This is a genomic window from Hamadaea sp., assembly GCF_013362815.1.
GTDB lineage: Bacteria > Actinomycetota > Actinomycetes > Mycobacteriales > Micromonosporaceae > Hamadaea.
On the sequence record NZ_JABFVK010000010.1, the window covers coordinates 1 to 52,432 of the forward strand.

The following is a 52,432-nucleotide window of genomic DNA, read 5'->3' on the forward strand; positions in this document are numbered from 1 at the left end:
CGGGGCACTTTATGCCCCGTCCATGATTCAGCGGGTCACTTCGGCTGAGCCGGCGAGTTGACCGTGATGGTGCCCGCGATGATGTCGGCCTTGAGCTTGTCGATCTCGGCCTTCAGGGTCGCGTCGATCTTGGTGTCGAACTCGTGGTACGGAGCGAGCGAGACGCCGTTGTTCTGCAGCGTGCCCTTCGCACCCGTGTTGTTCAGCAGCGTGCCGTTCGAGGTCGCCGCCTTGCCGAGCGCGTCCGAGACCAGGTCGGTCATGTTCTTGACGACCGTGGTCAGCATGACCGAGCAGTACTTCGTGGTGGTGCAGCCGTCCGAGTCCACCCAGATCACGGTGTACTTGGTGCCGGCGTTGGCGGCGGTGCCGAGGCCCGCGCCACCGGCGACCGGCATGATCACGTCGGCGCCCTGAGCGGCCAGCGCGTCGGACTTCGCCTTGCCCGCGTCCTGCTTCACGAAGTCGTCCGTGAACAGACCGTCCTGCTTGTCCTTGTCCCAGCCGAGCAGCACGACGTTCTTCTTGTGAACCTCGTTGTACTTCTTCACGCCGTCCGCGAAGCCGTCCATGAAGATCGTCACCGGCGGAATCTTCTTACCGCCGTAGGTGCCGACCTTGCCGCTCTTCGAGTAGCCCGCGGCCAGGTAGCCCGCGAGGTACGCGGCCTGCTGGGTCTCGAACTGGATCGGGTAGACGTTGGCCTGGTCGCCGTTGCCCGAGTCGACGATCGCGAACTGGATCTTCGGGTTCGCCTTGGCGGCGGCGGTGGTCGCGTCGGCCATCAGACCGCCGACGGCCTGGATGTACTTGCAGCCCGCGGCAGCCTGGTTCGTCAGGTTCGGCTGGTAGTCCGACATCGCCGAGGACGCCACGTAGCTCGTGGTGATGGCGGTGTTGGCGGCCTTGGCCTTCTCCATACCCGCCCACGTGCCGGCGTTGAACGAGTGGTCGTCGATGCCGCCCGTGTCGGTGACCATGCACGCCTTGTAGGCGGCACCGGCGGCGCTCGACGAGCCGCCGCTCGGGTTGTCGGCAGGCTTGCTACACGCGGCGGCAAACAGCGCCAGGCCGCTGGCCGCGACAAACGCGGCAATCTTCATCCCACGCGCAGGGCGCAAGACGGTCTCCTCTCCCATGTGACGTCGCAAGTCCAGGTCTGCTGTTGCAAACAACTTGCGACGAATCTACGGACGGGAGATTACGCCTCTCCCTGCCCAACAGCGGATCATCGTGCCCGGTTGTTGAGCACCCGTTATGGCCGCGTGACTAAGAGGTGCACTGGATCACCTCAGCCACCCGTCATGATCCCCGTCTTCGAGGAATCTATCGCTTTTGTCGGTATTGCGGGCCCGAACGAGGTAGCTTGTCAGCGCCAGAAGACGGCGACGCCGGCAGTCACGAGAACCATGCCGATGATGCCGAAGAAGTGGCCCTTCGAGACCTCTTCGCGTTTGCGTACCGGGAAGACGGCGCCGAAGATCAGCAGGGCCAGCACCAGCTTCACGATCAGTTTCGCCGTCGGCGGCTCGTCGCCTTCGTCCCGCAGCGGCGCCGACAGCGCAAGCCCGGTGACCAGCTGGGTCCAGACGCCGATCAGCATCGCCTGGTTGATCCGGAACTTCCCGGCCAGCCACTGGGTGACCGCGCCGCCGAGCAGCAGCGCGAAGCCGATGAGGTGGGCGTACAGCAGGATGTACCGAACGATCTCCTTCACGCCGCGCAGCTTACGCCAGTCGCCACACCTGCACGTCGGGCCCGCCGGTCGCCGGGACCACGCCCGCGACCAGGTCCGCGCCGCCGTACAGATTTGCGCCCGTCAACCCCAGGTCGATCGGCCCGCTCGCGGCCCGTCGCGCCACGACCAGCAGCGTCTCGGTCGCCGTCTCGCGCAGGAAGGCCAGCGTGTCGGCGGCGGCGTACACCCAGCGCAGGCCGCCGTGGCGCAGCGCCGGCTGGTCGTTGCGCAATTTCACCAGCGACTTGTACGCCGAAAGCGTCTCCCGATCCTGATCGCTCGCCCGATTCCACGGCATCGGCGTACGGGAGTTCTCCCCGTTCCACCCAGTCAGACCAAACTCGTCACCGGCGAAGACCATCGGCGTACCCGGCATGGTCATCTGCAGGGCCACCGCGACCAAGTGCCGCTCCCGGGTTCCCGCGACGGTCCGCATCCGGGCCGAGTCGTGCGAGTCCAGCGGGTTCCACGAGTGAACAAGGGTGCGCCACGACATCCGGGCGCCGAAGTCGTGGACGGTGTCCAGCACCGACTCCGCCGTACGCCGCGGAACCCCGCCCGGGACTCCGAAGAAGTAGTCGTTCGGAGTGTCCGGGGCGCAGAGCCAGGTCCAGATCGGGCGGGTGAACCCGCCGTAGTTCATGGTTCCCTGCCAGCCGTCGTGGTCGACGTCGCCGGTCGAGTCGTGCATGTGCTCCGCGACCAGCATCGCGTCGGGGCGTACGCCGAGGATCTCCCGGCGCAGCAACGCCGCGACCTCGTGCGTACGGTTCTCCTCGGCGCGGCGGCCGGTCATGTTCGCCACGTCGACCCGCCATCCGTCGAGCAGCGGCGACCCGTCCGGCTTGTGCAACCACTTCCGCAGTACGCCGATCATCCGCTCCCGGGTCAGCGGGCTGCCCCAGTTGAGCTTGGGCAGGCTCTTGACCCCGTTCCACGACTCGTAGTCGCCGTCGGCCAAGCCGTAATCCGGGCCGAAGTAGAACATTTCGCGTTCCGGTGAATCCGGATCCTCGGCCGCAGCCTGGAACCACTCATGGGCGTCACCGCAGTGGTTCGTCGTGATGTCGCCGATCAGCCGCATACCCCGGGCGTGGACGGCGTCGGCAAGACGGTAGAGCGCCTCATCCCCGCCGAGCAGCGGATCCACCACGTCGAAAGTGGACGCGTCGTACCGGTGGTTGGACCGGGCCGGGAAGATCGGGGTCAGGTAGACCGTGTTCACGCCGAGCGCGTGGATGTGGTCGAGGTGCTCGACGACGCCGTCCAGGTCACCGCCGAAGAACTGCTCGGCGGTGCCCGGACCGCGGCCGATCACCTCGTCCAGGTCCCACTCGCGGGGCAGTGCCCAGTCGGGGAGGTCATCCTTGTCCAGCGCTCCGGCGTTCGCCGCGCGGGCGTACCGGTCCGGGAAGATCTGGTAGACGATCGCGTCGGCCATCCACTCGGCCGGGACGTCGTAGGTGACCAGCCGGAAGTCGGTGGTGTCGGTGAGATCCCCGGCCACCACCCCGGCGGCGGTCAGCCAGTACGGCTCGCCCTCCTCCGGGAGGAAGTAGAACCGGTAGTTGGTCACCGGGTTCCGCGCCTCGTACTGGATGGCCCACCACTCGCCGTCGGCATGGCGTACGGGGAGGAAGCGCGGTTCGCCGTCCGGGGTTCCCCGCAACCAGACTTCCCGAATCCGGGCCGCTGCTGGTACGCGTACCCGCAAAGTCACGACCTCGCCCAGCGTGGGCCGAGCGGTCGAGACGTAGAGCGAGGAGCCGTCATGATGGGGTTGATCGATAAGACGCACGTCGCGTCCCCTTCTCGTGAGAAGTCGACGTTTCATCCCACACGATGGTGGGGTCGCGACAGTTTCGCGTTGATCATGAACCTAGGGTTCCGCAGAACAGCTAGAGCGGAACCCTAGGTTCATGATCAACCCTGGGAGAGCTAGCCCTTCACCGCGCCCGCGGTGAGGCCGTTGACGATGTACTTCTGGAGGTAGAGGAAGACGCCCACGGTCGGGACCGCGGTGAGCAGCGTGCCCGCCGCGAACATTCCGAAGTTGGCGTTGCGCTCGCCCGCGACCAGGCCGTAAAGGCCGACCGCGAGGGTCTTGGACTCGGGGTCGCGCAGGAAGATGTTGGCCATCAGCACCTCGCTCATCGTGCCGATGAACGCGAGCATCGCGGTGACCGCGAGGATCGGCGCGACCAGCGGCAGGATGATCCGGAAGAAGACCTGCACGTGGGAGGCGCCGTCGACGGTGGCCGACTCGTCGAGTTCCTTGGGCACCGTGTCGAGGAAGCCCTTCATCAGCCAGGTGTTCACGCCCAGCGCCGTGCCCATGTAAAGCAGCAGCAGACCGGCCGGGGTGTCGAAGCCGATGTAGCGCCAGTTCTCGGTGATGTCGGTGAACAGGATGAAGATCGCGACGATCGCCAGGAACTGCGGGAACATCTGGACCAGGAGCAGCGCCAGCAGCCCGACTCGACGGCCGTGGAACCGCATCCGGCTGAAGGTGTAGGCCGCGCTGAAGCTCAGGAAGACGCTGGCGAACGACGAGACGAGCGCGATGACCAGCGAGTTCATGAACCAGTGGGCGAACGCCGTGTTGTCGAACAGGTGCTGGAAGTTCTCCGCGCTCGCGCCGGTCGGCCACAGCTTGGACGAGGCCAGCGTGCCGAGCGGGTTGAACGCCGCCGACACAACGAAGACGATCGGGAAGAGCGAGAAGACGGCCACGAGCACGGCGATCAAGTGCCGCCAGCCCGTGCGCTTGAACCAGGTCACGAGTAGACCTCCTCGAGCGACCGGCTGCGCCGGAACCCGATGATCGACATGATGGCGACCAGCGTGAAGATGATCACCGAGACGGCCGCCGCGAAGCCGAGCTGCGCGATGCCGCCGAAGGCCAACCGGTAGGTATAACTGATCAACAGGTCGGTCGCACCGACCGTGGCGTTGTCGATGGCGTACGGCCCGCCGTCGGTGACCAGCTTGATCGCGTTGAAGTTGTTGAAGTTGTACGCGAACGACGAGATCAGCAGCGGGGTGAGCGCGACCAGCAACAGCGGCAGCGTGACCCGGCGGAAGCCTTGCCAGGCAGTGGCCCCGTCGATGCTGGACGCCTCGGTCAGCTCCCGGGGTATCGCCTGCAACGCGCCGGTGGCCACCAGGAACATGTAGGGGAAGCCGAGCCAGAGGTTGACGAGGATCAGCGACATCCGGGCGGTCATCGGCTCGCCGAGCCAGTCGATGTGCCAGCCGAACAGGTTGTTGATCAGGCCGAAGTCCTTGTTGAACATGTCCCGCCAGACCAGCAGCATCGCGAACGACGGCATCGCGTACGGCAGGATGATGATGACCCGGTAGATCTTGGTGCCCCGCATGCGCGGCGAGTGCAACGCGAGCGCGCACAGCAGGCCGAGCGCGAAGGTGGTCAGCACCGAAGCCGCCGCGAAGGCGAAGTTCCAGACGAAGACCGCGAAGAAGTTCCCGGAGACCGTCTTGTCGGTGAAGATCCGGGTGAAGTTCGCCAGGCCGACGTTGACTTTCCAGCCCTGGGCGATCGTCTCGCCGTCCGCGCTGCGGAAGTAGCCGTTCTTGGCGTCGGCGGTGTAGGTCTTGCCGTTCTTGGTGTCCTTGACGCAGTCGCAGGCCGCGTCGTAGTCGCGGACGGAGGTCAGCTCGACCGCCTTGCTCAATCCGCTCGACTTGATCGCGCCCTGCTCGGTCGGCACCGCGAAGTTCGCGATCTCGTCGCCCCGGGCGCTCGCGTCCGGCTTGCTGAGGATGTCGTAGCCGGGGACCTCGGAGAGCTGCTTGGTCAGCGACAGGTTGGCGTCGGTGAGACCGGGCAGCTCGGTCAGGCCGTCCGGCGTACCGACCTTCGCCTGGTCGAGCAGCGGTTCGCCCTTGTCGTCCACCGGGACCAGCAGGAAGACGAGCTTGCCGTCCTTCAGCGCGGGCGACAGGTTGTACGACGCGGCCCCGGCGACCTGCTCGAGGGAGCTGGTCTGGATGGCGGTGATCGCCTCTTCCTTGGTGCCGCGGTGGCCGTCGCCGAAGTTCGTGAACGCGGTGCTCACCGTCAGGATCACCGGCACGAGTTGGAACACGACCAGGAACACGGTGCCGGGCAGGAGGTATTTGAGCGGGACGTGCCGCCGGCTGAGATAGAGGTACGCGATCCCCGCGCCGGCCGCCACCAGCACACCGACACCGATCCAGTTGTCGGTGCGGATCAGCGGCGGCAGGCCGAAGACCAGCAGGGCGGCGACGAGGCCGAGCGCGATCAGCCGGCCCACGAGGAACCCGACGGTGATCTCGCGCGGGCGGTAGTCGGCGGGGCGGTGCGGTTTCGAGTCGGAACCGCGCTGGCCGGGCAGGCCGGAGCGCGGGGAGCCGGAGCTCCCCGCGCCCGTCACGCCACCCGACCCGGATGAGGTCGTGCTCGGCGTCGTCATCGGCGTCGTCTGCCTACTTCTTCTTCGCGATCGCGTCGTTGATGGCCTTCGCCGCGGCCTCCGCGGCGGTCTTCGGGTCGCCACCCTTGATCACGGCCACCTCGGCGTTGCCGAACGGGCCCCAGATCTCGTTCATGGCGGGGATCGCCGGCATCGGCAGGCCGTCCTTGCCCGCGTCGAGCCACTTCGCCACGTCCGGGTCGGCGGCCTTCGCGTCGTCCTGCGCGGCCAGCAGCGCCGGCGGACGCGGGTCGGCGGCGTACAGGGCGTTGGCGACCTCCTTGTTCGTGACGTAGTTCGCCACGAACTCCTGGGCCATCGCCTTGCTCTTGCCCTTGCTGGCGACGAAGAAGGCCTGAACACCGAGGAACGGCTGGGCCGGCTTGCCGCCGGAGAAGCCCGGGATCGGGGTGATGTCGTACTTGATGCCGGCCTTCTTGATGTCGGCGATGTTCCACGAACCGGTGATGAAGAAGGCGGCCTTCTTGGCGGTGAAGGTCGCGGTGACGTTCTCGGCCGCGATCGAGGTCTTCAGCGCGCCGGCGCCCTTCTCGCCCAGCTCCTTGAGCTTGGTGAAGGCGGCGATCGAGTCGGCGCTGTTGACCGTCACGTTGTTCGGGTCCGGGTCGCCGGCCGAGGTGAGGCCGAACAGCGAGCCGCCGCCCGAGGAGTAGATCGGGTAGATGTGGTACGCGTCGCCGGAAGCGCCGCACTGGTCGAGCAGGATCTCGCTGACCTTGCCCGACTTCTTCAGGTCCTGACCGGCCTTGACCAGGTCCTCGATGCTCGCCGGAGCGGTCGGGGCCAGGTCGGTGTTGCGCACGAGAGCGATGTTCTCCAGCGCGTACGGGGCGCCGTAGATCTGGCCGTTGAAGGTCACGGCCTTGACCGCGGCCGCCGCGAAGAGCGACTTCTGCTGCGGGGACAGCTGCACCGGGTCGATGGCGCCGTTCTGCACCAGGTTGCCGATCCAGTCGTGCGCGCCGACCACGACGTCCGGGCCGCTGCCCTGCTGCGAGGCGGTCACGAAGACCTGCTGCAGGTTCTCGCTGATCTCCTTGACCTCGACGGTGACGCCGTTGTCCTTGCCGAACTGGTCGGCGTACTTCTTGAGCACGGCCGAACGCTTGGTGTCGGCCCAGATGACCAGCTTGCCGTTGCCCTTGTCCTTCGACGGGGTCGCCGTGGGCTCGTCCTTCGATCCGCATGCCGCCAGCGCCGAGGCGGACGCCGCCGCGCCCAGAGCCGCAAAGACGGTACGTCTACGCATCAAGGTCTCCTGTTCAGATGGGCCACGCCTTCAGGGGCCCGGAGGGGGTCAAACCAGGGGTATGCAGTTGTGTGTTGCGCGCACGTTAGCAAGACTTTGCAAGGAGTGGAAGTCCTTGCAGCCCCGTAGCCGCAAGATCTTGTCTGTTCAGTTAGCATTCCGCCATGCGTGCACGTCTGGCCGACATTGCTCGGCAGGCCGAAGTGAGCGAGGCCACGGTCTCGCGGGTCCTCAACGACCGCCCTGGGGTGTCGACGGAGACCCGCCAGGCGGTGCTGACCGCGCTCGATGTGCTGGGCTATGAACGCCCCACCAAGCTGCGCAAACGTAGCGCGGGCCTCGTCGGGCTGGTAGTTCCAGAGCTCGACAACCCGATCTTCCCGGCATTCGCTCAGATCATCGAGTCGGCCCTCGCCCAGCAGGGATACACCCCGGTCCTGTGTACGCAGACCGCCGGCGGCGTGACCGAGGACGAGTACATCGAGATGCTGCTCGACCGCCAGGTGGCGGGCATCGTCTTCGTCTCCGGCCTGCATGCCGACACGACGTCGGATCCGGACCGCTACCGCAAGCTCCTGACACGTCCGCTGCCGATCGTGCTGGTCAACGGCTTCGTCGAGGGCCTGGAAGCGCCGTTCGTGTCGGTCGACGAGCGGGCGGCGGCCGACTCCGCCGTCTCCCATCTCGCCGCCCTCGGTCACAAGCGGATCGGCCTGATCTCCGGGCCCGACCGCTTCCAGCCGGTGCAGCGCAAGATCGCCGGTTACCGGGACGCCATGCGCCGCCTGCTGCAGCTGAGCGACCGAGACATGGATTCGATGATCTCCCTGTCGCCCCTGTTCGGCGTCGAAGGCGGGTACGCCGCGACGACCCGGCTGCTAGACCGCGGGGTGACCGCCGTCGTCTGCGGTTCCGACCTGATGGCGCTCGGGGCGATCGGGGCGGCCCGGCAGAAGGGCCTGAACGTCCCCGGCGACTTCAGCGTGGTCGGCTTCGACGACTCCCCGCTGATGGCCTTCACCGACCCACCGTTGACCACGTTGCGGCAGCCCATCCGGGCCATGGCGGTCGCCGCTGCGCGGGCGCTGATCGACGAGATCCTGGGGCATCCCGCGCCGCACTCCGAATACGTCTTCCGCCCGGAGCTGGTGGTACGCGGCTCCACCGCCCAAGCCCTTTCGCGTTGACCCCCACCCCGTTTTTCGCGTTGATCATGAACTAACGGTCGTGCTCGACGGCGTGTCGCGTCCCCCAGACCGTGATCAACACACCCGCACAGAGCCATCCTCGTGAAACTTGCTGAAAGCTTCTGCTTGACGTTTGCAAGGTTTGCAGCGCATTCTTCATCCCGTCACCAGTCAGGTGGCGGGTGGAGAGGAGCAGCAGCGTGCGCGGGTGGCGAAAGCGGGCCGGATGCGCGCTGCTGCTCGCCGTAGCGGGCTGCTCGGCGGCTCCCCTTGCAGAAGCCCAGCCGTCGGCGTCGGCGTCGCTGTCATCTGGGAGCGCTCCAACCGGCGTCGTCGTCCACCTCTTCGAGTGGCCCTGGACGTCGGTCGCGACCGAGTGCCGCGACCAGCTCGGTCCGGCCGAGGTGGCGGCGGTCCAGGTCTCGCCGCCGCAGGAACACGTGGTCCTGGCCGACCAGGGCTATCCGTGGTGGCAGGACTATCAGCCCGTCTCGTACCAGCTCGGCAGCCGGCGCGGTGATCGGACGGCGTTCGCCGCGATGGTCACCGCCTGCCACGCCGCCGGCGTCAAGATCTATGCCGACGCCGTCGTCAATCACATGACGGCCCAGCTGTACGGGGTCGGTTCGGCCGGCACGAAGTTCACCCAGACCGGCTATCCGGACTACGACGGCTCCGCCGACTTCCACCACTGTGGGAAGTCGATCGCCGACTACACCAACCGCAACGAGGTGCAGAACTGCGATCTCGTCGGGCTCGCCGACCTGGCGACCGAGCGCTCACCCGTGCGGGATCGGCTGGCTGCGTACCTGAACGATCTGCTCAGCCTCGGAGTCGACGGGTTCCGGATCGACGCCGCCAAACACGTGCCCGCGACCGACCTGGCCGCGATCTACGCCAAGCTGACCAAGACGACCGGCGGGACTGCTCCCGTCATCTACCAGGAAGTCCTCTTCAGCGTCAGCGAACCGATCCAGGCCGAGGAGTACCTGCCCTACGGCGCCGTCCTGGAACCCCGGTACGGCCCGGATCTGGCACGCGCACTGCGTACCGGCAGCAGCCTCGCCAATCTGGAAGGGCTCGGCGACGAGTCGGGTACGCCCCTGGTGGACTACAAACCGTCCGCGTCCGCCGTCGTCTACGTGGATAGTCACGACAGCCAACGCGGCGGCACCACGTTGACCTACAAAGACGGCGCGCTCCACATGTTGGCCGGGCAGTTCATGCTGGCGTACCCGTATGGGACGCCGCTGGTGATGTCGAGCTTCACCTTCGACTCCTACGACGCCGGACCGCCGAGCGACGCCAAGGGCACCACGCTGCCGGTCTCCTGTGGGCACGGCTGGGAATGTGAGCACCGCTCGCTGCTGAACCTGGTCGCCTTCCGGGCGGCGGTCGGAGACGCGCCGGTGTCCCAGTGGTGGGCAACCGACGACCAGCTCGGCTTTGCGCGTACAAGCAAGGGATACTTCGCCTTGAACCGCGCAGCTGCCGCCGTGACCCGGACCGTCGAGACCGGACTTCCGGCCGGGACCTACCGCGACCGCGTGCATGGCACCGCCGTCACCGTCGACGCCTCGGGCCGCGCCACCGTGACCATTCCCGCGCAGAGTGCGCTGGCCTTCGACCTGACTTCCCGCTGAGATTCCACCCCCTGCGAAAGGAACCACCTGTGAGCACGACCGCCGCCCCGGCCCCGACGATCCTGGGCAACGACGACTGGTGGCGCGACGCGGTCGTCTACCAGGTCTATCCGCGCAGCTTCGCCGACGGCGACGGCGACGGGACCGGCGACCTGCGAGGCGTCCGGCAGAGGTTGCCCTACCTCAAGGAACTGGGCATCGACGCGATCTGGCTCAGCCCCTTCTACACCTCACCGCTGGCGGACGGCGGCTACGACGTCGCCGACTACCGCGACGTCGACCCGCGTTTCGGCACCCTCGCCGACTTCGACGACATGACCGCCGACGCGCACGCGCTGGGCATCCGGATCATCGTCGACCTCGTCCCCAACCACTGCTCGAACGAGCACGAGTGGTTCCAGGCCGCGCTTGCCGCCGGGCCGGGCGCGCCCGAGCGGGACCTGTTCATCTTCGGCGACGGCCAAGGCGAGCAGGGCGAACTGCCGCCGAACGACTGGGAGTCCATCTTCGGCGGACCGGCCTGGACCCGGGTGCCGGACGGCCAGTGGTACCTGCACCTGTTCGACCCCGGTCAGCCCGACTTCAACTGGGAGCACCCGGCCGTTCGCGCCGAGTTCCGCGACATCCTGCGGTTCTGGCTCGACCGCGGAGTGGACGGATTCCGCATCGACGTCGCCCACGGGATGATCAAGGCCGACGGCCTGCCCGACGTCGGGCGTACCAGTGCCGACGGCGAGCGGCAGGTCGTCATGATCGGCAACGACACGCTGCCCTACTTCGACCAGGACGGCGTCCACGAGATCTACCGCGAATGGCGGCCCATCCTCGACTCGTACGCCGGAGGCCGGATGGCCGTCGCCGAGGCGTGGGTGCCGAACGCCCAGCGGCTCGCTCGCTACATCGGCGCCGACGAACTGCACCAGGCCTTCAACTTCGACTTCATGATGGCCTCGTGGGACGCCGAGTCCTTCCGGACCGTCATCGACAAGTCCCTGGCCGAGGCCGACCTCGTCGGCGCGCCGACCACCTGGGTTCTATCCAATCACGACAAGCACCGGCACGTGACGCGCTACGGCGACGGGGAACTCGGTCTCGCCCGGGCCCGCGCCGGGACGCTGCTCATGCTGGCGCTGCCGGGTTCGGCGTACCTCTACAACGGCGAGGAACTCGGCCTCAACGAGGTGCTCGACCTGCCCGACGAGCTGCGGGAGGACCCCGCTTTCCGGCGTACGGGCGAGAGCCGGGACGGGTGCCGGGTGCCGCTGCCCTGGTCCGGCTCGCCGGAAACGGGGTTCGACTTCGGCCCGGCCGGTGCGGCCCGCCCTTGGCTGCCCCAGCCGGCGTCCTGGTCCGGCCTCACCGCCGAAGCTCAGGAGAACGACCCGGCATCGACGCTCAATCTCTACCGCGCTGCGCTCCGGCTCCGCAAGGAACACCCAGCCCTGGGCGGTGGAACCTTGACCTGGCTCGACAGCCCTTCCGGCGTACTCGTGCTGCGTCGCGAACCCGGGCTCGTGGTCGTCGCCAACGTCTCCGGTGAGCCCGTCGACCTCGCGTCCTATGGCTCGGAGGTGGTTCTGGCGAGCGGGCCGCTCGACGGCGACGGCCGCCTGCCGGCCGACACCACCGTCTGGCTCACCGCCTGACCCGCCCCTTTCCGCGCCCCCCGGGCGACTTTCCGCGCTCCCCGCGGGCGACTCTCCGCGCGATCATGAACTAACGGTCGTGCTCGACCGGCGTGTCGCGTTCCCAGCGCCCTGATCGTTCACCGGACTAGGTGATCGACTTTGGCCCAGCCGGAGCCGATGTCGATCACCTAGTTACGGGAACGATCAGGGCGTTAGAGGATCAGCGACCTGGAAAAACGCAGTCGATCACCCCGGTTAGTTCATGATCGCGCGGAAGGTCCCCGCGGGGAGCGCGGAAGGTCCCCGGAGGAACGCGGAAGGTCCCCGGGGAACGAGGGGGCTACTTGGCGGCAGGGATGAAGCCGACGCGGTCGTAGACGGTGGCGAGCGTCTGGGATGCCACCGCGCGCGCCTTCTCCGCGCCGATCGCCAGCATCTTGTCCAACTGCGCCGGGTCGTCGAGGTACTCGCGGGTGGCTGCCTGGATCGGGGTCACGAACTCGACGAACACCTCGGCGAGGTCCTTCTTCAGATCGCCGTAGCCCTTGCCGACGTACGCCGAGACCAGGTCTTCGATCGTCCGGCCGGACAGGGCCGAGTAGATCGTCAGCAAGTTGCTGACACCGGGCTTGTCCTCGGGGTCGTAGAGGATTTCGCGACCGGTGTCGGTCACCGCCGACTTGATCTTCTTGGCCGATCGCGCCGGGTCCTCCATGATCTCCAGCAGCCCGGTCGGCGTCGACGACGACTTCGACATCTTGGCCGTCGGGTCCTGGAGATCGAGGATCTTCGCGGTCTCCTTCGGGATGTACGCCTCCGGCAGCGTGAACGTCTTGCCGAAGAGGTGGTTGAACCGCTGCGCGAGGTCGCGGGTCAGCTCCAGGTGCTGGCGCTGGTCTTCGCCGACCGGCACCGCGTCGGCCTGGTAGAGCAGGATGTCGGCGGCCTGCAGGATCGGGTAGGTGAACAGCCCGACGCTGGCCCGTTCCGCGCCCTGCTTGGACGACTTGTCCTTGAACTGGGTCATCCGCGAGGCCTCGCCGAAGCCCGTGATGCAGCTCAGCACCCAGCCCAGCTGCGCATGCTCGGGCACCTGCGACTGGATGAACAGCGTGCTGCGCGTCGGGTCGATGCCGAACGCCAGCAACTGCGCCAGACTCACCCGCGTCCGGTCGCGGAGCACCTTCGGCTCATGGCCCGCGGTGATCGCGTGAAGATCGACGACCATATAGTACGCATCACAGCTGTCCTGCATGGTCACCCAGTTGCGCACCGCACCGAGATAGTTGCCCAGGTGGAACGAGTCCGCAGTGGGCTGGATCCCGGACAGGACCCGGGGACGGCGATCGGTGGGCGCGACAGACATGGACCTATTGTTCCAGTCCGCGCTCCGCGCCATCGACCGCCCCGCGCCAGCGACGTTGATCATGAAGTTTGCGCCACGACACACCGCCGAGAACGACCTTTAGTTCATGATCAACGGGGTGGGGCGGCAGGGGCCGACGGGGTGGGGCGGGAGAGGGCGGGGTCAGTCCCGGCTCTGCGCCAGGACGGCGGAGACGACTGGCGCAGGATTGCCGATTTCGAGCGCTGCGTTGTGCGTACCAGCTGGAAGTGCGAGCGGAACCGGCGCGGCCTGAAGCTGGTGCGGAACCTCGGCCACCCGGGCCAGGACGACCCGCGCGACCCGGCGGCCGTCGAGCGCGAGCACCCGCAGCGTGACGCCGGCCCCGGGGACCTCGACCGTGTCGCCGACCCGGGCGAGCCGGCCGAGCGCGGCCATGAGGTAGCCCCCGAGCGTCTCGTAGGGGCCCTGGGCCAGCTCCACCCCGGTACGCCGGGCGAAGTCGGCGAGGCTGAGCCGCCCCTCGACCTCGGCCGGGAGCAGGCCGGTGAACGGCTCGTCGTCCTCGTCGTACTCGTCGTGGATCTCGCCGACGAGCTGTTCGATGAGGTCTTCGAGGGTCACGATGCCGGCGGTGCCGCCGTATTCGTCGACGACCAAGGCGAGCTGGTGACGTTCCCGCCGCATCTCCGACAGGGCCGGCAGCAGCCGGATCGCCGCCGGTAGACGCATGATCTCCCGCACCAGTACGCGCAACGGCGCACCCGGGTCGCCCGCCAGCAGATCCCGCAGGTGGACGAAGCCGATGACATTGTCGGCGTCGCCGTCGACCACCGGGAACCGGGAGTGATGCCGGCCGCGGGCGACCGCCTCGGCCTGCGACCGCTCCCAGCGGGCGTCGAGGAAGACCACATCCGGCCGGGGCACCATGACCTCGCGGATCAGCGAGTTACCGCTGGCCCAGACGTCGTCGATGATGCGGCGTTCGTCGCCGCCGAGGTGGATGTTGGTGGTCACGAGGGCACGCAGCTGATCCTCGCTGAGCCGCTCCCGCAGGACCCTCATGATCCACGGGGACAGAGTTCGAGCAAAGAGTCCGGGTCTATGACCATCGGGCATCTTTGCATGGTACGACTCCACGCGGCCGGGGTCCCAGCAGCACGTAGTGTTGCCAGCGAACCGTTAGGGAGGTCTCATGAAGCTGCTCGTCACCGGGGGTGCCGGATTCGTCGGCGCGACCGTCACCCGCCTGCTGCTCGACGCCGGCCACGAGGTGGTGGTCCTGGACGACTTGTCGCGCAACGACGCCGACCAGGTCCCCGCCGAGGCCACCTTCGTGCAGGCCCGGGTGCAGGAGGTCGGCGAGGTGCTCACGCCCGACGCCGGCTTCGACGGCGTACTGCACTTCGCGGGGCTCATCTCCGCCGGCGAGTCGATGGCCCATCCCGAGCTGCACTGGGAGGCCAACACCCGGGCGGGGCTCAACCTGCTGGACGCGATGCGTACGGCCGGGGTGAAGAAGCTGATCTTCTCGTCCACCGCCGCCTGTTACGGCGAGCCGTCCGAGCTGCCGCTGACCGAGCGCGCCGTCACCATGCCGATCAACACCTACGGCGCCACCAAGCTCGCCGTCGACCTGGCCATCGCCTCCGAGGCCCGCGCGCACAAACTCGCCGCGGTCAGCTTGCGCTACTTCAACGTCGCCGGAGCATTTGTACGCTCGACCGAAACGATGATCGGCGAGCGCCACGATCCGGAGACCCACCTGATCCCGATCGCCCTCGAAGTGGCGGCCGGGAAGCGGGAGAAGCTGCCGCTGTTCGGCGACGACTACCCGACGCCCGACGGCACCTGCATCCGCGACTACATCCACGTCGCCGACCTGGCCGAAGCCCACCTGCTCGCATTGGCCGCAGCGGTGCCCGGCGAACACAAGATCTACAACCTCGGCAGCGGGACCGGGTTCTCCAACGCTCAGGTCGTCGACGCTGTGCGTACCGTGACTGGGCACCCCGTTCCGGTCGAGTGGCTTCCGCGACGGCCCGGCGACCCCGCCTCCCTGTACGCCTCCTCCGCCCTCGCTCAGGCCGAGCTCGGGTGGACTCCTTCGCGTACCTCGCTTGAGGCGATCGTCGCTGACGCTTGGGCCTTCTACACGCGCCGCTGACCGCGCGCTGGACGCGCCGGGTGCTTGCGCGTTATCCGGGATAACGTCGCTATTCCCGCGAGAATAGGGACGTTATCCCGGATACAGAGTTGATCAAGCTTCCGGAGACAGAGACGATCAAGCCGTCCCAGGACGCAAGCGGTCAGCCCAGGATGGGAGCGAGCGCCCCGATCAACGCGCCGTCGTTGGAGTCCTGAGAGATCTCCCAGGCCATCGCACCCCGAAGGCCGAGAGCCTTGACCAGAGCCGTACGCTCCCCGATCGACTTCGGGTCCGAGTAGCAGATGGTCGTCGCGACCGTCACCGTGCCGCTGCTCAAAGCGTGTACGCCCGCCGGGTTGACCAGGTAGGGCTCACCGGCCAGGGCGTTCCATCTGCGGGTGTACCCGTTGGCGTCGATGATCCCCGCCACGTCCACCAGGTCGTGATAGGACGGCTGGGGCTTCTGGTCCCATTGGAGCGAATCCCCGTCGAGACCCGTGTTGTCGAACGGACCGTAGAGCCCGGCGTCCGACCGGATGTACTGGTTGGCGTAGAACGGCACGCCCACCACGATCTTGTTCGCCGGTACGCCCTGCGTCAGGTAGTACGCGACGGTGCCGACGGTGTTCCACGTCCAGTCGGACGCGTTCGGGTCCCGGGGGTCCCGGGTGAACAGCGTGTCGTGCGCTGCGACGGCGCCACCCATGACGTTGAAGTCATAGGTCATGATGTTGGCCCAGTCGAGCTGCTTCACGAAGTCCCGCAGCTCGTAGTACTTGGTGGAGTTCTTCGCCGCCGGCAGCGCCGCGGTCAGCAGGTAGTGCTGCCCGGTTTCCCGGCCGAGCGCGTCGAGCTGACGACGGAACTCCTGAGCCAGGAGGGTGGCGTTGTGCCGGTCCTCGGGACCGTAATCCGCATTCCCGCCGGCGAGCGCCGTCGGGTACTCCCAGTCGAGGTCGATGCCGTCGAAGACGCCCGCCGCGGCGCCGATGCCGCCCGCGTTCTCCGGCCAGCCACCGGTCGGCAGGTTGCCCTTGATGAAGGTGTCGATGCAGGACGCGACGAACGCCTCACGGCGGGCGGCGGTCTTGGCGACCTGGGCGAAGTGCGTGGACTTGGTCCAGCCACCGAGGGAGATCTCGACCTTCAGCCCGGGGTTGGCCGCCTTGAGCTTGCGGAGCTGGTTGAAGTTGCCGTAGAGGTGCTGGTCGGGGTAGTTGTCGGCGACCCCGTCGACGGTGTTGTCGCCCGACCAGTAGACCTGCTGGAAGTCCGCCCACGGGTCGAGGACGGAACAGCCGGGGGTCTCCGTGGCCGCGTCGAAGGTGGGTACGCCGAAGGCGTACTGGATGACGTTGAGCTTGTCGACGGGGATGTCTTTGACGTAGTAGCCCCGCCCGTAGACGTTCCAGTCGGCGAAGTAGGCCGACACGACCTTCTTCGGCGCCTGCCCGCCGTGAGGGGCGCCGGCGCTGGCGGCCTGCGGAGGCAGGAGCGCGACGCCGACGGCGAGCGCCGCCGCCACCGCGACGCCCGGCCTGACGAGTGAACGAATCATGTGACGACCCTCACTCCCAACCGAGCATCTGTCAAGAGTCCTAACAGATAGGGCCGCTGGGCTGCCCCGATGTACGCCGACTACCATCCAGCCCATGACAGCAGCCGTCCGCGCGCACGACCTCTTCCAGCACCTTTACGGGGCGGAGCCGGTCGGCGTCTGGGCCGCTCCCGGTCGCGTGAACCTCATCGGCGAGCACACCGACTACAACGACGGATTCGTCCTGCCCTTCGCCCTGCCGCACCGCACCGCGGTCGCCGCCGACGTGCTCGCAGAGCAACGCTGGTCGGTCACCTCGGAGCTGAGCGGCGACACCGTCGAGTTCACCCTCGACGCCAAGGTCGACGGGTGGGCGGCGTACGTCGCGGGCGTGGTCTGGGCGCTGGCCGAGCAGGGCCATCAGGTTCCCGGCGCCCGCCTCACCATCGCCTCCGACGTGCCGATCGGCTCCGGTCTCTCGTCGTCGGCCTCCCTCGAGTGCGCGGTGCTGACCGCGCTGGCCGACCTCGGCGGTCTCGACCTCCCCGTCGCCGACCGTCCCCGGCTCGCGCAACATGCCGAGAACAACTACGTGGGCGCGCCGACCGGCATTCTCGACCAGTCCGCCTCCATCCTCTGCACCGCCGGGCATGCGCTGTTCATGGACTGCCGCTCGCTGCGTACCGAGCAGATCCCGTTCGATCTGGCCGCGGACGGACTGGCCATCCTCGTGGTCGACACCCGCGCGCCGCACAGCCACGCGGACGGCGAATACGGCGCGCGCCGGGCCGCCTGTGAGCAGGCGGCGGCCGAGCTGGGGGTGGCCGCTCTTCGCGACGCGGTCCCGGCCGATCTGGACCGGCTTTCCAACGATCTACTGGTACGCCGTGCGCGCCATGCGATCACCGAGAATCAGCGGGTGCTGGACACCATCGAGCTGCTGCGCTCGGGGCGGCACCGGGAGATCGGGCCGCTGATGACCGCCTCGCATGCGTCGCTGCGGGACGACTTCGAGGTGACCGTGCCGGAGTTGGACGTCGCCGTGACCGCCGCGTTGACGGCGGGGGCGTACGGCGCGCGCATGACCGGCGGCGGCTTCGGCGGCTGCGTGATCGCCCTCGTCGACGCCGACCACGTGGACAGCGTCGCCGACGCGGTGGCGAAGGCGTTCGCCGAGCACGGGTTCGCCGAGCCGGCCGCGTTCAAGGCCGTGCCGAGCGCCGGCGCCGGCCGGATCTGACGCCCGCTGGGCTTACGCCCGCTAGCCTTCTGCGCTGGATCAGGGTTCCCGGTCGAATCTCGCCGGGGAGCCTCTCGGGCGAGCCGCCGGGAGTGCGGTCAGTCAAGATTCGACACAGAACCATGATCCGGCGGGGAGCGCGCGCCACAACCAACCCGCATCCGCGAAGATGAACGGGTGGTGGCGATCTTCCGACGGATCCAGCGGCTTGGCAGCGCGGCGCTGGGGCGCTATGAAGATTCCGTGGCCGCCGCACGGAAACGATCCGGGGTCTTCGACAACTTCTGGGGCGCAAAGGAGCGCTACTCGGAGGTACTAGGCGGCCGTCTCGCCGCCGCGATCGCCTACTACGCCTTCTTCGCACTGTTCGCGCTGTCCCTGGTCGCGTTCTCCGTATTCGGTATGGTGTTCAGCTCGAACGACACGGTCAAGGGCGCCGTCACCGACTGGCTCGCCCAGACGCTGCCGACCTTCCAGCCGGAGCAGTTGCAGGCCAACTCGACCGCGATCGGCATCTTCGGTCTGGTCGGTCTCGTCTTCACCGGGCTCGGCTGGGTCGACGCCTTCCGGACGTCGCAACGGGCGATCTGGCGGCTCGAGCAGCACCCGGGCAACCTGTTCATCCGCCGCGTGGTGGATCTCGGGATGCTCCTGGCGCTGACCCTCGTCCTGGGCCTCTCGCTGGCCGTCATCGACCTGTCCTCGGCCCTGTTCAGCTGGATCTCCGGGGACACGTCGTCGATCTGGCTGACGCTGTCGACCGCTGCCGTGACCCTCCTGGTCAACAGCTTCATCGGGGCCGCGCTGCTGACCGTGCTACCCCGCCTGCACGTCCAGCCCCGGCGGCTGATCCCCCCGGCGATCATCGTGGGAATCGCCGTGTCGCTGCTCAACTGGGGCGGCCGGGCGTACATCACGCACTCATTGCGGTTCTATCCGACCGCGACGGTGATCGCGACGACCGGCGTACTGCTGCTCTACCTCTACTTCTTCAACCAGATCGTGCTCTGGGGGGCGGCGCTGGCCGCTGCCTCGACCCGAGGACGGTTCATCGACCTGGCCGCTGGGCCACGCCCGGCCGACCCGCCGGAAGACCAGCCGGAGCCGGCGGACCCGCCAGCCGATAGTCCCGCTGGGGGTGCCAGCGGTTCGCCGGCGACTTGATGTCCCCGGTATGCGTGAAGAGCGTGAATTCGCTGACCTCGAATCGGGCCTCGAACCCGGCCAGCTTCTCGAAGACGTCGTCGAGCGCCGGTTCGGGCACGTCCTGAGCCACCGTCACGTGCGGGTGGTACGGGTAGTGCCGCGGACGTTGTAGTTCCGGCGTCGCGGTGATGGCGGCGGCCAGCTGCTCGCATTCGCTGATCCCGGCGGCGACGGCGACGAAGACGACTTCGGTGATCGGCCGGAAGGTGCCCGTTCCCCTCAGGAGCAGCTCGAACTCCGTATGCTCAGCGGCCACCACGGCGAGGTGCCGCTCGATCGCGTCCAGGTCGGCCGGGTCGATCTCGGTCGGCCCGAGCAACGTGACGTGGGCGGGGATGGCTGTGCCCAGCGGATCCCCCGCCTCGATGCGATGGCGGGTCAGCTGCGGTCCCCACGGGGGCGGGACGTCGACCGCCACGCCGATCCGGACGGTCTGCGTCATGGCCGCCCCCTTTCGGACGGGACTGTAGCCATCCTGATCCCGGCGAGGATCGTCCGTTCCTCCAGCGATCATCACCCGTTCGCCGGGATCGCGCGAGCTGAACCCGCCCTCATTCACGAAAGCGTTCGCGCTGGATCAGGGTTCCGGGTCGAATCTTGGGGCAAGATTCGACCGAGAACCCTGATCCAGCGCGCGAAGAAGGCAGCCTCAGGACGCGGAAACGATCATCCCCGCGCCGACGGTCCGGTTCGTCACCTCGTCGATGATGATGAACCCGCCGGTCGTGCGGTTCCGCCGGTACTCGTCGACCAGCAGCGGTTGCGTCGTACGCAGCCGGATCCGGCCGATCTCGTTGAGCCCCAGCGAGGAAGCCGACTCGTCCCGGTGCAGCGTGTTGATGTCGAGCCGGTAGTTCAGGGCCTTGACGATGCCGCGTACCGACCGCGTCGTGTGCTTGATGGCGTACTTGCCCCCGACGGCGAGCGGCGCGCTCTCGTCCATCCAGCAGACCATCGCCTCGATGTCCTGGGCCACCGCCGGAGCGTTGTGCGGACGGCAGATGAGGTCGCCACGGGCGATGTCGATCTCGTCTTCCAGCCGGACGGTCACCGACATGGGCGGGAACGCCTCTTCGACTGGCCCGTCGGCGGTGTCGATCCCGGCGATGCGGGTGGTGAGGCCGCTGGGCAGGACGAGCACCTCGTCACCGGGCTTCAGTACGCCGGACGAAACCTGGCCGGCGTACCCGCGGTAATCGAGGACGGCCGAGGACTGGGGCCGGATGACGTACTGCACCGGGAAGCGAACGTCGACGAGGTTGCGGTCGGACGCGATGTGCACGTGCTCCAGGTGGTGCAGCAGCGACGGCCCCTCATACCAGGGCATGTTCTCACTGCGGCTGACGATGTTGTCGCCGTTGAGCGCCGAGATCGGGATCGCGGTGAGGTCCGGCGCATCCAGCTTGGCGGCGAACGACGCGAACTCGTCGGCGATGGAGTCGAAGACCTCCTGCGAGTAGTCCACGAGGTCCATCTTGTTGACGCAGAGCACCAGGTGCGGCACCCGCAGCAGGGAGCAGAGGAACGCGTGCCGCCGAGACTGCTCGACCAGGCCCTTGCGGGCGTCCACCAGGATGATCGCGAGGTCCGCAGTGGATGCTCCGGTGACCATGTTCCGGGTGTACTGAATGTGCCCGGGGGTGTCGCCGATGATGAACTTGCGCCGGGGCGTGGCGAAATACCGGTACGCGACGTCGATGGTGATGCCCTGCTCGCGTTCCGCTCGCAGCCCGTCGGTGAGCAACGCCAAGTTGGTGTACTCGTCGCCCCGCGCCGCGCTGACCGCCTCGACCGCTTCGAGCTGATCGGTGAACAACGACTTGGTGTCGTAGAGCAGGCGGCCGATGAGCGTGGACTTGCCGTCGTCGACCGATCCGGCGGTGGCGAACCGGAGCATGTCGACTTTGTCGACCGGAGACACAGTCATGCGGGCGGGCGGGCTCGTCAGCGTCGGCGCAGCCGACTCATCGGGTTTGATCTGCGACAAGCCCATCAGAAATACCCCTCACGCTTGCGGTCTTCCATCGCCGCCTCGCTGACCTTGTCGTCGCCGCGGGTCGCCCCGCGTTCGGTGATCCGGGTCGAGGCGACCTCGTCGATCACCTTCTCCACGGTGTCGGCCTCGGACGGCACCGCAGCGGTCAGGCTCGCGTCGCCGACGGTGCGGTAGCGGACCCGGCGCTTGGTGACGGTCTCCCCGGCCCGGGGCCGGATGTACTCGTTGACGCCGAAGAGCATGCCGCCCCGGTCGACGACCTCACGATCATGGGCGAAGTAGATCGAGGGAAGGTCGATGCGCTCGCGAGCGATGTAGTGCCAGACGTCCAGCTCGGTCCAGTTGGACAGCGGGAACACCCGGATCGACTCGCCGGGGCTGATCTTGGAGTTGTAAAGCGACCACAGCTCAGGACGCTGGTTGCGCGGGTCCCATTGGCCGAATTCGTCGCGGAAGCTGAAGACGCGCTCCTTGGCTCGGGCCTTCTCCTCATCCCGGCGCGCTCCGCCGAACAAGGCGTCGAAGCGGTACTTCTCGACCGCGTCGAGCAGCACCGGAGTCTGGATGCGGTTGCGGGTGCCGTCAGCAGGCTCGCGTACCAGTCCCCGCTCCAGCGCGTCGGGCACGCTCGCGACCACCAGCTGCACGCCGAGCTCGGCGACCCGACGATCCCGGTACTCCATCACCTCGGGAAAGTTGTGGCCCGTGTCGACGTGCATCACCGGGAACGGGATGCGGCCGGGGTGGAAGGCCTTCTCGGCCAGCCGGAGCATGACGATCGAGTCCTTGCCGCCGGAGAACAGCAGCACCGGGCGTTCGAACTCCGCGGCGACCTCGCGCATGACGAAGACGCTCTCCGCTTCGAGAGCGTCCAGGTGCGATATCCGATACATAGCCGGGGAGCGCTCGCGTGAGCCGCTGCCGGGAGCGCTCGCGTGAGCGGCCAGAAGTTCGGTCTGCGTGCGGTCAGCCTGGGACATCAGATTTCCAGACCTTTCCTAGTGCTTTGCTGGGGAATTAAGCTACCCGGCGATCGACGACGGTTCAACCGGCCTGTGACGTGGTCAACAGTTCCCGCTCGATCGCCTCCAACAGCGGGCGGGCCAGCCGCGGGCGACACACCAGGAGGTCGGGCAGCCGCGGGTCGGCCTGGTTGTAGATCAACGGCGAGCCGTCCAGCCGGGACGCGTGCAGACCCTGGGCCAGCGCCACCGCGACCGGCGCGGCGGAGTCCCACTCGTACTGCCCGCCCGCGTGCAGGTAGGCGTCGGCCTCGCCGGCGATCACCGCGGCGATCTTCGCGCCGGCCGAGCCCATCGGCACCGGCACCGCGCCCAGCTCCTCGGCCACTCGCGCCACGAACTCCGGGGGCCGGCTGCGGCTCACCGCGATGCGTACCTGCGCGCCGTGCGCGGTCTGCTCCGGCGGCGACTGCGGCGCGCTGTCCGTGGCGAGCACACTGCCCTGAGCGGGCAAGGCGATCGCGCCGGCGGCTAGCCGTCCCTTCTCGCTCTTCAATGCTCCACTGGTACGCCGTCTCCTGCGGGCTGCGCTCGCTGGTGTCGTCGTCCACAACGCGACGTGCACCGCCCAATCGGTTCGCCCGGGTTCGGCGTACTCCCGGGTGCCGTCGAGCGGATCGACGATCCAGATCCGTTCGGCGTCCAGGCGGTCGGCGGCCTCATCGGCGTCCCGGGCGCCGAGCGCCTCCTCGGAGAGCACCGCGTCCTCCGGCCGCCACGCGGCCAGCTGCGCCATGAGGAACTCGTGCGACCGGCGATCTCCCTCGGCCCGGAGTCGGCCGGGATCGGCGAAACCGACCTCCGTCCGCAGGTCGAGCAGCAGTTCCCCGGCCCGGGTGGCGAGGTGACGGGCGAGTTCGGCGTCCAGCATGTCGGTCATCAGTAGGCCCCAGATGTGCGTACCACGGCGGTGAGCGTGCGCAACAAGATCACCAGGTCCAACGAGAGCGACCAGTTCTCGACGTACCGCAGGTCGAGCCGGACGGCTTCCTCCCACGGCAGATCCGAGCGGCCGGAGACCTGCCAGAGGCCGGTCATGCCGGGCTTGACCGCGAGGCGGCGCAGCACGTCGTCGTGGTACATGGCCACCTCCTGCGGCAACGGCGGGCGCGGACCCACCAGCGACATCTGCCCGGCCAGGACGTTGAACAGCTGCGGCAGCTCGTCGAGGGAGAGCCGGCGCAACCAGCGTCCGACGTCGGTCACCCGGGGATCGTCACGGATCTTGAAGAGAACCCGGTCATTCTCATTGAGGTGTCGAAGTTCGCTCAGACGCGCCTCTGCGTCGACATGCATCGTACGAAACTTGTAGATGCGGAACTCGCGGCTGTCCCGGCCGACTCTCACCTGGCGGAACAGCACCGGGCCCGGCGAATCCCGCCGGATGCGCCACGCGATGAAGCCGAACAACGGCGAGAGCAGCACGATGAGCAGGGCCGCTCCGGCGCGGTCGACCATCTCCTTGATCACCCGGCTGCCGCCGGACAACCGGGGGTGATCGACGTGCAGCATCGGCAGGCCGTCGACCGGCCGCAGGGTCGTGCGATCGCCCGCGACGTCCATGAGCGCGCTCGCCACGATGAGGTCGACGTCGTCGCCCTCCAGCCGCCAGGCGAGCCGCCGTAGCCGTTGCCCGTCCAGTTCGGGGCAGCTCAGCACGATCACGGTGTCCGCGCCGGCGCGGCGTACCGCCTCGGCGACCTCGTCGAAGGTGCCGAAGACCGGCAGCCCGACCTGCCCGTCGCCGTCGGCCGGAACGCACGCGCCGACCACGTCGAGACCGTGGAACCGTTCGCGGCGCAGCTGATGGGTGATCGCGACGACCGCCAGCTCGTGCCCGACCACGATCACCCGGCGCAGGCAGTCGCCTCGCAAGCGGCGGCGGTGCAGTCGTTTCCGCAGGGCGAACCGTGCCACGATCACGGTGGCCGTCGCCGCCGGCAGTGCGACGAGCACATACGTACGCGCGGTCGGCAGTTCCAAGGCGTACGAGACGATCGCGATCCCGGCGGTCAACGCCAGACCGCCCCGGATGACGCGGTCGTACTCGTCGGTGCCGACGTAGAGGAACCTCGTGTCGTACGCCCGGGCCAACGCCAGCACCAGGACCAGCCCGATCGGCAGCAGCGCCGAGAGCACGAAGTAGATCCGGGTGTACGAGGTCAGCTGGCTGAACCGCAGGTGGAAGGCGAGCCAGCCCGCGCCGAGACCGACGAGGAAGTCGGCGAGGATCAGGGTGAGCTGATACCGCGTCTCCCAGCGGCGCGCCCGCCGCACGTGCGCGGGATGCACATACTGGTACGCCCCCGGCAGAATGCGCGGCAGGACGACGGTGTCGACCTCCGTGAGCGGCCGGGTGTCCAGGATCGGCGGTACGGGCGACTCCGCGACACGCGGATGCGGGCGAGGTCCGTTACGACGCCGTTGCTCGTCCATCCCGCACCCCCGCTCGCCGACGAACGGGCGCGCTCCGGACGCCCGTTATGTCGGCATGTTCAACGGGTGAGCAGCGGCGACGTCACGCCGCGTGGTACGCGTTCTGGGTTGGTTCCAAACCTTTGACGATCAACGACTCCACCGCGTCGGCCGCGCGGTCGACGAGGAATTCGAGTTCCTTGCGCTCGGCGGCGGAGAAGTCGGAGAGGACGTAATCGGCCGGATCCTGGCGGCCGGGCGGGCGGCCGATGCCGAACCGCAGCCGCAGGTAGTCCTTTGTCGACAGTGACTTGCTCATCGACCGCAGGCCGTTGTGGCCGCCCTCGCCGCCGCCCTGCTTCATCCGGATCTGGCCGTACGGAATGTCCAGCTCGTCGTGCACGGCGATGACCTGCGCCGGCGGCACCTTGTAGAACAGGGCCAGCGCGGCGACCGGCCCGCCCGACAGGTTCATGTAGGTCATCGGCTTGGCCAGCACCAGTTTCGGGGCATCCACGCCGTACCCGAGCCGGCCCTCGGCCACCTCGGCGACCCCGCCACGGGTCTTGCGCGCGAACGATCCACCGACCCGCTTGGCCAACAGGTCGGCGACCATGAAACCGACGTTGTGCCGGTTGTGCGCGTACTGCGGGCCCGGGTTACCCAGCCCGACCACCAGCCACGTGCTCACACGAACCTCCCGCGTACACCATGCCAGATGAGAAAGGCCGCCACATCGTGGCGGCCTTTCTCGACGAGGTTGCTCAGCTCTCGGCGGGAGCCTCGGCCTCGGCGGCCTCGGCCTCCTCCGCCTCCTCGGCCGCCTCGGCGGTCTCGCCCTCGAGCTGCTCGGCGGTCGGCGCGACGCTGACGACGGCGATGGTGGTCTCCGCGTCGGTCGCGAGCTCGACGCCGCGCGGCAGCTTGAGGTCACCGGCGGTGACGTGCGAACCGGCCTCCAGGCCGTCGATCGACGCCTCGAGCGACTCCGGCAGGTGCAGCGCCTCGGCGACGATCGAGACGCGGTCGTGCTCGGTCACCACGAGGGTGCCGGCGGCCGCGGTGCCGATCAGGTGCACCGGGACGTCCACGGTGACCTTCTCGCCGCGCTTGACGATGACGAGGTCGACGTGCTCGAAGGTGTCCCGGATCGGGTCACGCTGAATCGCCTTCGGCAGCGCGAGGGTCTTGGTGCCGTCCTCGTCGAGCAGCTCGAAGACGGTGGTCATGCCGCCGTGGCGGATCGCGGCGGCGAACTCCCGGGCGGGCAGGGCGATGTGCTTGGGCGCCTCGCCATGCCCGTAGACGACTGCGGGCACCTTGCCGGCGCGGCGGGTGCGGCGCGCGCCGCCCTTGCCGAACTCCGTACGCGGCTCGGCGCTGATCTTTACCTCAGACACGGTTCATACTCCTGGCTCAACGGGCTGGCTGGCTGTCGTGGGCCGACGCGAGGGCGCACGGGCACAGACCCGGAGCACCATGTCGATCACGGTGCTTCAACGCAGACCGCGAAGCCCGCAGAGCACCCTCGCCGTGGCAACCGGACCAGCCTACCCGACCACCTAGCGTGACCCCAGCCCACCCCCGCTTTGTGAGCGGCGTCTTAGCTGAGGCCGCCGAAGAGCGTCGTCACCGAGCCGTCGTCGAAGACCTCGCGGATCGCCCGGGCCAGCAGCGGGGCGATCGACAGCACCGTGAGCTTGTCGAACTGCTTCTCCGGCGGGATCGGGAGCGTGTTGGTCACGATCACCTCGGCGATGCGGCTGTTCTTCAGGCGCTCGGTCGCCGGGTCGGAGTTGATCGCGTGGGTGGTCGCCACGATGACGTCGCCCGCACCGGAGTCGAACAGGATGTCGGCGGCCTTGCAGATGGTGCCGGCCGTGTCGATCATGTCGTCGACGATGATGCAGGTTCGTCCCTCGACCTCACCGATCACCCGGTTCGCGACGACCTGATTGGGCTTGAGCGGGTCACGAGTCTTGTGGATGAAGGCCAGCGGACAGCCGCCGAGCCGGTCGGTCCAGCGCTCGCCGACGCGTACGCGGCCGGAGTCCGGCGCGACGACGGTCAGCGCTCGGTCGCCGTACTTCGCCTCGACGTAGCCGGCCAGCGTGTCCATCGCGAACAGGTGATCCACCGGACCGTCGAAGAACCCCTGGATCTGCGCCGTATGCAGATCGACGGTGAGGATGCGGTTGGCCCCGGCCGTCTTCAGCAGGTCGGCGATGAGACGGGCCGAGATCGGCTCCCGTCCCCGGTGTTTCTTGTCCTGGCGGGCGTACGGGTAGAACGGAAGCACCACGGTGATCCGCTTGGCCGAGCCCCGCTTCAGGGCGTCGATCATGATCAGGGTCTCCATGACCCAGGTGTTCACCGGGCTCGTGATCGACTGGACCACGAACGCGTCCGAGCCTCGGACGGACTCCTTGTACCGGACGAAGATCTCCCCGTTGGCGAAATCGTAGGCAGCGGTCGGGGTCGGTGCGACGCCCAAGGTCTGCCCGATCTCCTCCGCCAGCTCGGGGTACGCCCGCCCCGAGAAGAGCATCAGATTCTTCCGGTTCTCCGCGACGATGCTGCCCATCGGCCCTGTCTGCCCCTCCGCGCGCCACTGCGACCAAGTATGACCCTCGCGGGTCATCCTCTCCCGGCACTTGACCAAGCTCGTAGCCGGTTCACGATCGGGTGCGACAGATCACCGTTACGCGCGTCACCCCTGGTCAGAGGTACCCGAATCGGCGTACCCCGCCGCGTCGAGCGCGGCTCGGGCCGCCTGCGCGGCAGCACTGTCGGGCCGGCGCTTGAAGATCCAGCCCTCCTTGTTGACCTGCCGCTCCCGCGCCACCGCCAGCGCGCCCGGCGGGACGTCGGCGTCCACGACCGAACCGGCGGCGGTGGACGCGCCGTCCCCGAGCGTCACCGGCGCCACCAGCACCGAGTCTGATCCCGTGTTCACGTGCGAGCCGATGACCGTCCGGCTCTTCGACCGCCAGTTGTAGTTGGCCACGACGTTCGCCGCGCCGATGTTGGTGAAGTCGCCGACCGTCGCGTCGCCCACGTAAGACAGGTGCGGAACCTTGGTCCCCTCGCCCAGCGACGAGTTCTTCACCTCGACGAACGTGCCGACCTTCGACTTCACGCCGAGCGTCGTCCCCGGTCGCAGGTACGCATACGGCCCGACCTTGGCCTGCGGGCCGATCTCGGCCAGCACCGCGTGCGCCTTGACGACCTCGGCCCGCTCGCCGACGACGGTGTCGATCAGCGTGACCTCCGGGCCGACGACCGCGCCGGCCGCCACCGAGGTGGCCCCCTTCAGCTGGGTGTTGGGCTCGATCACCGCGTCCGGCTCGATGGTGACCGCAGGTTCGATCCAGGTCGAGGCCGGATCCACGATCGTGACGCCGGCCCGCATGTGGCCGTCGTTGATCCGGTCCCGGAGCAGCGCGCCCAACCGGGCCAGCTCGGCCCGGTCGTTGCAGCCCAGCGTCTCCTCCACGGCCGGCGCGGTATGCACTGCGAGCCGCCGGCCCGCCGCGAGCAGCAGCCCGAACACGTCGGTCAGGTACTCCTCGCCTTGGGCGTTGTGCGTGGTCAGCTTGCCGAGGGCGTCCCGCAGGGCGTCCGCCTCGAACGCGTACACCCCGGCGTTGATCTCCCGGATGGCCAGCTGCTCGGCGTCGGCGTCGCGCGCCTCCACGATCGCGGCCAGGCCACCGAGCGCGTCGCGCACGATGCGGCCCAGGTTGCCCGGGTCAGGCACCACCGCGGTGAGCACAGTCGCCGCAGCCGCCTCGCTCTCATGCCGCTCGATCAGCGCGGTGAGCGTCTCCGTACGCAGCAGCGGAACGTCGGCGTTCACGACGAGAACGGTGCCGGTGACATCCTCCAGCGCGTCCAGCGCGGTCCGCACCGCGTGCCCGGTGCCTCGCTGGTCGGCCTGCAGGATCGACTGCGCCTGCGGCGCGATCTGAGCGAGGTGTTCCGAGACGAGTTCGGCCTGGTGCCCGACGACGACCGCCGTACGCCCGCTCAACGGTTCCGTGGCGGCCAGCACGTGCCCGACCAGACTGCGACCCAACAGCGGATGGAGAACCTTGGGCAGCTGGGATTTCATCCGCTTGCCCTCGCCGGCCGCCAGGATGATCACAGTACGCGCCACGCGGGATACCGCCTTTGACTCGGACATTTGCGAATAGCTCGGCCGCCAGGACTCGAACCTGGAAAGAGGGCACCAAAAACCCCAGTGTTGCCAATTACACCACGGCCGAATTCGTGCCTCGCCAGCCTAACGTGCGCCGCCGTGGACGGCATCAGCAGGCCCGGACAGGGCGTCGATGACACTCCCGATGGTGCGGTATAGGTCCCGGCTATGGCAAACGCCTATCCGCAGACAGCCGTGGTGGTCCACGCCCCGGTTCTGCCGATTCGTCTTCGGGTTGTGCCGCTTGATGTTCGTGGCGCGGAAATCCTCCGGCTGGGCTCCGACCGTCTCGGCCCACCACGCCACCGCGGCGGCGGCGTCGGCGGTCTCGTGGATCTGGACCCGGAACGACAGATCCGACCGCTCCACCGCCATGGCGTCGAGGAACCGGAGGAACAGCCGGACGAGCCGGGGGTCGCTGTTGACGAACTCCACCCGCTCCACCTGCCGCCAGGGCTTGGACTTCGTGCCTTCGCACCAGTACATGACAGCGCCCAGGAGGAGCAGGTCGCGCTCGTCCAGCCCGCCGATCGTGGCAGTGGCCTCGGCGTCGAGGACTCGCCGATGTTCGTCGCGCTCGACCCGGTGCCGGTCCCACCGGGCGTCGTTCATGCGCTTGGCGTGCTGCCGACGGCGATGAGCCTCCGGGGTGTCGTCGGCGAGCGGGATGTGCCGGGTCCATTGCCAGGCGGTCGACCGGGCGACGCCGAGCTCCCGGGCGATGCCGGGCACGGAGTAACCGGCGTTGCGCAGGTCGACGGCGCGGGCGCGGAGTTCGTCCTTGGCGTTCGGGCGGCGGGTCCAGTCCGGGGCGGGTACGCCGCGGAGCCATTCTTCGATCTGTTCGCGGCTGACGCCGAGCAGTACGCGGAGTTGGGATATCGATAGCTGTTCCTCGACCCGCAGACGGCGGGCCTCCTCCCCCATGTCCATGCAACAGGATTAGCACGGGTGTACGAGGAAGGGGAGTCTTGCGTTTGCTCCGAGCTTGTGCAGCTGAGCCAAGGAAATTCACAGGTGCCGACCCTGTGAAACTACGGGACCGTAAGTTACGGTGACGTAGGCGTAAGAGAGAACGCCCCACCCCCGCCCAGCACAGTGAGGTGCCATTGCCCATGAGCACAGACGTCCACGCGGCCACTGAGTCAACGCTGACGGCCGACCTCGAGACCAACGCGACCGGCAGCGCCGAGATCGAGCAGACCATCCGGGGGCCGAAGCCGCTCACCGAGGGCGCTCAGCCGACCGGCGTACTGATCGGCCTGTGGGCCTTCGTCGTCATCCCGTTCATCGCGTTGATCGCGGCGATCCCGGTCGCCTGGGGCGGCTGGCTGTCGGGGGTCGACATCGCGATCTTCTTGGTGTGGTACTGCGTCGCCGGGATGGGCATCACCGTCGGCTTCCACCGGTACCTCACGCACGGCTCGTTCAAGGCCACCCGCTGGCTGCGCGTGACGCTCGCGGTCGCGGGCTCCTTCGCGGTCGAGGGCTCGCCCACCCAGTGGGTCGCCGACCACCGCCGCCACCACGCGTTCTCCGACAACGAGGGCGACCCGCACTCGCCGTGGCGATTCGGCACCTCGTTCTGGGCGCTGACCAAGGGCCTGTTCTACGCGCACGTGGGCTGGCTGTTCGCCCGCGAGCTGACCAACCGGGCGCGGTTCGCCCCGGACCTGGTCGCCGACAAGGACATCCAGCGCGTCGACAAGCTCTTCCCGACCCTCATCGCCATCTCGCTGATCGCCCCGGCGGCGGTCGGCGGCCTGGTCACCTGGTCCTGGCAGGGCGCGCTGACCGCGTTCTTCTGGGCCGGTCTGATCCGGGTCGGCCTGCTGCACCACGTCACGTGGTCCATCAACTCGATCTGCCACGTCTACGGCGAGCGCCCGTTCGAGACCCGGGACGGCGACAAGGCCTCCAACTTCTGGCCGCTGGCCATCCTGTCGTTCGGCGAGAGCTGGCACAACCTGCACCACTCGGACCCGACCTGCGCCCGGCACGGGGTCATGAAGGGCCAGATCGACATCTCCGCGCGTACCATCTGGCTCTTCGAAAAGGCCGGCTGGGCGACCAATGTGCGCTGGCCCAAGCGTGACCGGCTGGCCGCGAAGCTGGTGGAGGGCGCTGAGACGAGCGCCGGCCGCCTCGGCCGGTGACCGCCACCGCCGCCCTGCCGGAGCGATCCGCGGGAGCGTCGGCCTGGCAGGATGGCGGCGTGGAAGAAGCGCGAGGACGCGACCAGGCAGCACGTGCGGCGGACCGCACCCCGGCGAAGGGCCGGGTACGCATGTCGGCCACGCAGCGCCGCGAGCAGCTGATCGTGATCGGGCGGCAGCTGTTCGCGGAGCGGGGGTTCGACGCGACCTCGATCGAGGAGGTCGCAGCCCGCGCCAAGGTCTCCAAGCCGGTCGTGTACGAGCACTTCGGCGGCAAGGAAGGGCTGTACGCCGTCGTCGTGGACCGCGAGGTGCGTTCGCTGCTGGACCGCATCGCCGCCGCGCTGACCGCCGGTCACCCGCGTGAGCTGCTGGAGCAGGCGGCGCTGGCGCTCCTCGACTACATCGAGGAGGAGACGAACGGCTTCCGGGTGCTCGTCCGCGAATCTCCGGTGATGTCGGCGTCGGGGAACTTCTCGTCGGTGCTCAACGACGTCGCACACCAGGTCGAGCACATCCTCGGGGCGGAGTTCAAGTCCCGGGGCTACGACCCGAAACTGGCCGAGCTCTACTCGCAGGCCCTCGTCGGCATGGTGTCCCTGGTCGGGCGCTGGTGGCTCGAGGTACGCAAGCCGCGCAAGGAGACGGTGGCCGCGCACATGGTCAACCTCGCCTGGAACGGGCTCGCCCAGCTGGAGCAGAAGCCCGGCCTGCTGACCCGCCGGGGCAAGTAGCCCCGGCGGCGGACGTCACGCGGCGGCCGGTCCCGGATGCTTGCCACCCGGTACGCGGATCGCCTCCTCCTGCCGCGCCTGCTCCATCGGGCCGGTGCGGTTGTAGAAGCCGGTCGTGAGCAGCACGGTGCCGATGAGGCTGGAGACCACGCAGGTCGCGACCGAGAAGTTCAGCTTGTTCAGGTCGGACCGGATGATGATCAGCCCGAACACGCCGACGAACATGAAGACGCCCCCGGCCACCATGTCGACGAAGTGGTCGACGTTGCGGCCGTAGAGGTTGGCCAGCAGGACGATCGCTCCCATGACGATGGAGAGGATCGAGAAGGCCAGGTTCGTCTTGAGCCCGAGCACCACCGTGTCGCCGCGCGAGAAGAACGGCTCGTCAGCGGTCTGGATCGCCCCGATGATGCCGAAGATCAGCAGGTAGAGCCCGATGAGCACGGCCAGGGTCCGGTAGAACGGCCGCAGCCGATGGTTGACCGGTATGTGCGACATGATCGGATTCTCCCATCCGCGCGACCGCTCCACCCCGCGAATCGGGCCATTCCCGCTAGAGGGCGCGCTGCCACTCCATACCACCCCACGCCGGGCGGAAACCCATCGCTTCGTTGATGGCGATCATGTAGCCGTTCGCGGCCGCGTTCCAGGTGGTGATCCGGGCGATCGCCGGGTCCTCCCGACGGGCCCGCCGCAGGTTCTCGATCTTCGCGATGGTGCCCAGCCGGTGGCCTCGGTGATCGGGATCGACGAGCGTGATGAACTGCAGCGCCTGCCCGTTGTTCAGCTCCGGGTCCAGGCAGATCGTCGTCCAGCACACGAGCTTGCCGGAGGCGGAGTGGACGACGCCGGTGTGCACCGTCTTGCGGCCGCGGACGATCAGCGACTCCTCCCGCTCGCGTACGCGGTCGGGGGTGACCTTCTCCGGCTCGATGTCGAGATCGCCGGTCGGGGCGTCGGAGAACAACCGCCCGTCGAGGTACGCGACATCGTCGATCAGGTCGTCTGGCGGCACACCCAGCCACTGCACGACGTCGTACCCCTCGGCGCGGGTCCACGCCTCGGCGAGCATGCGATCGAGGACCGCCTCGTCGACTTCGGCGATCTCCAGCTGGCGGGCGATCTCGGGCAACGCCGGCTCGAAGCCCAGCGACCGGGCGAAGGCCGCGGGTGCGGCCGGAGCGGGCGGGCAGCCCTCGACGTCGTACATCGTGGCACAGTGCAGCTTCGTCCGGCCCAGCCGGCTCGCCCGCTCGACGGCGTACGCGAACAGCTCCCGGCCGAACCCGCGACGGCGGAACTCGGGGGTCACGATGACGTCGATGTTGGCCACGTCGGTGTTCTCGAGCACCGGGGCCTCGATCCGGGCCAGCCCGACGGCGGTGCCGTCCAGCCGGGCCAGATACCGCTCACTGATCTGCCCGGGGAACGGATCGGTGACGAAGCAGTCGAACGACAGCCGGGAGAAGACCGGGCCACGCGGGTTGTCCTCGGCCATGGCCGCGCGATACACGGGGTACGCGTCGTCGTGGTCGGCCAGGGTGGCGAGGGCGATGTCGAGACTCATCCGCCCACTATGTCCGACTGCCGCACTTCGCGCAGCCGGGTTTCCGCCCGCCTGCTTGGGCGCTGGATCAGGGTTCCGGGTCGAATCTTGCGCCAAGATTCGACCGCGAACCCTGATCCAGCGCGCTAGTCAGCGGGTGCCCAAAGGCGCGGCGTCAGTGCGCGGCGACGGTGCGGCCGGACTTGAGGTAGAGCCCGGCGGCCATCAGCAGCGAGCCGATGACGTACGCCACGATCACGTTCGACATGCGGTAGTTCAGGAAGTTGGCGTCCGTACGCATGATCAGCAGGCCGATCGAGCCCACTGCCATCAGCGCCCCGCCGAACAGGAAACTGACCACGCTGTCGACGTTGCGGCCGATCAGCAGCGCCAGCAGGACGAGAACGCCGCTGCCGATCATCAGCAGGGCGTGCCCCGGGTTCATCCCCAGCAGGCCGAACACCTCGCCGTCACCGGCGGCGAAGTACTTGTTCGAGGAGGTGCCGAAGAAACCGATCACTCCGATCGCGACAGTCACCAGCGAGGCGACGACGGCGATCGTCCGATAGAGCGGACGCAGCGGGTGGTTGACCGGCGCGTGCTTGAACATCTCGCACTCCCGAGTGAGGGCTTCTACAAACCCCGAGAGGGTACAACGCCCCGGTTCAGCCCTCGGCGACGGTCTCCGCCAGCGTGAGCCACTCCTCCTCCAGCGCCTCGCGTTCGGCGATCAGCGCCCGCAGATCGGCATCGAGACTCGCGACCTTCTCGTAGTCGGTCGCGTTGTCCGCGAGCTGCTTGTGCAGCTTTTCCTCCCGATCGCCCAGCTTGCTCAGGGCGCGCTCTACGCGTACCAGTTCCTTCTTGGCGGCCCGCAGGTCACCCGCCGCCGAACCGCTCTTCTCGGCCTTGACCGGCGCGAGCCCCGCAGTTTGCCCGAGGCCCGCGGACCGGGTGAGATATTCGTCGATTCCGCCCGGCAAGTGGGTGATCCGGCCGTCGCCGAGCAACGCGTACGCCGTCTCCGTGACCCGCTCTACCAGGTAGCGGTCGTGGCTGGCCACGATGAGCGTGCCGGGCCAGCCGTCGAGCAGGTCTTCCAAAGCGGCCAGCGTGTCAGTGTCGAGGTCGTTGGTGGGCTCGTCGAGGATGAGCACGTTCGGCTCGGCGGCTAGCAATCGCAGGAGTTGCAGCCGCCGCCGCTCGCCGCCGGACAAGTCCTTGACGTGTGTCCACACCCGACGGTCGGTGAATCCGAACACCTCGGCGAGCTGAGTCGCCGACAGTTCCTTGTCGCCCACCTGGACCCGCTTGGCGACCTCCTCTACCGCCTCCAGCAACCGGAGGTTCCCGGGCAGCTCGGCGAGCTCCTGCGACAGGTACGCGATCTTCACGGTCTGGCCGGTGAGCACCTGGCCGGACTCGGGCTTCAGCTGCCCGGTCAACGCCCGCAACAGGGTCGTCTTGCCCGCGCCGTTCGGGCCGAGCAGGGCGATCCGATCGCCGGGGCCGACCCGCCAGGTGACGTTGTCCAGGATCTTCTTCGGACCGGCGTAGAGCGTGACGTCTTCGAGGTCGAAGACCTGCTTGCCGAGCCGGGCGGTGGCCATCCGGGCCAAGCTCACCGAGTCGCGGACCGGCGGCACGTCCGCGATCAGGGCGTTCGCGGCCTCGATACGGAACCGCGGCTTGCTCGTCCGGGCCGGGGCGCCCCGGCGCAGCCAGGCGATCTCCTTGCGCAGCAGGTTCTGCCGCCGTTCTTCGGAGACCTGCTCTCGGCGCGCGCGTTCGACGCGGGCGAGCGTCCAGGCAGCGAACCCTCCGTCGTACGCGCGGACGGTCTGGTCGGCGACCTCCCAGATCCGGGTGCAGACGGCGTCGAGGAACCACCGGTCGTGGGTGACGACCACCAATGCGGACTTGAGCTTGGTGTTGATCCAGTCGGCCAGCCAGCCGATCCCGGTGATGTCGAGGTGGTTCGTCGGCTCGTCCAGGATCAGCACGTCACAGTGCCGGATGAGCAGGGCGGCCAGGGCGATCCGGCGACGCTCCCCACCCGACTTGGGGCCGATCGGGTCGTCGAGCCCGATGCCCGGCATGCCGAGCCCGTCCAGCACCGTACGCACACCCGCGTCGCCCGCCCACTCGTGTTCGGCGGCGAACCCCTCGTCGAGCCAGGCGGTGCCGAGGACGACTTGGCGTACGGTGATCTCGCCCGGCAGGTCGAGCCGCTGAGGCAGGGTGGCCACGCGCAGATCCCGCCGATGGGCGACCCGTCCGGAGTCCGGCTCTTCCGCCTTCGCCAGCAGTTTGAGCAGCGTGCTCTTGCCCGCTCCGTTGAGCCCGACGACGCCGATCCGGTCGGCCTCGTCCAGCCCCAGCGACACGTCGGTCAGCAGCTGCCCGGCGGTGCCGTAGCCCTTGCCGACCCGGTCGAGATTGATGATGTTCGCCATGATCCTGTTTCGCTAGATGTGCCCGCCAGGCCCGTACCTCGGGCCGACGAGCACGGTGTCAGATGACGCGAGCGCCCACGACCGGGCCCTGCGCCACGCGTACGGCCCGGCAGACGCCGGCCTTCTCCAGCCCGGTCACGATGTCACCGGCGTGGCCGGCGTCGGAAGCGAGGAAGACGCAGGTCGGGCCGGAGCCGGAGACCAGACCGGCGAGCGCGCCCGCCTCGGTGCCGGCCCGCAGCACCTCGCCCAGCGCCGGGCGCAACGAGATCGCGGCCGCCTGCAAGTCGTTGCCGAGCGCAGCGGCCAGCACGGCCGGGTCCCGCTGACGCAGTGCCGCCATCAGGTCGTCGGTGTCGCCCAGCGGCTCCGGAGCCTCTCCGGCCAGCCGCAGCCGGTCCAGCTCCCGATAGACGTCCGGTGTGGACAGACCACCCTCGGCCAGCCCGAGCACCCAGTGCCAGGTATGCGCCCGGGCCAGCACCGGACTCACCGCCTCACCCCGGCCGGTGCCGAGCGCGGTGCCGCCGTGGACGAGGAAGGGCACATCGGAGCCGAGCGAGGCGGCCAGCCGCGCCAATTCGTCGCGCGGTACGCCGGTCCCCCACAGCGCGTCGCAGGCGACCAGCGTCGCGGCGGCGTCGGCCGAACCCCCGGCCAGCCCGCCCGCCAGCGGGATCTGCTTGCGCAAGTGCAGCCGCGCGTGTGCGTTGACCTTGGCCAACTCCGCGAGCGCGTGTGCCGCTCGGATGATCAGGTTGCTGTCGTCGAGGGCGAGCGACCCGGCGCCCTCCCCCTCCATCGTCAGCGTCAGCGTGTCGCCCCGGCGCGCGGTCACCTCGTCGTAGAGGGAGATCGCGTGATAGACCGTACGCAGCTCGTGGAAACCGTCCCGGCGCAGTGGGCCGACGCCCAGATGCAAGTTGATCTTCGCCGGAACGCGCACCTTCACGGTGCTGGGCAACGGCCGGTCTTGCTCGTCCTCATCCGGCCACCACGCTTCGGTCACCGGGCAACCCTACCGTCTGACTCGGCTTCCGGCGGTTCGCTCACGTTCCGGCTCACCCTCCGCCGAGCTGTGGCGATGGCTGCGAACTCCGTGACGGTCAACGACTCCCCGCGCGCCTGCGGATCGACGCCCGCGGCCCGCAGGATCTCCTCGGCCACCGCCGACCCGCCGGCCCATCCGGCTAGCGCCGCCCGCAACGTCTTACGCCGCTGGGCGAACGCCGCGTCCACGACGGCGAACACGTCTGCCCGGGCGGCCTCGGCCGGCGGCGCGTCCCGCACGGTGAACGCGACCAGCCCGGAATCGACGTTCGGCACCGGCCAGAACACCGCCGGTGGCACCTTTCCGGCCATTCGCGATTCGGCGTACCAGGCGAGTTTGACCGAGGGGATGCCGTAGACCTTGGAACCCGGCCCGGCGGTGAGCCGATCGGCCACCTCGAGCTGCACCATCACCAGCCCGTGCCGCAGGCTCGGCAACGTCGCGAGCAGATGCAGCACGACCGGCACCGCGACGTTGTACGGCAGGTTGGCCACCAATGCCGTGGGCGCGGGCGTGAAGTCGGCCGCGGTGGTCCGCAGCGCGTCGCCGGACAGCACGGTCAGCCGATCCTTCGCCTCCGGGGCCTGCTCGGCGACGGTCTCGGGCAGCGCGGCGGCCAGCACGGGATCGAGCTCCACCGCGTGGACTTCGGCCGCGGTCTCCAGCAGCCCGAGCGTCAGCGAGCCCAGGCCGGGGCCGACTTCGAGCACGACGTCGTCTTCGGTCAACCCGGCCGCCGCCACGATGCGCCGGACCGTGTTGGGGTCGTGGACGAAGTTCTGCCCCAGCTTCTTCGTCGGGCGTACGCCCAGCTTGGCGGCGAGAGCGCGGATCTGCGCCGGCCCCAGCAGTCCGGTCATAGTCGATCAGCCTACGGCCTCACCGGGGCGTCTTCACCAGGGGCCGAACACGCGTTCCCCGGTGGCCGAGATGCCCTGGCAGACCTCCTCGACGGGCAGCCCCTTCGTTTCGGCCAGCGCGCGTACGGTCAGCGGGATGAGGTAGGAGGCGTTCGGCGCGCCCCGATGCGGCATCGGCGTCAAGTAGGGCGCGTCGGTCTCCACGAGCAGCTGGGAGAGCGGCGTCAGCGCAGCGGCTTCTCGTAGGTGCGGCGCATTCTTAAAGGTCACCGTGCCTGCGAAGGACAACACATACCCCCGGCGTACGCACTCCCGGGCGAAGAAGACGTCACCGGAGAAGCAGTGCAGCACGACGGTGTCGGGCGCACCGGCGTCGTCGAGCACCCGCAGAACGTCGGCGTGCGCGTCGCGATCATGGATGACCAGTGCTTTCCCCGTACGCTTGGCGATCTCGATGTGCCCGCGGAAGCTGTGCTCCTGCGCCTTGAGACCCTCTTCGCCGGTGCGGAAGAAGTCCAGCCCCGTCTCCCCGATCCCGCGTACGCGCGGCTGCCCCGCGAGCGAGTCGATGACCGCGATCGCGGCGTCCAGATCGGCCAGCCGAGGAGCCTCGTTCGGATGCAGCGCCACCGTCGCGAGCACCGACGGTTCCCGCTCGGCCAGCTCGGCGCTCCAGCGGGAGGACGCTTCGTCCACCCCGACCTGGACCAGCCGGTCGACGCCGACCGCCCGGGCCGCCGCAACCTGGTCGGCCACCGACCAGCCCGAGCCGTTCGACCCGACGATGTCGCTTTTGTCGCTTTTGTCGCCGGCAGCCGTCCTCCCAGCGTCGGCACCGGCCTCGGTCGAGCGACTGCCGGCGACGATGTCGCTTTTGTCGCCGGCAGCCGTCCTCCCAGCGTCGGCACCGGCCTCGGTCGAGCGACTGCCGGCGACGATGTCCAAGTGCACATGGCTGTCGAGGACGGCCACCGGCAGCGCAGCCGGCGCTTCCGGCGCTGGGCGTTCGCGGCGGTCGGCGGCACGGCGGCTGCGGTCGGTCACCTCGTGATCCTAGCCGCGCCGCTACCGCAAGATCCGCGTCGCTACAGCAAGATGCCGGTGTCAGATCTCGTAGCGGATGTCGAGGTCCTGTACGTCGGTGACCTCCGCCACTGGTGCCCACACTTCGTAGACTCCGCGCTCCTGGCACTGCGCTCCGGTAGCAGCGACGGTCACCGCATCCGGCTCGCAGATCCGCAGACGGGCCCAGTCGCCTTCGGCTCCGACGCCGGTGCAGAGCACTCCGCGCCAGCGGGCGTACCGGGTGCGGCGGGCAAGGGAGTCGACCGGGAACCGGGCGGCCCGGGACATGGCCAGTACGCGGAAGGTCTCGGGCGGATCGGCGACCGCGTCGTGCTCGGCCTCCTGGAACCGGCCGACGAGGCGGCTGAACGGGCGCTCGCCGTGCAACGGGTGATACTCCTGCTCCGGTGCCACCCCGGGCAGTCCGTAAAGCAGCGGACGCCACTGTGGACCGGCCAAGCGCAGCCAGCCGCGTTGTTCCGGCTGATAGGTGTACAGAATCGCCTCGGAACCGTCCGGTGTGTACGCCACCAGCGAAGCGTTCGCCGTGAGCGGCAGATCGGCGAAGCCCGCGGTGTGGAATTCGGGGATCAGCTCGGTGCTGCTCGGGGCGAACCCGGTGCCCAGCACCGGCGGGCCGACCCGTTCGTGCGCCGGAATGGCGCTCAGTCCGTCACCGGGTCTCGGGTACGCGTAATCGACCGGATCGACCGCGCGCCACCGGAGCACGAACGTGACCGGCGCGGTCGGTTCGGCCCCGAGCACCGACCAGTCGCCCGGCGAACGCAGTGACGCCGTGTCGTAACCGCGGTAACAGAAGCCGGACACGACAGCGCCCCGCAGTACGCCGGCGACGGCGCGGGCGGGCAACGGCTTGACCATCCGGGTGCCGCGCCGGACGACGGCGGACGCGCGGACGGTGGCGATCAGCTCGGCATCCTCGCCGCGCACGTGCTGCTGGCTGAGCCGCTGGATCCTTTCCCAGCTCACGTCCCGGCTGAGCGGGACGAGCATCGGCCCGTCCTGCTCAACTGAGATGATCATGGAGTGATCGACAATCGTCACGATCAGCGACGCTAGTCGCCCAAAGTGAACGGAACGTGACCCACCGATGGCGCTGGATCAGGGATCTCGGCCGAATCTTGGGCTGACTGCACTCCTGGCGGCTCGCCCAAGAGGCTCCCCGGCGAGATTCGACCCACATCCCTGATCCAGCGCTGAAAAGCGCAGCCTCCAGCGCTGAAAAGCGCAGCCTCCAGCGCTGAAAAGCGCAGCGGGTCAGCCGGCCAGCCGGGCCAGCTCCTCCTCCACGATGGACGGATCGAGCTTCTTGAAGACCGGGGTCGGCGGCTTCAGCGGCGTACCGGGGACGATGTGAACCGTCTCCCACTTCGCGCCGTCGGTGTAGTCCCCGGTCAGGATCGGGTACGCCGGGCCACCGTCCAGGTCTTCGACCTCGACGATCTGCGGCATGGGCGCGTGGACCCCGGTCCCGCCGAGCAGCTCGTGGATCTGCTGGGCGGCGTGCGGGAGGAACGGCGTCAGCAGCGTGTTGCAGTCCCGGATGACCTGGAGCGCCACGTGCAGGACGGTGCCGAGCCGCTCCCGCTCGTCGTCGCCCTTGAGCTTCCACGGAGCCTGGTCGGAGAAGTAGCGGTTGGCCTCGGCGACGACCTTCATCGCCTCCGTGATGGCCTGCTTCTGCCGGTGGTGCTCGATGAGGTTGCCGACCGTCGCGAAGGCGTCCCGCGAGAGCGCCAGCAGGTGCTCGTCCTCGGCGGTCATCGGGCCGGCCGCCGGGATCTCCCCGAAGTTCTTCGCCGCCATCGAGATCGTCCGGTTCACCAGGTTGCCCCAGCTCGCCACGAGCTCGTCGTTGTTCCGGCGGAGGAACTCCGACCAGGTGAAGTCGGTGTCGGTGGTCTCCGGCCCGGCGACCGCGATGAAATACCTCAGCGCGTCGGCGTCGTAGCGGGACAGGAAGTCGCGGACGTAGATGACGACGCGGCGCGACGAGGAGAACTTGCGGCCCTCCATGGTCAGGTACTCGCTGGACACGACCTCGGTCGGCAGGGAGAGCTCGCCGAACGGGCCGGGCTGGCCGCCCTTGGTCCCCTGCCCGTTGTACGCCAGCAGCTCACCGGGCCAGATCTGCGAGTGGAAGGTGATGTTGTCCTTGCCCATGAAGTAGTAGGACCGGGGCTTCTCCGCGGCGGCCCACCACTTCTTCCAGGCTTCGGCGGTGTCGCCGAACCGGCGGGCCCACTCGACCGAGGCCGAGAAGTAGCCGATGACGGCGTCGAACCACACGTAGAGCCGCTTGGCGGGGTTGTCCTCCCAGCCGGGCAGCGGCACCGGGATGCCCCAGTCGATGTCGCGCGTCATCGCCCGGGGGCGTACGTCGTCGAGCAGGTTCAGGGAGAACTTCAAGACGTTCGGCCGCCAGCCTTCCCGCGTACGCAGCCATTCGCCGAGCGCGGGGGCGAGCGCGGGGAGGTCGAGGAAGAAGTGCTGCGTCTCGATGAACTTCGGCACCTCTCCGTTGATCCGGGAGTGCGGGTTGATCAGGTCTTCGGGATCGAGCTGGTTGCCGCAGTTGTCACACTGATCGCCGCGCGCGCTCTCATAGCCGCAGATCGGGCAGGTGCCTTCGATGTAGCGGTCGGGCAGCGTACGGCCGGTCGACGGGGAGATCGCCCCGTGCGTGGTCTGCTCGAGCATGTAGCCGTTGTCGTTGACCGTCTTGAACAACTCCTGCGCCACCTTGTAGTGGTTGCGCGTGGTCGTCCGGGTGAACAGGTCGTACGAGAGGCCCAACGCGGCGAGGTCCTCGACGATCACCCGGTTGTAGCGGTCGGCCAGCTCGCGCGGAGTGACACCCTCCTTCTCCGCCTCGACCAGGATCGGCGTGCCGTGCTCGTCGGTGCCGCTGATCATGAGCACGTCGTGACCGGCCATCCGCATGTAGCGGCTGAAGACGTCGGAGGGCACCCCGAACCCGGAGACATGGCCGATGTGGCGCGGGCCGTTGGCGTAAGGCCAGGCGACCGCGGCGAGAACGTGACTCATAGCCATAGAGCCTAATCCCCGGTCGGTCCGGCTCGACGCGGCGTAGTTGGCCGCGAGGACCGGGCTCGACCGGAACGAATGGCTCAGGGGACCAGAAGGGCGGCGAACTGGATATCACTCTCCGCGACACGCGAGGGAATGTCCAGCTAGATGCGGTTTTATCGGGAAGATGATGTAGTGACCGGATCAACGGAGTTCGACGGCGGCTCCGGTTCGCCGTCCACGCGCCCGGGGGGCGAAACGAGTCCCTGGGCCGCGCATTGGACCCGGCCCGAGTCCGACACCGAGTCCGCTCTCGTCGAACCGGTCGAGGAAGAGCTACCGGCTGAGATTCCGGCCCAACCGGTGGTCACCGTCGCCGCCCCGGCCGCGCTCCGCGCCGTGCCGGTCGAGGCCGAGGCCTGGCCCACGCGCGAGATGATGGCGGGTCGCACGGTCCGCGGTCACCGCCCGACCGCGTCTCGTCCGGCCAAGCAGGAGCAAGGGGTACGCACAACGTCAGTCCTCGGCCTGGCGGGCTTGGTTCTCTTCGCGCTCCTGGCCGCGTTCTTCGCCTGGGTGACCGCCGAACCGCTGTGGCTCGCGGTCGGCCACGGGCACGACGGGAAGGCCAGCGTCATCCAGTGCGTCGGCAGTGGCGTCAGTCAGCGCTGCGTCGGCGACTTCACCGCCGACTCCGGCCTGGTCGTCGAGCGGGTGGCCCTGCTCGGAGTGGATCAGTCGACCCTGCCACAAGGCGAGCAGTCGCAGTTGTCCGCTCGCATGGTCGGCTCGCACAGCGATCAGGCGTACGTCGGGGATGCCTTGCGCGGGCTGCATTTGCGCTGGGTGATCAGCTTCTGCCTCGCCATGCTCTGCGGTCTCGGGATCGCCCTGAGCACCGGTGCGATCCGGTTCAGCGACCCGAAGGCCCGGCGGGCGGCCGTCGCCACCAGCCTGGCCGCCCCGCTCCTCCTGATCATCGGCTTCCTCGCCGCCTCCTACTGACCGCTGAGCGTTGATCATGAACCTAAGGTTCCGCCTGTGCGGCGTGTCGGCCCCCTAAGGTCGTGATCAACAGACGCGGCAACGCCGCGTTGATCACGACGACGGGGGCGGTGACACGCCGCCGAAGCGGACCTTAGGTTCATGATCAACGCGATGGGGCGGGGGCGACTGCGGCGGCGTACACCTCGCGTTTGGCGACGCCGTAGGCGGCGGCCACCGCCTCGATCGCATCCCGGCGGGTGAGCCCGGCCCTCACCTGCTCGGCCACGAGCTCGCGGAGTTCGTCGTCGCTCGGCCGGGGCGTCTGCTGCGGCGCGGCCCCCGCGACGACGAGCGTGATCTCGCCTTTGAACTGCGCTGCCGCGTCACTCAACTCGGCCAGCGGCGCTCTGCGTACCTCTTCATATGTCTTGGTGAGCTCGCGGCAGAGAGCGGCCGCACGGTCGGGACCGAACGCGGACGCCAAGTCGCGGAGCGTGGCCTCGATGCGATGCGTGGACTCGAAGAAGACGAGCGTGCGGGGTTCGACGGCGAGTTCGGCGAGCCGGGCGCGGCGCGCGGACCCGGTACGCGGCAGGAAGCCCTCGAAGCAGAACCGGTCGACGGGCAGGCCGGACAGGGCGAGCGCGGTGGTGACCGCGCTGGGGCCAGGCGCGCAGGTGACCGGTACGCCCGCCGCGAGAGCCGCCGTGACCAGCCGATATCCGGGGTCGCTGACGCTGGGCATGCCGCCGTCGGTGATCAGCGCGACGGTCGTGCCGGACCGAAGGAGATCGACGAGTTCGGGTGTCCGCTTCTCCTCGTTGCCCTCGAAGTAGCTGATCAACTTTCCGGGCATCTCGATCGAAAGGTCGCGAGCGAGCCGGATCAGCCGCCTGGTGTCCTCCGCCGCGATGACCTCGGCGCTGGCGAGCGTCTCGCGCAGACGCGTCGATGCGTCGGCCGGATTTCCGAGCGGCGCGCCGCAGAGGATCAACATGGTGACAGTATGGTCGAGCAGCTCACAGTCGCTCGCACCGCTAGGGGAGAAACGAGCGCTAGTATGCGGCCATGACGATTGCCCCCGAAGCGACCGCCAGCGTCCCGCACCCGGCGGCACCGGGCGCCCCGGCCGTCTCCGACATCCGGCAGCGCCTGCTGCCGATCGATGTCAAATACGACCCGTGGGCCTGGCTCGCCATGGGCATCGTCACGCTGATCGCCGGCATTCTGCGCTTCGTCGGGCTGGACGCGCCCAAGGGCAAGATCTTCGACGAGGTCTACTACGCCACCGACGCGCACAACATCTGGCGGCTGGGCTACGAGTGGGACGAGAAGGCCAACACCGCCGGTTACGTGGTGCACCCGCCGTTGGGCAAGTGGCTCATCGGCATCGGTGAGCAGATCTTCGGATACAACGAGTACGGCTGGCGATTCTCCGCCGCACTATTCGGCACGGCCAGCGTCCTGATGCTGATGTTCGTGGCGCGTCGCCTGTTCGGGTCGATCGCGCTGGCCTGCGCGGCCGGGCTGCTCATGTCGTTCGACGGGATGCACTTCGTACTCTCCCGCTCGGCGCTGCTCGACATGTTCCTCATGTTCTTCGTGCTCGCCGCGTTCACCTGCCTCGTCCTCGACCGACAGCAGCGCCGGCGGCGCTGGGTGGAGTTCGTCGAAGCCGGCGGCGACCCGGCCGGGCGCGGCCGGGCGAGCCGCCCCCGGTTCGCCGTCCCGTGGTGGCGGATCGCCGCGTTCGTCATGTTCACCCTGGCGTTCAGCGTCAAGTGGAGCGCGCTCGCCTTCCTCCCGATCATGGTGTTCCTCGTCTACTGGTGGGAGATCGGCACGCGCCGGGTCGTCGGCGTACGCCGCCCGATCGTGGACACCCTGCTCGACGAGACCGGCTGGTTCCTCGTGTGCGCCGTGCTGTTCTTCGGCATCTACCTCACGACGTGGAGCGGCTGGCTGCTCACCGACGGCGGGTACAACCGGCACTGGCTCCGCGACACCGGCGGCCACGAACTCCCGGTCATCGGGGCGCTGCAGAACCTGTGGCACTACCACCAGCAGGCGTACGACTTCCACACGCACCTCGACGATCCGCACACCTACCAGTCGTGGCCGTGGCAGTGGCTGCTGCTGGCCCGTCCGGTCGCGTTCTACTGGTCGAGCAACGACCCCTGCGGCGGCGGCAGCTGCGCCGCCGAAGTCGTCCTCAACGGCACCCCCGCCCTGTGGTGGGCCTTCCTGCCCGCCCTGGCCGCGCTCGTCTGGCTGGCGATCTCCCGCCGCGACTGGCGCGCCGGCGCGATCCTCGGCTTCATCGCGATGGGCTGGCTCCCCTGGTTCTACTACGAGCTCGACAACCGCACGATGTTCTTCTTCTACGCGCTGCCGCTCGAGCCGTTCCTCATCCTCGCCGTCGTCTACGTGCTCGGCGCGATCATGGGTCCCGGCAAGGACGGGCTGCCCGACGAGAAGAGACGGATGACCGGCGCGGTGATCGCCGGGGCGTTCGTGTTGCTCGTGGCGCTGAACTTCGCGTACTTCTATCCGATCTTCACCGGGCAGTCGATTCCCTACGACTCCTGGCTGCACCGGATGTGGCTCGGCAACCGCTGGATCTAGGTCTTTCGAGGGGCGTTATCCGGGATCTTTCGAGGGGGCCTTATCCGGGATAACGTCCCCTCGCCGCGTGTTGAGGCCGCGTTATCCCGGATCCGGTGAGCAGATCCGGCCAGGTTGTCGGGCCCTTTCCCTAGCGTTTCCCGCATGAGCGCATACATCCTTCCGGAGCAAGCCCTCGTCCGCGAGGTGACCGGCCCCAATCGCACCGGGCAGATCTCCGCCACCCCCTCGGCGGACGGGCGATGGGAGTTCAGCCTGATCATCTGCGACGGCGACGGGCAGGTCATGACCGACCTCACCGGCGTCATCGCGCCCGACGACGTCAGCCTCGTCCTCAGCGTCCTGCCGTTGGAGGTCGCCACCATGGGAGCGTGGGGCGGGCCACCGACGGCGGCCGCGGAGCGGCGGCGCAAGCATCCCAACCTCTATCAGAAGTGGACACCCGCCGAGGAGGCCGACCTCCTCCAGCAGTTCCAGGCCGGCGAGGCGTACGCCGAGATCGCGAGATCGCTCGGCCGGACGGTGGGCGGCGTGAAGGCCCGCCTCGTACGCCTCGGCCACCTCACTCCACAGCAGGCAGGCTGGCCGATGGGGAGCCAGCGGGCTACCGCCGACGCCTGAGCCGCCTGATCCGAGTGGCAGGATGGTCGGATGTCCTCACTGATCATCCGCCCCGGAACCCTCGACGACGTCACCACCGTCCTGCGCTTCATGGATGAGGCGACCGCCTGGCTGGTGTCCATCGGGCGTACCGACCAATGGGGCAGCGAGCCGCACTCGACCAACCCGAAGCGGATCGCGCAGATGGAGGGCTTCGCCCGCGCCGGAGGACTGTGGATCGCCGAGGCCGGCGGCCGACCGGTCGGGGCGCTGTCGGTCGGCGAGGCACTCCCGTACGCACCACCGGCGCAGGAGCCGGAGCTTTACGTCCAGTTCCTCATCTCCGACCGCACCGCCAAGGGCAGCGGCGTAGGTTCGGCTCTGCTCGACCATGCGCGTGAGCAGGCCCGAGCCCTCGGCGTCGGAGTGCTGCGCCTCGACTGCTTCGCCGGTGGCGAGGGCGCGCTGATCCGTTACTACGAAGGGCAGGGGTTCACCCGGGCGGAGACGTTCTCCGTCACCCAGGGCGAACGCGACTGGCCCGGGCAGGTCATGACCCAGCGGCTCTGACCCCCAGCGTCGCGTTCGGCGCCGCGTTCCATGATCATGGTCATTTCCGCGTCGCCATGGTGACCGAGAAGTTCCCATGATCTTGGAAGGCCGGCCGGGCCAGCGGGGCGAGCCGAGCGTTCAGCCGGACCTGCAGACGTGGGTGACGTCGCGCAGTTCCTGGGCGCACTCGGCGCACTCCCAGTGACGGCAGTAGAGCCCGCAGTCCAGGCACATCGACCAGGCGGGACGCATCAACCCGTGCCCGGTGGGGCACGCCTGCACCCGGCCTCGCTGGCGAGGCGGATGACCGTACGGGAGCCAGATCTTCGCGCGTCCCACGGACGGAGACTATCGAACGGATGTTCGTCAGAGTCAAGGCACGACACGCCCGCATCGAAGGCGAGGATCGCCTGGTGACGTTGGGTTTTGTCGCGGTCACGGTGCGCCGCCGACAATCTAAGAGTTGACTTATATAAGCTGGACCTGAAATAGTCGGGGCGTGCACGCGTTCGACGTTCTCGGCGACCCGGTACGCCGTCGGATCCTGGAGTTGCTGGCCGACGGCGAACAACCCGCCGGCGTCGTGAGCTCGACCGTGCAGGCCGAGTTCGGCATCTCCCAGCCTGCTGTCTCACAGCATCTCAAAGTGTTGCGTGACAACGGATTCGCGACCGTACGCGCCGAGGGCACCCGTCGCCTGTACGCGCTCGATCCGGGCGCGCTGGCCGAAGCCGACGAATGGCTCGGCCGATTCCGGGCGTTCTGGAGCCAGCGCCTCGACGCGTTGGCCACCGAACTGGCCCGCGGCCAACGCGAAGCCCACCGCCGTGAAGCTGCGGACAGCGAGGCTGCGCAACCCGAAACCGGCCGACGGGAAAGCCGATCAGGAGAACAGGAGCAAGCCAATGATGGACATCATCGCAGAACTCGCCGCCGTGCAGCGTGAGACGGGAAGCCGTCCACTGCCCAACGGCGAAGCCAAAGTCGTCCGGCTGCGTCGCGCGTACGACGCGAAGATCGACGACGTCTGGGACGCCCTGACCAGCGCCGAACGGCTGAACCGGTGGTTTCTGCCCGTGAGCGGCGACCTGCGCCTGGGTGGGCAGTACCAGTTCGAGGGCAACGCGGGCGGCGAGGTGCTGGAATGCGAGCCGCCGGCGCGGCTGCGCGTGACCTGGTTCTTCGGCGAGCGAGCGGCGACCGACGTCTCCGAAGTGGTGGTACGCCTGGCCGAGGACGGCGGCCAGACGGTGCTGGACCTGGAGCACGTGGCGACCGTCGACCCCGAACGGTGGGCGACCTACGGCCCGGGCGCGGTCGGCGTCGGCTGGGAGCTCGGCCTCCTCGGTCTGCAATGGGAGCTGACCGGCGTGGAGGCGTCGATGGAGGAGCGCATGGCATGGGGCATGTCGGCCGAGGGGCGGCAACTCGCCACGGGCAGCAGCGAGGCATGGGGCAAAGCGTTGCTCGCTTCCGGCGCCACGCCGGAGGAGGCAGCCACGGCCACGCGAAACACGACCGAGTTCTACGTTCCCCCGGAGCCCGCTGAATAGAAAGCTATCGTCGCGGTATGTTCCGCGATCCGTTCCCCATCTTCTTGACCGACGACCTGGCGGCGATCACGGCGTTCTACCGCGACCTTCTCGGCTTCGGCGAGGCATACCGGTTTCCTCCGTCTCCATTGGACGATCCCGAGTTCGTGGTGCTGAGTCTCGGCCCGGCCCAGTTCGGCTTCGGCCGGGCCGGCTCGGTCCCCCTGCACGGCCGCATGCGCAGCCTGGAAACCGGTAACCGCGTCGAGGTCTGCGTCTACACCGACAACGTGGACCTGGCGGTCGACTTCCTCCGCGAAGCCGGCACACCGGTCCTGTCCGAGCCGGTCGACCAGCCTTGGGGCGAACGAGCGGCCTACGTCGCCGATCCGGACGGCAATCCCGTCCTCATCGTCGCGCGCATCTAGCCCCCGCGCCACTCTCGCCTGACGGGAGGCCACGTTATCCGGCGATAGCGTGGCCTCCCGTCGTGGAATAGCCGCGTTATCCCGGACAACACGATGATCTTGCTGCGTTGGGCGTACCCTTGGTCATCTCATGGCCGACCACACTCGCCTGCTCGCGCTGAGCCACCAGCTTGCCGACCTCCACAACCGCCTCCGCGACCAGCTCGCGGACCTCGACGCCCCGGCCGATCTGCCGACCCACCGCCTCGCGTTCTGCGAGGCGCTCACACACCACCACACGAGCGAGGAAACAGGCGCGTTCACCCAGCTCGAAGCCGAATCCCCCGAGCTGCGCCCGATCCTCGACGAACTCCGTCGTGACCACGAGCAGATCGTCACCGCCCTGCAACAGCTCGCCGACAACCCCACCAAGCTCCAACGCGACACGCTCGCGGCGCTGCTGGAAACCCATTTCACCTACGAGGAACGCAAGCTGGCCGCGGCGCTGAACCGGCTCGATCCCACTCTCGGCCCAACCCTGCTGGGAACATGATGCCGACACCCGAGTTCATCCTCGCGCTCCGCGAGAAGATCGGCCACGACTTGCTGTGGATGCCGGGGGTCACGGCCGTGGTCCTCAATGCGGATCGTCAAATTCTGCTGGTACGCCGAAAGGACAACGGTCGCTGGACACTCGTGACGGGATGCCTCGATCCCGGCGAGCAACCGGCGATCGGTGCGCTTCGCGAGGTCTGGGAGGAAACCGGAGTCACCGCCGTGGCCGTTCGGCTGCTGCGCGTCCAAGCGCTGCCGCCGTCAACCTATCCGAACGGCGACCGGTCTCAGTTCATGGACATCGCATTCTTGTGCCACGCGGCGTCCGGTGACGCTTTCGTCAACGACGACGAGTCCACCGAAGTGGGCTGGTTCTCCACCGATGATCTGCCACCGCTGACCCGACGAGAAATGGACTGCATCGCCGACGCGTACGCAGACCGCGCTGAAGCCTGGTTCGCGTCTTAGCGCCCTGAATCACGAGCAAGCCGTGGCCCGGCACGCACCCTGCGGGCCCCTAAGCCGCCCAGCCTTCCCGGTACGCAGCTGCGCGATCAGTCCGTCCACATCAGACTGACTCTTGCGCCCGTCCACCCAGGCATGTCCGAGCCACTCGGCGTCGTGGCCGATTCCGTGCGCGGCTGCCGAGACGCAGTGGGTCCCCGGCCTAGTTCGGGACCGTGACGCAGAATTCGTTCCCCTCGGGGTCGGCCAGCGTCCGCCAGCCGTCGTACTCGGCGACGACAGTGGCACCCAGTCGGAACAGTTCGTTCAGATGAGCCTCGTCCCGGAGCGGGATGTCGATGTGCATACGGTTCTTGCCTGCCTTGGGTTCGGGAACCTCCTGGAGATGGAAGACCACCGTGCCGTCCGGTGAATCGATGGCCACCATCGGATCGGTCTCCGGCGTCCGGCCGATGGCGGCGAGCTTGGCCACCTCGTCCTCGTCGTACGCCCGAATCTGCCAGCCCAGCGCGACCTCCCAGAATCGCGCGAGTCTCGCTGCGTTACGACAGTCCAGCACTATCCCCACAACCGTACTCATTCAATGATGGTTACCGATTGAGAGCCGGTGTCGCGACCGATTTAAGACATCAGGATTCTGATCTCGCTCAGCCACTCGACGCCGATCCGGCGAGCGTCGGGGAACCGGTCGTTGCGATCCCAGCGCCATGTCGTGGCCATCGCGAGGGCAAGGATTCGGCAGTTCCGGAGCAGGTGGTGGTCGACACCCGGATAGTGGTCGGCGACCTCGACGGGCGCGTGGGCCAGGTCGAACTCGATCGGACCCAGGCAGCAGGTCTCGAAGTCGATGAAAAGAAGGCCGGCGTCAGTAGAGAGCAGGTTGCCCGGATGGGGTTCGCCGTGGAGGAGCTGTTCGGGCCGCCCGCTCTGACTTACGGTCTGGCGGAGGCGTGCCAACGTGTCTGCGAGGAAGGCCCGGTCTACGTCGGCTAGATCCGGTGTCCGTTCGTGGTCCGCCACAAGCGTCTGAGCCGCGGAAACTCGATCCGTGAACCGCGGAGCGGCCAGCTCGACTTTACGCATTCCGGCGTGCAGTCGTTCGAGCGCGTCGGCGTACGCAGCGGGTGGAATCGCCTGAGTGGTCACCGGTTCGTAGTAGGTCCACAGCGTGACGATGTAGTCGTCCCGGACGAAAACTTGCGGCGCTTCCAGCGCGGCCACGGGGCTGCCCAGGTCGGCCAGCCGCTGAGCGACATCCACCTCGAATCGCGCGGACTGGTCCGCCATCGGGGACACCCGGGCCAGTACGTCGCAGGGCCGCAGGCGCAGAGTCAGCTTGTTCGAGTCCTGAATGACGACGGCATCGCGGGCGATGAGACCGAGCTCCATCGCCGTTGACCTGGCGGCATCGATCGCCCGCTGGATTCCGTACGCCTCCACCGGGAAACCCTAGCCCGGCGTATGCGGCCCGGCAGCCGCATTTCCCCGGTACGCCCAGGTGGGGAAGAGCAGCAACGCTGTCGTGGCGTCGTCGTGGACTTTGCCGGTGAACTCACCAGTCTCGGCGTGCGCCGCCTCGGCTATTCGGATTCGGCGTACCAGGGCATCGGCACCCTGGTCGGTCAGGACGTCGAGCAACGCCCGCCACGTCATGATGGACAGCGAATCGACCGCGCCGGCCGCGCCGTCGGTGAGCAGCGCTATCCGTGACGCGCCCACCGGCACTTGTCCGGTGACTGCCTCGTCGGCCGCTTCGGGCGTCGCCGCCGCGATCCAGTAGCCGCCGGGTTGGTTGGTGCGCTTCCATTTGCCGGCGGTGTAGCCGCGATTGGAGCCGACGGCTTCACCTGCCGTGGGATCGGGCGGAACTCGGCGGAGTTCGGCGATGATCTCTCGGAAGCGGCCGTCTGTGATCGCGGTGACCACGCCGTCCACCTCGATGACGAGTGTGGTGTCGCAGAGCACGAGGTAGTCCACGGCCGCTGGCCCAGTGCGTACGAGGCAGACTGTGGCAGCCGGCGTGCTCGGCTGGTCGAGATCGCATTCGGGATGGAGCTCCCGGACGGTCCGGATGGCCGACCGGAGCAGCGTCGCGAGCGGCTCGGTCGGACCGGCCGTGTAGTGCTCGCACAGAGCTGCGACAAGCTGTCGGACGTACCACGCCGTCCCGTGGCGGCACCCTGAGTCGAAGCCAGGTGGCAGCGTCACGCCGTCAAGCACTCCGACAAGGTCGCCGATTTGGAAGACCGCGTCCTCGTTGACCGGCCGACCCGGAGCAGGACTGGTCGCGGTCCGAACTTCGATCATGAACCCACCCGGCTCGGCAGATACAGAAGAAGCCACTTCCCTCGACGGAAATGGCTTCTGAACTGGGTGGAGACGAGGGGATTCGAACCCCTGACCCCCTCGATGCGAACGAGGTGCGCTACCGGGCTGCGCCACGTCCCCCGGTTCGATCCGAATCCTCGGACCGGCGATAAGGCTAGCAGGTCTACCCAGCCGAGCGCGAATCACCCCCGCCGACGGCCGGGCCGGCGTGGTACGGCTTTCCGCGTACACGTGATCTTGGCTGAATGGCCGGACCGCGCGAAGCGGGACGGTAGGAGATGACCGGGCCGCCGACGGCGCGAGGGAGATCTTGCTGGCCCGTCTGCGCGGCCTCGAGGGCCGCGCGCTGGCGGATGAGCTCTTCCTGGAGGAGGCGCGCGGCCTCGCGGCGGGCGGCGGCGCGGCGGCGCTGGGCCCGGCGGACCTCG

At 68.5% G+C, this 52,432-nt stretch carries 50 protein-coding genes and 2 tRNA genes; 17 read left to right on the forward strand and 35 right to left on the reverse strand.

Going from position 1 to position 52,432, the window contains the following annotated elements:
- Nucleotides 1–35 precede the first annotated feature (35 nt).
- From HOV77_RS04350 to HOV77_RS04375, 6 genes are all read right to left on the reverse strand, one after another.
- Nucleotides 36–1,103, reverse strand: coding sequence for a BMP family ABC transporter substrate-binding protein (locus tag HOV77_RS04350; RefSeq protein ID WP_290857836.1), 1,068 nt, complete (start codon nucleotides 1,101–1,103; stop codon nucleotides 36–38).
- Nucleotides 1,104–1,369: 266 nt separating this feature from the next.
- Nucleotides 1,370–1,717: a hypothetical protein gene (locus HOV77_RS04355; RefSeq protein ID WP_290857837.1), complete on the reverse strand. Its 348-nt coding sequence runs from the start codon at nucleotides 1,715–1,717 to the stop codon at nucleotides 1,370–1,372.
- Nucleotides 1,718–1,727: 10 nt separating this feature from the next.
- Nucleotides 1,728–3,536 (reverse strand): glycoside hydrolase family 13 protein, encoded by a 1,809-nt coding sequence (locus tag HOV77_RS04360; RefSeq protein ID WP_290857838.1) that lies wholly within the window; start codon nucleotides 3,534–3,536, stop codon nucleotides 1,728–1,730.
- A 140-nt stretch (nucleotides 3,537–3,676) separates the two neighbouring features.
- Entirely contained in the window at nucleotides 3,677–4,519 is an 843-nt protein-coding gene (locus HOV77_RS04365; RefSeq protein ID WP_290857839.1) for a sugar ABC transporter permease, read from the reverse strand.
- Nucleotides 4,516–6,195, reverse strand: a complete 1,680-nt coding sequence (locus tag HOV77_RS04370) for an ABC transporter permease subunit (RefSeq protein ID WP_290857840.1) — start codon at nucleotides 6,193–6,195, stop codon at nucleotides 4,516–4,518. The genes HOV77_RS04365 and HOV77_RS04370 overlap by 4 nt, the downstream gene beginning before the upstream one ends.
- 13 nt (nucleotides 6,196–6,208) lie before the next feature.
- Nucleotides 6,209–7,465 (reverse strand): maltose ABC transporter substrate-binding protein, encoded by a 1,257-nt coding sequence (locus HOV77_RS04375; RefSeq protein ID WP_290857841.1) that lies wholly within the window; start codon nucleotides 7,463–7,465, stop codon nucleotides 6,209–6,211.
- A gap of 164 nt (nucleotides 7,466–7,629) precedes the next feature.
- On the opposite strand from HOV77_RS04375, the gene HOV77_RS04380 reads away from it, so the two are divergent.
- The 3 genes from HOV77_RS04380 (at nucleotide 7,630) to HOV77_RS04390 (ending at nucleotide 11,941) form a co-directional block, all read left to right on the forward strand.
- The gene (locus HOV77_RS04380; protein ID WP_290857842.1) at nucleotides 7,630–8,652 is read left to right on the forward strand and encodes a LacI family DNA-binding transcriptional regulator; all 1,023 of its coding nucleotides are present in this window, start codon (nucleotides 7,630–7,632) and stop codon (nucleotides 8,650–8,652) included.
- Nucleotides 8,653–8,852: 200 nt separating this feature from the next.
- Nucleotides 8,853–10,295 (forward strand): alpha-amylase family protein, encoded by a 1,443-nt coding sequence (locus HOV77_RS04385; RefSeq protein WP_290857843.1) that lies wholly within the window; start codon nucleotides 8,853–8,855, stop codon nucleotides 10,293–10,295.
- Nucleotides 10,296–10,324: 29 nt separating this feature from the next.
- Nucleotides 10,325–11,941 carry a glycoside hydrolase family 13 protein gene (locus HOV77_RS04390; RefSeq protein WP_290857844.1) on the forward strand — a complete coding sequence of 539 codons (1,617 nt, stop codon included), beginning with the start codon at nucleotides 10,325–10,327 and terminating at the stop codon, nucleotides 11,939–11,941.
- Between the two features lie 322 nt (nucleotides 11,942–12,263).
- Here HOV77_RS04390 and trpS read toward each other — a convergent pair whose 3' ends face one another.
- Together trpS and HOV77_RS04400 are read right to left on the reverse strand one after the other, a co-directional pair.
- Nucleotides 12,264–13,289 (reverse strand): tryptophan--tRNA ligase, encoded by a 1,026-nt coding sequence (gene trpS, locus HOV77_RS04395; protein ID WP_290857845.1) that lies wholly within the window; start codon nucleotides 13,287–13,289, stop codon nucleotides 12,264–12,266.
- A 162-nt stretch (nucleotides 13,290–13,451) separates the two neighbouring features.
- Entirely contained in the window at nucleotides 13,452–14,333 is an 882-nt protein-coding gene (locus HOV77_RS04400; RefSeq protein ID WP_290857846.1) for a hemolysin family protein, read from the reverse strand.
- 130 nt (nucleotides 14,334–14,463) lie between these two features.
- On the opposite strand from HOV77_RS04400, the gene galE reads away from it, so the two are divergent.
- The gene (gene galE / locus HOV77_RS04405) at nucleotides 14,464–15,435 is read left to right on the forward strand and encodes a UDP-glucose 4-epimerase GalE (protein WP_290857847.1); all 972 of its coding nucleotides are present in this window, start codon (nucleotides 14,464–14,466) and stop codon (nucleotides 15,433–15,435) included.
- Nucleotides 15,436–15,577: 142 nt separating this feature from the next.
- On the opposite strand, the gene HOV77_RS04410 is transcribed toward galE, so the two are convergent.
- Nucleotides 15,578–16,975, reverse strand: coding sequence for a glycoside hydrolase family 18 protein (locus tag HOV77_RS04410; protein WP_290857848.1), 1,398 nt, complete (start codon nucleotides 16,973–16,975; stop codon nucleotides 15,578–15,580).
- A 94-nt stretch (nucleotides 16,976–17,069) separates the two neighbouring features.
- Here HOV77_RS04410 and galK point away from each other — a divergent pair, with 94 nt between their 5' ends.
- Entirely contained in the window at nucleotides 17,070–18,194 is a 1,125-nt protein-coding gene (gene galK / locus HOV77_RS04415; protein WP_290857849.1) for a galactokinase, read from the forward strand.
- Between the two features lie 243 nt (nucleotides 18,195–18,437).
- Nucleotides 18,438–19,358, forward strand: coding sequence for a YihY/virulence factor BrkB family protein (locus HOV77_RS04420; protein WP_290857850.1), 921 nt, complete (start codon nucleotides 18,438–18,440; stop codon nucleotides 19,356–19,358).
- On the opposite strand, the gene HOV77_RS04425 is transcribed toward HOV77_RS04420, so the two are convergent.
- The 11 genes from HOV77_RS04425 to HOV77_RS04475 form a co-directional block, all read right to left on the reverse strand.
- Nucleotides 19,243–19,842: a 2'-5' RNA ligase family protein gene (locus tag HOV77_RS04425; protein WP_290857851.1), complete on the reverse strand. Its 600-nt coding sequence runs from the start codon at nucleotides 19,840–19,842 to the stop codon at nucleotides 19,243–19,245. The genes HOV77_RS04420 and HOV77_RS04425 overlap by 116 nt on opposite strands.
- Nucleotides 19,843–20,049: 207 nt before the next feature.
- Nucleotides 20,050–21,327, reverse strand: a complete 1,278-nt coding sequence (locus tag HOV77_RS04430) for a GTP-binding protein (protein ID WP_290857882.1) — start codon at nucleotides 21,325–21,327, stop codon at nucleotides 20,050–20,052.
- Between the two features lie 65 nt (nucleotides 21,328–21,392).
- Nucleotides 21,393–22,376: a sulfate adenylyltransferase subunit CysD gene (cysD, locus tag HOV77_RS04435; RefSeq protein WP_290857852.1), complete on the reverse strand. Its 984-nt coding sequence runs from the start codon at nucleotides 22,374–22,376 to the stop codon at nucleotides 21,393–21,395.
- Nucleotides 22,377–22,440: 64 nt separating this feature from the next.
- On the reverse strand, nucleotides 22,441–23,289 hold the full coding sequence (locus HOV77_RS04440; protein WP_290857883.1) for a 3'(2'),5'-bisphosphate nucleotidase CysQ: 849 nt from the start codon (nucleotides 23,287–23,289) through the stop codon (nucleotides 22,441–22,443).
- An 8-nt stretch (nucleotides 23,290–23,297) separates the two neighbouring features.
- A complete protein-coding gene (locus HOV77_RS04445) occupies nucleotides 23,298–24,854 on the reverse strand; it encodes a sugar transferase (RefSeq protein WP_290857853.1) in 1,557 nt (518 codons plus the stop codon).
- Nucleotides 24,855–24,936: 82 nt separating this feature from the next.
- A complete protein-coding gene (gene pth / locus HOV77_RS04450) occupies nucleotides 24,937–25,524 on the reverse strand; it encodes an aminoacyl-tRNA hydrolase (protein WP_290857854.1) in 588 nt (195 codons plus the stop codon).
- Between the two features lie 73 nt (nucleotides 25,525–25,597).
- Nucleotides 25,598–26,233, reverse strand: a complete 636-nt coding sequence (locus HOV77_RS04455) for a 50S ribosomal protein L25/general stress protein Ctc (RefSeq protein ID WP_290857855.1) — start codon at nucleotides 26,231–26,233, stop codon at nucleotides 25,598–25,600.
- Nucleotides 26,234–26,436: 203 nt separating this feature from the next.
- Nucleotides 26,437–27,417: a ribose-phosphate diphosphokinase gene (locus HOV77_RS04460; protein WP_290857856.1), complete on the reverse strand. Its 981-nt coding sequence runs from the start codon at nucleotides 27,415–27,417 to the stop codon at nucleotides 26,437–26,439.
- 126 nt (nucleotides 27,418–27,543) lie between these two features.
- A complete protein-coding gene (gene glmU, locus HOV77_RS04465; protein ID WP_363259632.1) occupies nucleotides 27,544–28,992 on the reverse strand; it encodes a bifunctional UDP-N-acetylglucosamine diphosphorylase/glucosamine-1-phosphate N-acetyltransferase GlmU in 1,449 nt (482 codons plus the stop codon).
- A 37-nt stretch (nucleotides 28,993–29,029) separates the two neighbouring features.
- Nucleotides 29,030–29,101 (reverse strand) — tRNA-Gln (locus tag HOV77_RS04470).
- A gap of 17 nt (nucleotides 29,102–29,118) precedes the next feature.
- Complete coding sequence (locus tag HOV77_RS04475; protein WP_290857857.1) at nucleotides 29,119–29,967, reverse strand: helix-turn-helix domain-containing protein; 849 nt, start codon at nucleotides 29,965–29,967, stop codon at nucleotides 29,119–29,121.
- A gap of 182 nt (nucleotides 29,968–30,149) precedes the next feature.
- On the opposite strand from HOV77_RS04475, the gene HOV77_RS04480 reads away from it, so the two are divergent.
- A complete protein-coding gene (locus tag HOV77_RS04480) occupies nucleotides 30,150–31,190 on the forward strand; it encodes an acyl-CoA desaturase (protein WP_290857858.1) in 1,041 nt (346 codons plus the stop codon).
- Nucleotides 31,191–31,321: 131 nt separating this feature from the next.
- Nucleotides 31,322–31,924 carry a TetR/AcrR family transcriptional regulator gene (locus HOV77_RS04485; RefSeq protein WP_290857885.1) on the forward strand — a complete coding sequence of 201 codons (603 nt, stop codon included), beginning with the start codon at nucleotides 31,322–31,324 and terminating at the stop codon, nucleotides 31,922–31,924.
- Between the two features lie 15 nt (nucleotides 31,925–31,939).
- On the opposite strand, the gene HOV77_RS04490 is transcribed toward HOV77_RS04485, so the two are convergent.
- From HOV77_RS04490 to metG, 9 genes are all read right to left on the reverse strand, one after another.
- A complete protein-coding gene (locus HOV77_RS04490) occupies nucleotides 31,940–32,422 on the reverse strand; it encodes a DUF4383 domain-containing protein (RefSeq protein WP_290857859.1) in 483 nt (160 codons plus the stop codon).
- Nucleotides 32,423–32,477: 55 nt separating this feature from the next.
- Complete coding sequence (locus tag HOV77_RS04495) at nucleotides 32,478–33,491, reverse strand: GNAT family N-acetyltransferase (RefSeq protein ID WP_290857860.1); 1,014 nt, start codon at nucleotides 33,489–33,491, stop codon at nucleotides 32,478–32,480.
- 154 nt (nucleotides 33,492–33,645) lie between these two features.
- The gene (locus tag HOV77_RS04500; RefSeq protein ID WP_290857861.1) at nucleotides 33,646–34,080 is read right to left on the reverse strand and encodes a DUF4383 domain-containing protein; all 435 of its coding nucleotides are present in this window, start codon (nucleotides 34,078–34,080) and stop codon (nucleotides 33,646–33,648) included.
- Nucleotides 34,081–34,135: 55 nt separating this feature from the next.
- Nucleotides 34,136–35,926 carry an ABC-F family ATP-binding cassette domain-containing protein gene (locus tag HOV77_RS04505; protein ID WP_290857862.1) on the reverse strand — a complete coding sequence of 597 codons (1,791 nt, stop codon included), beginning with the start codon at nucleotides 35,924–35,926 and terminating at the stop codon, nucleotides 34,136–34,138.
- Between the two features lie 58 nt (nucleotides 35,927–35,984).
- Nucleotides 35,985–36,935: a 4-(cytidine 5'-diphospho)-2-C-methyl-D-erythritol kinase gene (locus HOV77_RS04510; RefSeq protein WP_290857863.1), complete on the reverse strand. Its 951-nt coding sequence runs from the start codon at nucleotides 36,933–36,935 to the stop codon at nucleotides 35,985–35,987.
- Complete coding sequence (rsmA, locus tag HOV77_RS04515) at nucleotides 36,932–37,837, reverse strand: 16S rRNA (adenine(1518)-N(6)/adenine(1519)-N(6))-dimethyltransferase RsmA (protein WP_290857864.1); 906 nt, start codon at nucleotides 37,835–37,837, stop codon at nucleotides 36,932–36,934. The genes HOV77_RS04510 and rsmA overlap by 4 nt, the downstream gene beginning before the upstream one ends.
- A 33-nt stretch (nucleotides 37,838–37,870) precedes the next feature.
- Entirely contained in the window at nucleotides 37,871–38,881 is a 1,011-nt protein-coding gene (locus HOV77_RS04520; RefSeq protein WP_290857865.1) for a TatD family hydrolase, read from the reverse strand.
- Nucleotides 38,882–38,941: 60 nt separating this feature from the next.
- Entirely contained in the window at nucleotides 38,942–39,967 is a 1,026-nt protein-coding gene (locus tag HOV77_RS04525; protein ID WP_290857866.1) for a hypothetical protein, read from the reverse strand.
- 213 nt (nucleotides 39,968–40,180) lie between these two features.
- Complete coding sequence (gene metG, locus HOV77_RS04530; RefSeq protein WP_290857867.1) at nucleotides 40,181–41,971, reverse strand: methionine--tRNA ligase; 1,791 nt, start codon at nucleotides 41,969–41,971, stop codon at nucleotides 40,181–40,183.
- Nucleotides 41,972–42,148: 177 nt separating this feature from the next.
- Between metG and HOV77_RS04535 the strand changes: the two genes are divergently transcribed.
- A complete protein-coding gene (locus HOV77_RS04535; RefSeq protein WP_290857868.1) occupies nucleotides 42,149–42,958 on the forward strand; it encodes a hypothetical protein in 810 nt (269 codons plus the stop codon).
- A 145-nt stretch (nucleotides 42,959–43,103) separates the two neighbouring features.
- Here HOV77_RS04535 and rsmI read toward each other — a convergent pair whose 3' ends face one another.
- Nucleotides 43,104–43,937 (reverse strand): 16S rRNA (cytidine(1402)-2'-O)-methyltransferase, encoded by an 834-nt coding sequence (gene rsmI, locus HOV77_RS04540; RefSeq protein WP_290857869.1) that lies wholly within the window; start codon nucleotides 43,935–43,937, stop codon nucleotides 43,104–43,106.
- Between the two features lie 71 nt (nucleotides 43,938–44,008).
- Here rsmI and HOV77_RS04545 point away from each other — a divergent pair, with 71 nt between their 5' ends.
- From HOV77_RS04545 to HOV77_RS04555, 3 genes are all read left to right on the forward strand, one after another.
- Nucleotides 44,009–45,565, forward strand: coding sequence for a phospholipid carrier-dependent glycosyltransferase (locus tag HOV77_RS04545; protein ID WP_290857870.1), 1,557 nt, complete (start codon nucleotides 44,009–44,011; stop codon nucleotides 45,563–45,565).
- Between the two features lie 144 nt (nucleotides 45,566–45,709).
- Nucleotides 45,710–46,186, forward strand: coding sequence for a hypothetical protein (locus HOV77_RS04550; RefSeq protein WP_290857871.1), 477 nt, complete (start codon nucleotides 45,710–45,712; stop codon nucleotides 46,184–46,186).
- Nucleotides 46,187–46,216: 30 nt separating this feature from the next.
- A complete protein-coding gene (locus tag HOV77_RS04555) occupies nucleotides 46,217–46,735 on the forward strand; it encodes a GNAT family N-acetyltransferase (RefSeq protein ID WP_290857872.1) in 519 nt (172 codons plus the stop codon).
- Nucleotides 46,736–46,855: 120 nt separating this feature from the next.
- Here HOV77_RS04555 and HOV77_RS04560 read toward each other — a convergent pair whose 3' ends face one another.
- Nucleotides 46,856–47,056 carry a hypothetical protein gene (locus HOV77_RS04560; protein WP_290857873.1) on the reverse strand — a complete coding sequence of 67 codons (201 nt, stop codon included), beginning with the start codon at nucleotides 47,054–47,056 and terminating at the stop codon, nucleotides 46,856–46,858.
- Between the two features lie 160 nt (nucleotides 47,057–47,216).
- Between HOV77_RS04560 and HOV77_RS04565 the strand changes: the two genes are divergently transcribed.
- From HOV77_RS04565 to HOV77_RS04585, 5 genes are all read left to right on the forward strand, one after another.
- Entirely contained in the window at nucleotides 47,217–47,663 is a 447-nt protein-coding gene (locus HOV77_RS04565; protein ID WP_290857874.1) for a metalloregulator ArsR/SmtB family transcription factor, read from the forward strand.
- Nucleotides 47,626–48,270 (forward strand): SRPBCC family protein, encoded by a 645-nt coding sequence (locus tag HOV77_RS04570; protein WP_290857875.1) that lies wholly within the window; start codon nucleotides 47,626–47,628, stop codon nucleotides 48,268–48,270. The genes HOV77_RS04565 and HOV77_RS04570 overlap by 38 nt, the downstream gene beginning before the upstream one ends.
- Before the next feature lie 17 nt (nucleotides 48,271–48,287).
- Nucleotides 48,288–48,677, forward strand: a complete 390-nt coding sequence (locus HOV77_RS04575; RefSeq protein ID WP_290857876.1) for a VOC family protein — start codon at nucleotides 48,288–48,290, stop codon at nucleotides 48,675–48,677.
- A 130-nt stretch (nucleotides 48,678–48,807) separates the two neighbouring features.
- Nucleotides 48,808–49,209 carry a hemerythrin domain-containing protein gene (locus HOV77_RS04580; RefSeq protein WP_290857877.1) on the forward strand — a complete coding sequence of 134 codons (402 nt, stop codon included), beginning with the start codon at nucleotides 48,808–48,810 and terminating at the stop codon, nucleotides 49,207–49,209.
- Complete coding sequence (locus tag HOV77_RS04585; RefSeq protein ID WP_290857878.1) at nucleotides 49,206–49,679, forward strand: NUDIX domain-containing protein; 474 nt, start codon at nucleotides 49,206–49,208, stop codon at nucleotides 49,677–49,679. The genes HOV77_RS04580 and HOV77_RS04585 overlap by 4 nt, the downstream gene beginning before the upstream one ends.
- Nucleotides 49,680–49,878: 199 nt before the next feature.
- Here HOV77_RS04585 and HOV77_RS04590 read toward each other — a convergent pair whose 3' ends face one another.
- From HOV77_RS04590 to HOV77_RS04605, 4 genes are all read right to left on the reverse strand, one after another.
- On the reverse strand, nucleotides 49,879–50,256 hold the full coding sequence (locus tag HOV77_RS04590) for a VOC family protein (protein WP_290857879.1): 378 nt from the start codon (nucleotides 50,254–50,256) through the stop codon (nucleotides 49,879–49,881).
- 41 nt (nucleotides 50,257–50,297) lie between these two features.
- Entirely contained in the window at nucleotides 50,298–51,116 is an 819-nt protein-coding gene (locus tag HOV77_RS04595) for an aminoglycoside phosphotransferase family protein (protein ID WP_290857880.1), read from the reverse strand.
- Nucleotides 51,117–51,125: 9 nt separating this feature from the next.
- Complete coding sequence (locus tag HOV77_RS04600; protein WP_290857881.1) at nucleotides 51,126–51,983, reverse strand: protein phosphatase 2C domain-containing protein; 858 nt, start codon at nucleotides 51,981–51,983, stop codon at nucleotides 51,126–51,128.
- Between the two features lie 67 nt (nucleotides 51,984–52,050).
- Nucleotides 52,051–52,124 (reverse strand) — tRNA-Ala (locus HOV77_RS04605).
- Between the last annotated feature and the right edge of the window lie 308 nt (nucleotides 52,125–52,432).

Bases quoted from the DNA above. Each gene is read 5' to 3' on its own strand.
- HOV77_RS04585 (WP_290857878.1), top strand. From the start codon at position 49,206: ATGATGCCGACACCCGAGTTCATCCTCGCGCTCCGCGAGAAGATCGGC.
- cysD (WP_290857852.1), bottom strand. From the start codon at position 22,376: ATGTCCCAGGCTGACCGCACGCAGACCGAACTTCTGGCCGCTCACGCG.
- HOV77_RS04500 (WP_290857861.1), bottom strand. From the start codon at position 34,080: ATGTTCAAGCACGCGCCGGTCAACCACCCGCTGCGTCCGCTCTATCGG.
- HOV77_RS04410 (WP_290857848.1), bottom strand. From the start codon at position 16,975: ATGATTCGTTCACTCGTCAGGCCGGGCGTCGCGGTGGCGGCGGCGCTC.
- HOV77_RS04400 (WP_290857846.1), bottom strand. From the start codon at position 14,333: ATGAGGGTCCTGCGGGAGCGGCTCAGCGAGGATCAGCTGCGTGCCCTC.
- HOV77_RS04475 (WP_290857857.1), bottom strand. From the start codon at position 29,967: ATGGACATGGGGGAGGAGGCCCGCCGTCTGCGGGTCGAGGAACAGCTA.
- HOV77_RS04495 (WP_290857860.1), bottom strand. From the start codon at position 33,491: ATGAGTCTCGACATCGCCCTCGCCACCCTGGCCGACCACGACGACGCG.
- trpS (WP_290857845.1), bottom strand. From the start codon at position 13,289: ATGTCTGTCGCGCCCACCGATCGCCGTCCCCGGGTCCTGTCCGGGATC.
- HOV77_RS04570 (WP_290857875.1), top strand. From the start codon at position 47,626: ATGGACATCATCGCAGAACTCGCCGCCGTGCAGCGTGAGACGGGAAGC.
- galE (WP_290857847.1), top strand. From the start codon at position 14,464: ATGAAGCTGCTCGTCACCGGGGGTGCCGGATTCGTCGGCGCGACCGTC.
- metG (WP_290857867.1), bottom strand. From the start codon at position 41,971: ATGAGTCACGTTCTCGCCGCGGTCGCCTGGCCTTACGCCAACGGCCCG.
- HOV77_RS04580 (WP_290857877.1), top strand. From the start codon at position 48,808: ATGGCCGACCACACTCGCCTGCTCGCGCTGAGCCACCAGCTTGCCGAC.
- HOV77_RS04445 (WP_290857853.1), bottom strand. From the start codon at position 24,854: ATGGACGAGCAACGGCGTCGTAACGGACCTCGCCCGCATCCGCGTGTC.
- HOV77_RS04505 (WP_290857862.1), bottom strand. From the start codon at position 35,926: ATGGCGAACATCATCAATCTCGACCGGGTCGGCAAGGGCTACGGCACC.
- HOV77_RS04425 (WP_290857851.1), bottom strand. From the start codon at position 19,842: ATGACGCAGACCGTCCGGATCGGCGTGGCGGTCGACGTCCCGCCCCCG.
- rsmI (WP_290857869.1), bottom strand. From the start codon at position 43,937: ATGTTGATCCTCTGCGGCGCGCCGCTCGGAAATCCGGCCGACGCATCG.
- HOV77_RS04555 (WP_290857872.1), top strand. From the start codon at position 46,217: ATGTCCTCACTGATCATCCGCCCCGGAACCCTCGACGACGTCACCACC.
- rsmA (WP_290857864.1), bottom strand. From the start codon at position 37,837: ATGACCGGACTGCTGGGGCCGGCGCAGATCCGCGCTCTCGCCGCCAAG.
- HOV77_RS04440 (WP_290857883.1), bottom strand. From the start codon at position 23,289: ATGCTGGACGCCGAACTCGCCCGTCACCTCGCCACCCGGGCCGGGGAA.
- HOV77_RS04380 (WP_290857842.1), top strand. From the start codon at position 7,630: ATGCGTGCACGTCTGGCCGACATTGCTCGGCAGGCCGAAGTGAGCGAG.
- HOV77_RS04370 (WP_290857840.1), bottom strand. From the start codon at position 6,195: ATGACGACGCCGAGCACGACCTCATCCGGGTCGGGTGGCGTGACGGGC.
- HOV77_RS04550 (WP_290857871.1), top strand. From the start codon at position 45,710: ATGAGCGCATACATCCTTCCGGAGCAAGCCCTCGTCCGCGAGGTGACC.
- HOV77_RS04460 (WP_290857856.1), bottom strand. From the start codon at position 27,417: ATGGGCAGCATCGTCGCGGAGAACCGGAAGAATCTGATGCTCTTCTCG.
- HOV77_RS04485 (WP_290857885.1), top strand. From the start codon at position 31,322: ATGTCGGCCACGCAGCGCCGCGAGCAGCTGATCGTGATCGGGCGGCAG.
- galK (WP_290857849.1), top strand. From the start codon at position 17,070: ATGACAGCAGCCGTCCGCGCGCACGACCTCTTCCAGCACCTTTACGGG.
- HOV77_RS04600 (WP_290857881.1), bottom strand. From the start codon at position 51,983: ATGATCGAAGTTCGGACCGCGACCAGTCCTGCTCCGGGTCGGCCGGTC.
- HOV77_RS04545 (WP_290857870.1), top strand. From the start codon at position 44,009: ATGACGATTGCCCCCGAAGCGACCGCCAGCGTCCCGCACCCGGCGGCA.
- HOV77_RS04375 (WP_290857841.1), bottom strand. From the start codon at position 7,465: ATGCGTAGACGTACCGTCTTTGCGGCTCTGGGCGCGGCGGCGTCCGCC.
- HOV77_RS04590 (WP_290857879.1), bottom strand. From the start codon at position 50,256: ATGAGTACGGTTGTGGGGATAGTGCTGGACTGTCGTAACGCAGCGAGA.
- HOV77_RS04430 (WP_290857882.1), bottom strand. From the start codon at position 21,327: ATGACTGTGTCTCCGGTCGACAAAGTCGACATGCTCCGGTTCGCCACC.
- HOV77_RS04575 (WP_290857876.1), top strand. From the start codon at position 48,288: ATGTTCCGCGATCCGTTCCCCATCTTCTTGACCGACGACCTGGCGGCG.
- HOV77_RS04350 (WP_290857836.1), bottom strand. From the start codon at position 1,103: ATGAAGATTGCCGCGTTTGTCGCGGCCAGCGGCCTGGCGCTGTTTGCC.
- HOV77_RS04480 (WP_290857858.1), top strand. From the start codon at position 30,150: ATGAGCACAGACGTCCACGCGGCCACTGAGTCAACGCTGACGGCCGAC.
- HOV77_RS04490 (WP_290857859.1), bottom strand. From the start codon at position 32,422: ATGTCGCACATACCGGTCAACCATCGGCTGCGGCCGTTCTACCGGACC.